At 60.6% G+C, this 56,085-nt stretch carries 59 protein-coding genes (1 of these 59 only partly in view); 15 read left to right on the forward strand and 44 right to left on the reverse strand.

Features of this window, described 5'->3' with window-relative positions; genetic code table 11:
• The 4 genes from BFN10_RS15990 to BFN10_RS16005 form a co-directional block, all read right to left on the reverse strand.
• Window positions 1-503 (reverse strand): ATP-binding cassette domain-containing protein (locus tag BFN10_RS15990; RefSeq protein ID WP_139221112.1); only part of this gene is annotated, 503 nt, incomplete at its 3' end.
• Window positions 500-1,480, reverse strand: coding sequence for a substrate-binding domain-containing protein (locus BFN10_RS15995; RefSeq protein WP_093514569.1), 981 nt, complete (start codon window positions 1,478-1,480; stop codon window positions 500-502). The genes BFN10_RS15990 and BFN10_RS15995, both read right to left, overlap by 4 nt.
• A 32-nt stretch (window positions 1,481-1,512) precedes the next feature.
• Window positions 1,513-2,334, reverse strand: coding sequence for an SDR family oxidoreductase (locus tag BFN10_RS16000; RefSeq protein ID WP_071490488.1), 822 nt, complete (start codon window positions 2,332-2,334; stop codon window positions 1,513-1,515).
• Between the two features lie 157 nt (window positions 2,335-2,491).
• A complete protein-coding gene (locus BFN10_RS16005) occupies window positions 2,492-2,971 on the reverse strand; it encodes a GNAT family N-acetyltransferase (protein WP_010208407.1) in 480 nt (159 codons plus the stop codon).
• A 190-nt stretch (window positions 2,972-3,161) separates the two neighbouring features.
• Here BFN10_RS16005 and BFN10_RS16010 point away from each other — a divergent pair, with 190 nt between their 5' ends.
• Together BFN10_RS16010 and BFN10_RS16015 are read left to right on the forward strand one after the other, a co-directional pair.
• Window positions 3,162-3,494: a hypothetical protein gene (locus tag BFN10_RS16010; RefSeq protein ID WP_071490489.1), complete on the forward strand. Its 333-nt coding sequence runs from the start codon at window positions 3,162-3,164 to the stop codon at window positions 3,492-3,494.
• 51 nt (window positions 3,495-3,545) lie between these two features.
• Window positions 3,546-3,812, forward strand: coding sequence for a hypothetical protein (locus BFN10_RS16015; protein ID WP_058427435.1), 267 nt, complete (start codon window positions 3,546-3,548; stop codon window positions 3,810-3,812).
• 49 nt (window positions 3,813-3,861) lie between these two features.
• Here BFN10_RS16015 and BFN10_RS16020 read toward each other — a convergent pair whose 3' ends face one another.
• The 20 genes from BFN10_RS16020 to BFN10_RS16115 all read right to left on the reverse strand — a co-directional run bounded on the left by BFN10_RS16020 (window position 3,862) and on the right by BFN10_RS16115 (window position 21,429).
• Window positions 3,862-4,779 carry a PfkB family carbohydrate kinase gene (locus BFN10_RS16020; RefSeq protein ID WP_071490490.1) on the reverse strand — a complete coding sequence of 306 codons (918 nt, stop codon included), beginning with the start codon at window positions 4,777-4,779 and terminating at the stop codon, window positions 3,862-3,864.
• The gene (locus tag BFN10_RS16025; protein ID WP_071490491.1) at window positions 4,772-6,238 is read right to left on the reverse strand and encodes a purine-cytosine permease family protein; all 1,467 of its coding nucleotides are present in this window, start codon (window positions 6,236-6,238) and stop codon (window positions 4,772-4,774) included. Before BFN10_RS16025 ends, BFN10_RS16020 begins: the two co-directional genes overlap by 8 nt.
• Window positions 6,239-6,312: 74 nt before the next feature.
• On the reverse strand, window positions 6,313-7,314 hold the full coding sequence (locus BFN10_RS16030) for an ADP-ribosylglycohydrolase family protein (protein WP_071490492.1): 1,002 nt from the start codon (window positions 7,312-7,314) through the stop codon (window positions 6,313-6,315).
• Window positions 7,311-8,024, reverse strand: a complete 714-nt coding sequence (locus tag BFN10_RS16035; protein WP_071490560.1) for a GntR family transcriptional regulator — start codon at window positions 8,022-8,024, stop codon at window positions 7,311-7,313. Before BFN10_RS16035 ends, BFN10_RS16030 begins: the two co-directional genes overlap by 4 nt.
• A gap of 70 nt (window positions 8,025-8,094) precedes the next feature.
• Window positions 8,095-8,655 carry a DUF1285 domain-containing protein gene (locus BFN10_RS16040; protein WP_071490493.1) on the reverse strand — a complete coding sequence of 187 codons (561 nt, stop codon included), beginning with the start codon at window positions 8,653-8,655 and terminating at the stop codon, window positions 8,095-8,097.
• A 16-nt stretch (window positions 8,656-8,671) separates the two neighbouring features.
• Window positions 8,672-9,277: a DUF4823 domain-containing protein gene (locus BFN10_RS16045; protein ID WP_071490494.1), complete on the reverse strand. Its 606-nt coding sequence runs from the start codon at window positions 9,275-9,277 to the stop codon at window positions 8,672-8,674.
• A 143-nt stretch (window positions 9,278-9,420) separates the two neighbouring features.
• Complete coding sequence (locus tag BFN10_RS16050) at window positions 9,421-10,389, reverse strand: GTP 3',8-cyclase MoaA (protein WP_071490495.1); 969 nt, start codon at window positions 10,387-10,389, stop codon at window positions 9,421-9,423.
• A 115-nt stretch (window positions 10,390-10,504) separates the two neighbouring features.
• Window positions 10,505-11,158: a TetR/AcrR family transcriptional regulator gene (locus BFN10_RS16055; protein WP_071490496.1), complete on the reverse strand. Its 654-nt coding sequence runs from the start codon at window positions 11,156-11,158 to the stop codon at window positions 10,505-10,507.
• 449 nt (window positions 11,159-11,607) lie between these two features.
• Window positions 11,608-12,393, reverse strand: coding sequence for a TatD family hydrolase (locus BFN10_RS16060; protein WP_071490497.1), 786 nt, complete (start codon window positions 12,391-12,393; stop codon window positions 11,608-11,610).
• Window positions 12,394-12,456: 63 nt separating this feature from the next.
• Window positions 12,457-13,446, reverse strand: a complete 990-nt coding sequence (locus BFN10_RS16065) for a DNA polymerase III subunit delta' (RefSeq protein WP_071490498.1) — start codon at window positions 13,444-13,446, stop codon at window positions 12,457-12,459.
• Entirely contained in the window at window positions 13,439-14,071 is a 633-nt protein-coding gene (gene tmk / locus BFN10_RS16070) for a dTMP kinase (RefSeq protein ID WP_071490499.1), read from the reverse strand. Before tmk ends, BFN10_RS16065 begins: the two co-directional genes overlap by 8 nt.
• Window positions 14,072-14,090: 19 nt before the next feature.
• Window positions 14,091-15,236: an endolytic transglycosylase MltG gene (gene mltG / locus BFN10_RS16075; RefSeq protein WP_071490500.1), complete on the reverse strand. Its 1,146-nt coding sequence runs from the start codon at window positions 15,234-15,236 to the stop codon at window positions 14,091-14,093.
• A gap of 1 nt (window position 15,237) precedes the next feature.
• Window positions 15,238-16,053 (reverse strand): aminodeoxychorismate lyase, encoded by an 816-nt coding sequence (pabC, locus tag BFN10_RS16080; RefSeq protein ID WP_071490501.1) that lies wholly within the window; start codon window positions 16,051-16,053, stop codon window positions 15,238-15,240.
• Window positions 16,053-17,297, reverse strand: a complete 1,245-nt coding sequence (gene fabF, locus BFN10_RS16085) for a beta-ketoacyl-ACP synthase II (RefSeq protein WP_071490502.1) — start codon at window positions 17,295-17,297, stop codon at window positions 16,053-16,055. The genes pabC and fabF overlap by 1 nt, the downstream gene beginning before the upstream one ends.
• A gap of 128 nt (window positions 17,298-17,425) precedes the next feature.
• On the reverse strand, window positions 17,426-17,662 hold the full coding sequence (gene acpP, locus BFN10_RS16090) for an acyl carrier protein (RefSeq protein ID WP_003175607.1): 237 nt from the start codon (window positions 17,660-17,662) through the stop codon (window positions 17,426-17,428).
• A 191-nt stretch (window positions 17,663-17,853) separates the two neighbouring features.
• Window positions 17,854-18,597 (reverse strand): 3-oxoacyl-ACP reductase FabG, encoded by a 744-nt coding sequence (fabG, locus tag BFN10_RS16095; protein ID WP_015885432.1) that lies wholly within the window; start codon window positions 18,595-18,597, stop codon window positions 17,854-17,856.
• A gap of 25 nt (window positions 18,598-18,622) precedes the next feature.
• Window positions 18,623-19,561, reverse strand: coding sequence for an ACP S-malonyltransferase (gene fabD / locus BFN10_RS16100; protein ID WP_015885433.1), 939 nt, complete (start codon window positions 19,559-19,561; stop codon window positions 18,623-18,625).
• Window positions 19,562-19,687: 126 nt separating this feature from the next.
• A complete protein-coding gene (gene plsX, locus BFN10_RS16105) occupies window positions 19,688-20,698 on the reverse strand; it encodes a phosphate acyltransferase PlsX (protein ID WP_083351496.1) in 1,011 nt (336 codons plus the stop codon).
• 4 nt (window positions 20,699-20,702) lie between these two features.
• On the reverse strand, window positions 20,703-20,885 hold the full coding sequence (rpmF, locus tag BFN10_RS16110) for a 50S ribosomal protein L32 (protein ID WP_003179396.1): 183 nt from the start codon (window positions 20,883-20,885) through the stop codon (window positions 20,703-20,705).
• A 13-nt stretch (window positions 20,886-20,898) separates the two neighbouring features.
• Window positions 20,899-21,429 (reverse strand): YceD family protein, encoded by a 531-nt coding sequence (locus BFN10_RS16115; RefSeq protein WP_010566563.1) that lies wholly within the window; start codon window positions 21,427-21,429, stop codon window positions 20,899-20,901.
• 105 nt (window positions 21,430-21,534) lie between these two features.
• Here BFN10_RS16115 and BFN10_RS16120 point away from each other — a divergent pair, with 105 nt between their 5' ends.
• Window positions 21,535-22,113 (forward strand): Maf family protein, encoded by a 579-nt coding sequence (locus tag BFN10_RS16120; RefSeq protein WP_071490504.1) that lies wholly within the window; start codon window positions 21,535-21,537, stop codon window positions 22,111-22,113.
• Between the two features lie 130 nt (window positions 22,114-22,243).
• On the opposite strand, the gene BFN10_RS16125 is transcribed toward BFN10_RS16120, so the two are convergent.
• Genes BFN10_RS16125 through rluC form a run of 3 tightly spaced genes read right to left on the reverse strand, consistent with a single transcriptional unit; the run spans window position 22,244 to window position 24,857 of the window.
• Window positions 22,244-23,227, reverse strand: coding sequence for a S49 family peptidase (locus tag BFN10_RS16125; protein ID WP_071490505.1), 984 nt, complete (start codon window positions 23,225-23,227; stop codon window positions 22,244-22,246).
• Window positions 23,228-23,248: 21 nt separating this feature from the next.
• Window positions 23,249-23,911, reverse strand: a complete 663-nt coding sequence (locus tag BFN10_RS16130) for an HAD-IA family hydrolase (RefSeq protein ID WP_071490506.1) — start codon at window positions 23,909-23,911, stop codon at window positions 23,249-23,251.
• The gene (gene rluC, locus BFN10_RS16135; protein ID WP_071490507.1) at window positions 23,898-24,857 is read right to left on the reverse strand and encodes a 23S rRNA pseudouridine(955/2504/2580) synthase RluC; all 960 of its coding nucleotides are present in this window, start codon (window positions 24,855-24,857) and stop codon (window positions 23,898-23,900) included. The genes BFN10_RS16130 and rluC overlap by 14 nt, the downstream gene beginning before the upstream one ends.
• 759 nt (window positions 24,858-25,616) lie before the next feature.
• Here rluC and rne point away from each other — a divergent pair.
• Window positions 25,617-28,772 carry a ribonuclease E gene (rne, locus tag BFN10_RS16140; protein ID WP_197678253.1) on the forward strand — a complete coding sequence of 1,052 codons (3,156 nt, stop codon included), beginning with the start codon at window positions 25,617-25,619 and terminating at the stop codon, window positions 28,770-28,772.
• Window positions 28,773-28,835: 63 nt separating this feature from the next.
• On the opposite strand, the gene BFN10_RS16145 is transcribed toward rne, so the two are convergent.
• From BFN10_RS16145 to BFN10_RS16155, 3 genes are all read right to left on the reverse strand, one after another.
• Window positions 28,836-29,420 carry a nucleotidyltransferase family protein gene (locus BFN10_RS16145; protein ID WP_071490509.1) on the reverse strand — a complete coding sequence of 195 codons (585 nt, stop codon included), beginning with the start codon at window positions 29,418-29,420 and terminating at the stop codon, window positions 28,836-28,838.
• The gene (locus BFN10_RS16150) at window positions 29,417-30,403 is read right to left on the reverse strand and encodes an XdhC family protein (RefSeq protein ID WP_071490510.1); all 987 of its coding nucleotides are present in this window, start codon (window positions 30,401-30,403) and stop codon (window positions 29,417-29,419) included. The genes BFN10_RS16145 and BFN10_RS16150 overlap by 4 nt, the downstream gene beginning before the upstream one ends.
• 140 nt (window positions 30,404-30,543) lie before the next feature.
• Complete coding sequence (locus BFN10_RS16155) at window positions 30,544-31,875, reverse strand: dicarboxylate/amino acid:cation symporter (RefSeq protein ID WP_071490511.1); 1,332 nt, start codon at window positions 31,873-31,875, stop codon at window positions 30,544-30,546.
• A gap of 338 nt (window positions 31,876-32,213) precedes the next feature.
• On the opposite strand from BFN10_RS16155, the gene BFN10_RS16160 reads away from it, so the two are divergent.
• On the forward strand, window positions 32,214-33,212 hold the full coding sequence (locus tag BFN10_RS16160; RefSeq protein WP_071490512.1) for an AraC family transcriptional regulator: 999 nt from the start codon (window positions 32,214-32,216) through the stop codon (window positions 33,210-33,212).
• A gap of 118 nt (window positions 33,213-33,330) precedes the next feature.
• Here the strand turns inward: BFN10_RS16160 and BFN10_RS16165 are convergent, their stop codons facing one another.
• From BFN10_RS16165 to BFN10_RS16175, 3 genes are read right to left on the reverse strand one after another with little or no spacing between them, the layout of a single operon-like run.
• Entirely contained in the window at window positions 33,331-34,677 is a 1,347-nt protein-coding gene (locus tag BFN10_RS16165) for an ATP-binding protein (protein ID WP_071490513.1), read from the reverse strand.
• The gene (locus tag BFN10_RS16170) at window positions 34,674-35,351 is read right to left on the reverse strand and encodes a response regulator (RefSeq protein WP_058427484.1); all 678 of its coding nucleotides are present in this window, start codon (window positions 35,349-35,351) and stop codon (window positions 34,674-34,676) included. Before BFN10_RS16170 ends, BFN10_RS16165 begins: the two co-directional genes overlap by 4 nt.
• A gap of 18 nt (window positions 35,352-35,369) precedes the next feature.
• Window positions 35,370-35,678 (reverse strand): hypothetical protein, encoded by a 309-nt coding sequence (locus BFN10_RS16175; RefSeq protein WP_071490514.1) that lies wholly within the window; start codon window positions 35,676-35,678, stop codon window positions 35,370-35,372.
• 135 nt (window positions 35,679-35,813) lie between these two features.
• Between BFN10_RS16175 and BFN10_RS16180 the strand changes: the two genes are divergently transcribed.
• Window positions 35,814-36,530, forward strand: coding sequence for a 4'-phosphopantetheinyl transferase family protein (locus tag BFN10_RS16180; RefSeq protein ID WP_071490515.1), 717 nt, complete (start codon window positions 35,814-35,816; stop codon window positions 36,528-36,530).
• A gap of 4 nt (window positions 36,531-36,534) precedes the next feature.
• On the opposite strand, the gene BFN10_RS16185 is transcribed toward BFN10_RS16180, so the two are convergent.
• Both BFN10_RS16185 and BFN10_RS16190 read right to left on the reverse strand, forming a co-directional pair.
• On the reverse strand, window positions 36,535-38,145 hold the full coding sequence (locus BFN10_RS16185) for an ATP-binding protein (RefSeq protein WP_071490516.1): 1,611 nt from the start codon (window positions 38,143-38,145) through the stop codon (window positions 36,535-36,537).
• Window positions 38,142-38,867, reverse strand: coding sequence for a response regulator (locus BFN10_RS16190; RefSeq protein ID WP_071490517.1), 726 nt, complete (start codon window positions 38,865-38,867; stop codon window positions 38,142-38,144). Before BFN10_RS16190 ends, BFN10_RS16185 begins: the two co-directional genes overlap by 4 nt.
• A gap of 553 nt (window positions 38,868-39,420) precedes the next feature.
• Between BFN10_RS16190 and BFN10_RS16195 the strand changes: the two genes are divergently transcribed.
• Window positions 39,421-42,318, forward strand: a complete 2,898-nt coding sequence (locus BFN10_RS16195; RefSeq protein WP_071490518.1) for a ribonucleoside-diphosphate reductase subunit alpha — start codon at window positions 39,421-39,423, stop codon at window positions 42,316-42,318.
• Window positions 42,319-42,420: 102 nt separating this feature from the next.
• Here BFN10_RS16195 and BFN10_RS16200 read toward each other — a convergent pair whose 3' ends face one another.
• From BFN10_RS16200 to BFN10_RS16230, 7 genes are all read right to left on the reverse strand, one after another.
• On the reverse strand, window positions 42,421-43,404 hold the full coding sequence (locus tag BFN10_RS16200; protein WP_071490519.1) for a hypothetical protein: 984 nt from the start codon (window positions 43,402-43,404) through the stop codon (window positions 42,421-42,423).
• A 227-nt stretch (window positions 43,405-43,631) separates the two neighbouring features.
• On the reverse strand, window positions 43,632-44,942 hold the full coding sequence (gene flgE / locus BFN10_RS16205; protein ID WP_071490520.1) for a flagellar hook protein FlgE: 1,311 nt from the start codon (window positions 44,940-44,942) through the stop codon (window positions 43,632-43,634).
• A gap of 31 nt (window positions 44,943-44,973) precedes the next feature.
• Complete coding sequence (gene flgD / locus BFN10_RS16210; protein WP_058427492.1) at window positions 44,974-45,699, reverse strand: flagellar hook assembly protein FlgD; 726 nt, start codon at window positions 45,697-45,699, stop codon at window positions 44,974-44,976.
• Window positions 45,700-45,715: 16 nt separating this feature from the next.
• Window positions 45,716-46,159: a flagellar basal body rod protein FlgC gene (gene flgC, locus BFN10_RS16215; protein ID WP_058427493.1), complete on the reverse strand. Its 444-nt coding sequence runs from the start codon at window positions 46,157-46,159 to the stop codon at window positions 45,716-45,718.
• A 3-nt stretch (window positions 46,160-46,162) separates the two neighbouring features.
• Window positions 46,163-46,570: a flagellar basal body rod protein FlgB gene (gene flgB, locus BFN10_RS16220; protein WP_010208346.1), complete on the reverse strand. Its 408-nt coding sequence runs from the start codon at window positions 46,568-46,570 to the stop codon at window positions 46,163-46,165.
• Between the two features lie 308 nt (window positions 46,571-46,878).
• Window positions 46,879-47,706 (reverse strand): protein-glutamate O-methyltransferase CheR, encoded by an 828-nt coding sequence (gene cheR / locus BFN10_RS16225; protein ID WP_027607785.1) that lies wholly within the window; start codon window positions 47,704-47,706, stop codon window positions 46,879-46,881.
• Window positions 47,707-47,748: 42 nt separating this feature from the next.
• On the reverse strand, window positions 47,749-48,681 hold the full coding sequence (locus BFN10_RS16230) for a chemotaxis protein CheV (RefSeq protein ID WP_071490521.1): 933 nt from the start codon (window positions 48,679-48,681) through the stop codon (window positions 47,749-47,751).
• A gap of 94 nt (window positions 48,682-48,775) precedes the next feature.
• Here BFN10_RS16230 and flgA point away from each other — a divergent pair, with 94 nt between their 5' ends.
• The 4 genes from flgA to BFN10_RS16250 all read left to right on the forward strand — a co-directional run bounded on the left by flgA (window position 48,776) and on the right by BFN10_RS16250 (window position 51,370).
• The gene (gene flgA / locus BFN10_RS16235) at window positions 48,776-49,540 is read left to right on the forward strand and encodes a flagellar basal body P-ring formation chaperone FlgA (RefSeq protein ID WP_058427495.1); all 765 of its coding nucleotides are present in this window, start codon (window positions 48,776-48,778) and stop codon (window positions 49,538-49,540) included.
• Window positions 49,541-49,681: 141 nt separating this feature from the next.
• Complete coding sequence (flgM, locus tag BFN10_RS16240) at window positions 49,682-50,005, forward strand: flagellar biosynthesis anti-sigma factor FlgM (protein WP_071490522.1); 324 nt, start codon at window positions 49,682-49,684, stop codon at window positions 50,003-50,005.
• A gap of 48 nt (window positions 50,006-50,053) precedes the next feature.
• On the forward strand, window positions 50,054-50,524 hold the full coding sequence (locus BFN10_RS16245) for a flagella synthesis protein FlgN (protein WP_071490523.1): 471 nt from the start codon (window positions 50,054-50,056) through the stop codon (window positions 50,522-50,524).
• A 96-nt stretch (window positions 50,525-50,620) separates the two neighbouring features.
• On the forward strand, window positions 50,621-51,370 hold the full coding sequence (locus BFN10_RS16250) for a flagellar brake protein (protein WP_071490524.1): 750 nt from the start codon (window positions 50,621-50,623) through the stop codon (window positions 51,368-51,370).
• A gap of 60 nt (window positions 51,371-51,430) precedes the next feature.
• Here BFN10_RS16250 and BFN10_RS16255 read toward each other — a convergent pair whose 3' ends face one another.
• On the reverse strand, window positions 51,431-52,810 hold the full coding sequence (locus tag BFN10_RS16255) for an MFS transporter (protein WP_071490525.1): 1,380 nt from the start codon (window positions 52,808-52,810) through the stop codon (window positions 51,431-51,433).
• Between the two features lie 440 nt (window positions 52,811-53,250).
• Between BFN10_RS16255 and BFN10_RS16260 the strand changes: the two genes are divergently transcribed.
• Complete coding sequence (locus BFN10_RS16260; RefSeq protein WP_071490526.1) at window positions 53,251-54,462, forward strand: site-specific integrase; 1,212 nt, start codon at window positions 53,251-53,253, stop codon at window positions 54,460-54,462.
• Here the strand turns inward: BFN10_RS16260 and BFN10_RS16265 are convergent.
• The gene (locus BFN10_RS16265; protein ID WP_071490527.1) at window positions 54,459-54,956 is read right to left on the reverse strand and encodes a hypothetical protein; all 498 of its coding nucleotides are present in this window, start codon (window positions 54,954-54,956) and stop codon (window positions 54,459-54,461) included. The genes BFN10_RS16260 and BFN10_RS16265 overlap by 4 nt on opposite strands.
• Window positions 54,957-55,118: 162 nt before the next feature.
• Between BFN10_RS16265 and BFN10_RS16270 the strand changes: the two genes are divergently transcribed.
• The 3 genes from BFN10_RS16270 to BFN10_RS16280 form a co-directional block, all read left to right on the forward strand.
• Window positions 55,119-55,319: a helix-turn-helix domain-containing protein gene (locus BFN10_RS16270; RefSeq protein ID WP_071490528.1), complete on the forward strand. Its 201-nt coding sequence runs from the start codon at window positions 55,119-55,121 to the stop codon at window positions 55,317-55,319.
• A gap of 136 nt (window positions 55,320-55,455) precedes the next feature.
• Entirely contained in the window at window positions 55,456-55,692 is a 237-nt protein-coding gene (locus BFN10_RS16275) for a helix-turn-helix domain-containing protein (RefSeq protein WP_130898133.1), read from the forward strand.
• A gap of 64 nt (window positions 55,693-55,756) precedes the next feature.
• On the forward strand, window positions 55,757-56,085 hold the 5' portion of the coding sequence (locus BFN10_RS16280; RefSeq protein ID WP_071490530.1) for a hypothetical protein. Its footprint extends 76 nt past the window's final position; only the first 329 of its 405 coding nucleotides appear in the window; the start codon lies at window positions 55,757-55,759; the stop codon falls past the right edge of the window.

Consider the following 56,085-nt stretch of genomic DNA (forward strand, 5'->3'; position numbering starts at 1 on the left):
GGTTCGTCAAAGGCAATCACATGGGCGCCACGGGACAGCGCCTTGGCGATTTCCACCAGTTGGCGTTGCCCAAGGGAAAGCCGACCGAGCTTCTCATCCGGATCGATTTCATCCGCCAGCCCCTTGAGGCAGGCCAACGCTTGCTTGCGCAACTGGCTGCGGTTGACCACCCCGAAGCGCGTCGGCAAGTGGCCGAGGAACAGGTTCTCGGCCACCGTCATTTCCGGCACCAGGTGCAGCTCCTGGTGGATCACCGCCACGCCGCTGGCAATGCTGTCGGCGGCGTTTCGGAAGGCCATGGTCTGCGCGCCGATCTGCAGTGAGCCGCTGCTGGGCAGGTAGGCGCCGCCAAGGATTTTCAGCAGCGTCGACTTGCCCGCACCGTTCTCGCCCATCAACGCATGCACCTCGCGCGGCCGCGCTTCAAAGCTGATCTGCGCCAGGGCTTTCACACCGGGAAACTCCTTGCCGATGCCGTTGAAACGCAAGGCCGCGCCGGTCATTTCCACAGCCCGATCTTGGTCAGCTCTGCCTGGAAGTTGGCGCGGGTGATCAGCGTCACTTCGTCCATCGCCGTGTATTTCGCAGGCTCCTTGCCGGTGGTGACCCACTCGTACATCGCCAACGCGGTGTTGTAACCCTCGATATGCGGGCTGGGCAGCATGGAGCCGAAGAAACCGCTTTCAGCCTTTTTCAACTCGCCGATGGCGTCGGTGCCATTGATGCCGATGCCGATCACGTTGGCCGCCTTGAAGCCGGCGCTTTCGGTGGCGCGTACGCCGCCGAGCACGGTGTTGTCGTTCATGCCGCCGATGATCAGGTTTTTCGCGCCTGCAGGCAGTTTGACCAAGGCCGAGTTGGTCGCGTCCATGCTGCCGGGAACGTCGAGGGTCTTGAGTGCGGCGGTCAGGATATGGTCTTTGGGTAGGCCGGCGTCTTCCAGGGATTTGATCGAACCATCGGTGCGCTTCTTGCCGGTGTCGAGTTCGTTATAGGTGTTGATCACCGCGTAGGTGTCCTTCCAATCCCAGCCGCGTTTTTTCGCCTCCTCCGCCATCGCGGTGCCCTGCTTCTGGCCCACTTCAAAGGCCGCCATGCCCAGGTACGGCACGTCTTCCATGAAGTTGCCCTTGGCGTCGACAAAGCGGTCATCCACAGCCATGACTTTCAAGCCATTGACCTTGGCCTTGGCCACGATGGCCGGGCCGAGGGACACGTCCGGCGGGCAGATCACAAAGCCCTTGGCACCGTTGGCGGCCAGGCTGTCGATGGCCGAGAGCGTTTTTTCACCATCGGGCACGGCGATCTTGATCACCGTAAAGCCGTGTTCTTTGCCGGCTTTTTCGGCGAAGGCCCATTCGGTCTGGAACCAGGGTTCTTCGGCCTGCTTGACCAGGAAGCCGATCTTCACTTCTTCGGCCGATGCAAAGCCACTGAAGGCAAGGGCGAGCGCGAGGGTGCCTAGAGTCTTCTTGAACATGAACCACCTCTTTCTTGTTATTGGAAAACGCGTTAGTCGTGGTACATCACAGACCGCCCGCCATCGATCATCAGGCAGGTGGCGTTGATAAAAGGCGCCTCGTCGGTCGCCAGAAACAGCGCGGTCATCGCCACCTCGATCGGCTGGCCGATGCGCTTGGGCGGGTGCAGGTCGAACGCACGCTGGCGCTCGGCGTGGGGGTCGGGGAAACCGTTCCAGTAGTCGACATTGAGTTGGGTTTCGATGTAGCCCGGCGCGATGGCATTCACACGGATGCCCTTGGGCGCATATTCGATGCCGAGGGCGCGGGTAAGGCCAAGCAGGCCATGCTTGGCCACGGGATAGGGGAAGCAGCCGGGGATGATGTGGCTGGAATGGGTGGAGGCAATGTTGATGATGTTGCCGATGCCCTGCTCGATCATGTGCGGCAGCACCGTGCGGCAGCCGTACCAGGCGCCGTCGAGGTCGATGGCGAAGCAGCGGCGCCAGTCTTCGTCGGTCATCTCCAGCGGGTCGCGGAACACATTGACCCCGGCGCAATTGACCAGCACATCCACCCGGCCGAAGCGCTCGATGGCCACATTGACCAGCGCCTGCCATTGCTCCCTGGACGTGATATCGACGGGTTGCGCGTAGATCTCGGCGCCGCGTTCACGCCAGTGGGCCGCGACGTTCTCGACCTTTTCGCCCTGGATATCGGCGATGACCAGCTTCGCCTGCTGCGCCTGGAAACACGCGACGATCGCCTCGCCAATGCCCTGGGCGGCACCGGTGATGATCACCACTTTGCCTTTGAGCCGCTCGCCGTAGGTGGGCTCGGGCACGGCGGGGAGTGACAACGGTTGTGCCTGCATCGCTTCACCTGTTTTATTTTTGGTAGTGAGTGCTGATGCAGCCGACTATAAACCCATCTTTTGAAACATCTCAATATATAAATTTGCATCCCATATAGTGAGCAAAACACAAAAAAATGTGGGAGTAGGCAAGCCCCTCCCACATTTTGATCTTCAGCTAGCCCAAGGCGAAATCACGCAGCGCATCGCCTTCCATGCGGTAACGCACCCACTCTTCCTGCGGCTGGGCGCCGATGGATTTATAGAAGGCAATCGCCGGTTCGTTCCAGTCCAGCACGCTCCACTCAAAGCGACCGCAACCGTTGTCGAACGCGATCTTCGCCAGGTGGCGCAAGAGCTTCTTGCCTGCGCCACCACCGCGTTGCTCCGGGTTGATGTACAGGTCTTCCAGGTACAGGCAGTTGCTGCCCAGCCATGTGGAATAGCTGAAAAAGAACACCGCAAAACCAATCGGCAAGCCATCGCGCAAACAGATCAGGCCATGGGCGGTCGCCCCTTCGCTGAACAGGCTGCGCTCGATGTCCACCACACTGGCGATCACTTCATGCCGGGCCTTCTCATACTCGGCAAGCTCGGTAATGAAAGTCAGGATCTGCGCAGCATCGCTGGGCACGGCGGGGCGAATCTCGATGGTCATGGGTGAGCCTTGGCAATTTCAAAGCACACATACTAAGGCGCTTTCGTGACGAGTTGCAGCGCATTTTCGTGGTCAATGGCACACAAAATCTTACAGGTGACACAAGACCGTTCGTCGCCATCAAGGCACGAACGTAGAACACCGGCGGACCAATAGAGGGTAAGGACATTCATCATATGGAGACACCCTCATGAAGCATTCCAAGTTTGCTGCCCTCGCCCTGGCTGGCCTGTTGTCTTCGGTTTCGCTGAGCGGTTTTGCAGCCACCTCCTCTACCGGCCCGACCAATCCGGACGCCACCACCGAGTCCCAGAAATCCATGGGCACCGGCCTGGACACCAATGGCGGCGCAGTCATTGACAATACCAATGCCGCCGACCCGCACACCCAGGGTCATGACACTCAACGCCAGGCGCCAGCCGCCGTCGGCAACGGCAAAATGGGTCCATCGATCAATGAACCCAAGATCAATAAGGGCGATGACTCGAACCTGCCCGGCGCTCCGAAACAACCTGCGCCCTGATCCAACCAACGCCTGACGAACACCCGATCATTTCCCAGTGAAGAGGTACGCATGAACGTCGACAAAGACCTTGAAAAAGAAGTCCTGACCCGCCTGCTGCACGCTCACCCTCAAGGGCTGGGCAAGGAGGTGTTGGATAACTACCGCGGAGAAAAAGTCGTCGCCAGTGCGTTGGCGTTCCTGCAGGATCGCGGCCTGATCAAGGATGGGCATGTGACCACTGACGCCGCCGGTGAGTATGCGTTGAACCTGCCGATCAAGCTGACGGCGTCGGGTGTGGATGAGGCGCGCAAGCTGGAGTCTGAAACGAGCCAGTAGCCTCAAATGTTGGAGGGGGCTTGCCCCCTCCACATTTTTTGACCCTACCCTATTCCCGCAGCAAGGCGTCGACTTCTGCGCTGCCAGGCGATGTAGCCGGCCCCCAGCGTGTCACGGCCAGCGCTGCTGCTGCGTTCGCCCGGCGCGCTGCCTGGGCAGGTGCCAGGCCATCGGCCAACCCTGCAATAAACACCCCGGCGTGGGCATCCCCTGCGCCATTGCTGTCCACCGCCGTCACCTTGAACCCCGGCACATGCTCCGCCTGGCCATTGCGGCTCACCCAGCAGCCATTCGGCCCATCCCGCACCACCAGTAAGGCATCGCCGGGCAGATGACGGCTCAGGTCGACCAGCGCCTCTGCAACCGTTTCCGCCCCTGTAAATGCCAGTGCTTCAGGGCCGTTACTGGTCCAGATATCGATACGCGGCAACAGCGCCACCATCAGCGCCGAATCCGGTGCCTTCACCAACGGCCCCGGGTCGAACACCACCTGGATATCGCGAGGCAGGGCCAGTAACCAGTCGAGCAGAGCCTGCGCCTTGCCTTCCAGCAACAGGCTGTAGCCACTCACATACACATAATCGTCCGCCTGTGGAACCACCCGCGCCAGGTCGTCGGTGCTCAACTCGCCTTCAGCACCGATATGGGAAATGAACGTGCGCTCGGTGGTGGCCTCGGTCAGCGATACACACAAACCGGTATCTTTATCCGTGCTGGCGGCTTGGGCGATTTCGACACCTTCCGCCTGCATCGCCGCGCGTGCCAGGTCGCCGAAGCGCCCGTTGCCGTGACGGCCCAGGTAGACCACCGCCAACCCATTGCGCCGCGCAGCCGCCATCACGTTGAAGCCACCGCCGGCTTCGAAACTGGCCGATTGCGCCAGCACGTCGCCGCCGGTTGCGGGCAAGGTATCGAGGGCCATGACCAGGTCGACGATGACCTGGCCGGTGTGCAGCAATCTAGACATTAGGGCTCTCGACTAAAGCCGGGCGACGGTCAGCCGCACCGCCCAGCACCGCATAAATCCCGCCGGCCACCAGGAAGGTGACGATCCAGCCCAGGCCGTTGTGGCCCAGCCAGGAGTCGGACAAAGGCCCGGCGAACCAGATGTTCTCGGCGGTGGTGCCGATGGTGGTGAAGCTGAAGCCCAGCACGATCGCCACGGCCCAGGCACCGAAGGCACGCCACTCCACACCGCCGCGATACCAGTAGGCGCTGCTTGGGCTCACGTCCAGCAGGTCCTTGGCGCTGTAGTAGTGACGGTGGATCAGGTCGACCACAAAGATGCCGACCCATGCCGTGATCGGCACCGCCAGCAAAGAGATGAACGTGATGAACGGGCCGTAGAAACTGTCGGCGATCAGCATGAAGTAGATGGAGCCGGCGAAGATCGCCACGATATCGACGATCACCGCATGCACGCGCTTGACCTTCAATCCGAGGGTCAGCGTGGTGAGGCCCGCCGAGTACACCGACAGGTTGTTGGACAGCAGCAACCCACCGAACGCGGTGATCAGGTATGGCACGGCCATCCAGGTCGGCAGCATGTCGCGGATCGCGACGATCGGGTCGGTGGCCGAAGCCAGGTCATTGTTGCCCACCGACAACAGGCCGCCGAGGGTGATCAACAGCACCAGCGGAATGCCCGCACCGAACGCCGCCGACGCCACCAGGCGCACCGCCTTGACGCTGCGGTGCTGGTAGCGCGACATGTCCGCGCCGGCGTTGGCCCAGCCGATACCCGTGCCGGCGGCCATGGTGCCGATGCCGATGATCATCGCGCTCAACGGTGCCGGGGTAGCGTTGAACACCGCGCTCCAGTCGATCGTGGCGCAGAGGAAGCCGCCGACCAGGATGTTCAACGCGCCGAACACGTAGGTGGCCCACTTCTGGATCACCAGCAAGGTGGCGTGGCCCAGCCCGGATACCGATAAGGTCAGCAGCACGAAGATGGCGATGAAGACCAGGGTGAGCACCGGTGCGCTTTTGGCTTCGACCGGCGAGCCGAACAGGATCGAGCACAACGACAGCAGCACAAAGGCCGCCGTGGTGGTGTTGACGGTTTCCCAGCCCAGGCGCGACATCAGCGACACCAGGGTCGGGCCGATATTGCCGCGCACACCGAAGATGGCGCGGGACAGCGTCAGGCTGGGCGCACGGCCGCGACGGCCGGCGATGGAGATGACGCCGACCACCGCAAAGGAGCCGGCGGCGCCGAGGATCGCCACGATGATGGCCTGCCAGATCGCCAGGCCGCGAAACGCGACCAGCGTGGCGCCGAGCGGCAAGCCGAGGATGCTGATATTGGCCGCGAACCACACCCAGAACAGTTGCAGCGGGTGGCCGTTGCACTCGCCTTCCGGGACCGGTTCGATGCCGCGTGTTTCCAATTGCCCGGCGCTTTGACCGGAAGATGTACTGCTCATGAGGGGGTGCTCCAAGTGCCTGTATTGTTGTGGTTGTGGCAGGTATACAAAGCGAATCTTCCGGTCGTCCTGACTCAGCGCATTTTCAACAGCTCTTGAACCAGCGATTGCAGATCCAGGCCATTGACCTGCTTGACCTGTTCGATCATCGCCTCGGGCCAGCACTGCATGCCCAGGCACGCGCCGAGCATGGCGCCGAGAATCGCCGCGATGGTGTCAGTGTCGCCGCCAAGGCTGGCCGCCAGGCACAACGCCTCGAAGGCATTCATTTCGCCCACCGCCACTTGCTGGGCCAGGGCGAACGACACCACCACCGACTCCTGGGACGCGACGGAGGTGCCGATCAATTCGTACAACAGGTCCGCGAACAGGGCCTTGTCACCGCTGCCGACGCTCAAGGTCCGCGCCCAACTGATGCGCGTGGAAATCCGCCCACCAGCGATCCAGTGACCATGGCCTTCGGCCTGCTGGGCAACCTGGGTGCCGATGTTCAACGCTTCGCCCAGGTCCACGCCGTTGATGCCGGCCGAAACCACCGCCGCCACCGCCGCCGCGCTGGAAATACCCAGGGTGGTGTTGTGGGTGACCTGGCAGGCCTGGATCACCGCCTTGATAAACTGCGCCGGGTCGCTGACATCGGCGGCAATCCCCACTGGCGTGATGCGCATCGCGGCGCCGTTGGTGGTGCCGTAGCGGCCGGACTCTTCCGGGGTGTGGCCGGCGAGGATCATGTCGATTGCACGCTTGGTGGAGGGGCCGAGCAAATCCTGCGAGCCCTTGGCACGCATCACCGCTTCCCAGTCGATCAGGCGCTGGGCAAGCACAGTGGGTTCGATCTTGCCTCGGCCTTCCACCAGCAACTCGCCCACCAGGATGGCCTGTTCGGTGTCATCGGTAATGGAGCCGGCGGGCATGTTCGGTGCGATGGGCTGGTCGGCATCGGCGTTTTCCAGGCCGGTGATGGCACCGAAACGCGCACGCACCTGTTCGCGGCTCAAGGACTGGGTCGGCATGCCCAGGGCATCGCCCAAGGCCAGGCCATAGAACGCGCCGAGGGCGCGATTGAGCGGGGTCATTTCGAGTTTCCAAATTGCAGGTGCAGGCGAAAGTGCAGAGGGTCGAGCAAGCTTTCGACATACTCCATGAAACGTTCGCGACGGTCGTAGGTGGTACGCGAAGCCTTGAGGAACACCGTACCGGCTGGGCGGCCAAGCAACTCGGCGTCTTCATCGCTGAGGGGCTCGGCACCGATCCATTGGTCCCCTTCGGCGCCGACATATCCGTAGGCGGCCAGGGTGATGGTCAGGGAATTATCGATCAGGCCTACTCTTGGCAGGCCCTCCAGGCCTCCGGAAGCGGGCATCAGCGAGCGTTCCAGGGACACGGCAGTGCCATCGGTAGTGCGACGACGGCGGTCGAGGGCAATGAATTGGTCGCTGCCGAAACGGCTGAGCAGGTCCGGGCGGGTCACCGCTTCCAGGCGCAGGATATCGGCGTTGACCTTCGCACCGGTGTCCGCCAGGGCTTGGGCCCAGCCACTGCGCTGGTCGAGCACCATGCCGTCAAAGGTCACGATGGAGCCGACGCCGCTCTGGGTCGCGATGTAGTTGCGCCGCTTGAGTTCGGCCAGGGCCTCGCGCAGGGTGCCGCGGCTCACCGCGAACTCCTCGGCCAATTGATGCTCGCCCGGCAGCAGGAAACCGTCGGCCATCACCCCACCCTCGATACGGCGGATGAGCTCGTCGACGACGCGTTTTTTCTTATCAAATCGAACATGTCTAATCATGTACAAATTGATAACGCAAAGCGCCCATGTGCAGCAAGCGAATTATTTCAGGGAGATGATAAAACCGGCGTCAGGGCTCCAGGCCAATAGGGAAAAACTCCCCTGCGCTCCAGACGCCCAGCCAGTTCTGACCGTTGATCGGACGGCTCACTGCCAACTCCACCAACTGGTAGAACGCATTGCGGTGCACCAGGGCTTCGAGGTTGCTGCGCACTCGCAGATAGGGTGCAGGCTCCTGGGTCACAGGATCGATCACCACCCGCAGCGGGTGTTCGAGGCCGGCTTCGACCTGGTCATCGACGTTGGTGGTGAAGCGCAGCACCTGGCTTTCGCCCTGCCCTTCGACTTCCAGGGTAATGGCGACAAACGGAGCATCATCGACGGTGATGCCGACTTTTTCCACGGGGGTAATCAGAAAGTAATCATCGCCATCGCGACGGATGATGTTGGAGAACAGCTTGACCATCGGCTTGCGCCCGATCGGCGTGCCTTGATAGAACCAGGTGCCATCACGGGCGATACGCATGTCGATATGGCCGCAGAAGTCCGGGTTCCACAGGTGCACCGGGGCCGGACCCTTGCCCTTGGGCAACTGGGCCAACAGGTCGTTGGCCTTGGCGGAATCGGTCATGGGGTTCTCCTGGGTCTTATGGATTGCTCATCCCCAACAGGCCGCGGGCGTACTGCGCCAGGGGGCGGGCAATCAGGTCTTCTGGCTTGTTGTCGTGAAACGTCAGTAAACCGCCACGACTGCGTATACGTGCAGTATCAATCAAATACTGGGTGCTGGTCTCGATCAACATGATCTGGATGACGCCGCTGTCCAGGCCGACGCGGTCGAGGGCTTCCTGGTCGGCCCATTCATCCGCGTTGCCGATGCGGTCATCCGCCTTGGCGAAACGGCAGTACAGCAGGTAGTGAGCGCCCGCCGCGCGGGCTTCGGCCATGGCCTGCTCCAGGCCTTCAGGCTGACGGGCGCGGCGCACCATGGGGAAGTACTCGACAAAGCCATTGAAGGCTTCTTCGGCCACCACGTTCGGCCGCGGGTAGGCACTGCCCGGCGGCACAAAGGCGCCCTGGGCGATAAAGACAAAGGAGTCCGGCTGTATGCGTACCGAGGCGGTACGGCGGGTATCGCTGTGGTCCAGCAAACCGGCGTCGCTCATCTGATAGCGGGTACCTTCGGCCATATCGCTGACGGTCATGCAGCCACTCAGCGTCAACGACGCCAGCAACAAAACCACACTACGCATCCTAATCCTCCAGAAGCCGGTGACGGAAAACCGGCGAATGGGCGTGTGATGCAGGTTTTGCGCCATTTGGCAGCAACCTATGACAAATGTGGGAGGAGCTTGCCCCTTCCCACAGTTGGTTGTGTGCTGGCTTGGCGGGTTGTTTAGCCGCCGATGATTTTCATGATGGTGGCGCCGCCAGAAAAAGCCACCTCCTGCTTGTCACCCAACGCCTTCATCAACAGCCCCTGCAAGGCCGGGAGTGCTTGATGGCGCGGCTTGTCCAGCAGGTCGCCGACGTAGTGACGGTTACTCGACGACAGGCAGCCATGCAACCAACCCGTGGACGACAAGCGCAACCGTGAGCAGGTGCGGCAGAACGGTACGCTTTCGTTGGCGATCACACCAAAGAAGCCTTTACCGGGGATTTCGTAGCGTACGGCAGTGGCATCCACAGGCGCATTGGCTTGCAGGTATTCATGCTGCTCACCGATCAAACCCAGCAGTTGTTGCAGGCTGACAAACTGCTGCAGGAACGCGTTGGAGTCCTTGGCCAGGTGGCCCATGCGCATCAACTCGATAAAGCGCAGCTCGTAGCCACGCTCCAGGCAATAGTCGAGCAGCGGCATGACCTGGTCGAGGTTCTGGCCGCGTAACGGCACCATATTGACCTTGATCTTGATGCCTGCAGCGCGGGCCTGGTCCATGCCGTCGAGCACAGTGGCCAGGTCGCCACCACGGGCAATGCTGCGGAAGGCATCTGCGTCGAGGGTATCGAGGGACACGTTGATGCGCTTGATCCCGGCCTCCACCAGCAACGGCAGCTTGCGCGCGAGCAATTGGCCATTGGTCGTCAGGCTGATATCGCTGAGCCCCATCCCCCCCACGGCGCCCATGAACGCTTCCAGCTTGGGGCTGACCAGCGGCTCGCCGCCGGTGATGCGCAGGCGGTCGATGCCCGCCGCTTCGATCAGGTATTCCACACCACGGGCCATGGCCTCGGCGGAGAGTTCGTCCTGGGCAGCCACCAGCCGCTTGCCGTTAGGCACGCAGTAGGTACACGCGTAATTGCAGGCTGAGGTCAGGCTGATCCGCAAATTGCGAAAACGCCTGCCTTGACGATCAACGATCATGGATCACTCCGGCAGAGGATGATTCGGGCGCGCTAAAAGCTGACTGATAAATCAGCTTTTAGCAAGAGTCCATGCCTGAGTATATTCCTGGGGTACTACGCGTGGCAGCAAATCATTACGTGGCAGGCGTTTCTGCCGGTGGCTGCTCACTGCTGTGCTTGCGCTTGTTGCCCATGCGCACGCCGATATCCATCAAAAACTGGAAGAAACCTTCCTGGTCTTCCAGCACGTTGCTCCAGAACGGCGAGTGGTACAGCGCCACGGCACCGTGGACCAAAGCCCAGGCGGCGCAGTAGTGGAAATACGGCGGCACATCTTCGAGCTTGCCTTCGCTGATGCGCCCCTTGATCAGCAGAGTCAGACGTTCGAAGTTCGAGGCGCGGATCTTGTGCAGTTCCTCGACCATCTCCGGCACCTGGTGGCCCTTGACCACCTTCTCTTCCAGCCGGTCGAACAGGCGATAGCGCTGCGGGTCACGCATGCGGAACTCGAAGTAGGCACGGGACAGGGCTTCCTTGTCCTTGTCGACATCGGCCGAGTGCAGCAGCTCGTTCAAGTCGCGCTCATAGTCGAGCATCAGGCGCAGGTAGATCTCGGCCTTGGACTTGAAGTGCTTGTAGATCGTGCCTTTGCCGATACCCACGGCATCCGCGATCATCTCGACGGTGACGCTGTCTTCACCTTGTTCAAGGAACAGCTTGAGTGCGGTGTCGAGAATTTCCTGCTCACGGCGGCGAAACTCACGGACCTTACGGGGTTCTTTGTGCATGAGGACGAGGTCTGCAAAGGTCGGATTAGGGAGGGTTGCGCAGGGCCACGGATACGTGGCGATACGATTTACCCGGTGCGAGGGATTATCCCGACTGAACGGTCGTTGGGCAATGTCTATGTGAACCCGGAATGCACTTTACTTTCAGCACACCAACGTTTTCATTGATATCAGTCAGAAATAATACGCAACAACTGCACACGTGCACCGACCTGATGAGAACTCAAGCGAAGCGCGCGTATTCCAAATCTGTTTAAAAAACGATCAGCCGCGACTGGACTGAATCGGATACTGATCAATACTTGAACTGTCGGCGTGACATCTCCCCCAAGTGAAGCGCCGACCTGGGTACCAACGGACCGCGTACCCTTGTTTTACTCCTAATGGTCTTAACCCGGATTCACCCCCCCAGAACCCGGGTTTTTTTTGCCTGCGATTTGACCCTCGCATCAAGAAGCGACGTGGGCCAGTGGGAAAAGGCGCTTGAAGTTTTCAGTGGTCTGCTCGGCAAAACGCTCGTAGGACTCACCGCGCAGCATCGCCAGGTAATCCGCCACGTCGCGCACATACTCCGGCAGGTTCGGCTTGCCGCGATGGGGGATGGGAGCCAGGTACGGGGAATCGGTTTCCACCAGCAGGCGGTCGGCGGGCACCTGGCGTGCGACATCACGCAGGGCGTCGGCGTTGCGGAAGGTGACGATGCCCGACAGCGAAATATAGAACCCCAGGTCCAGCGCCGCCTTGGCCATGTCCCAGTCTTCGGTAAAGCAATGCAACACACCAGCCTGGGGCAATGCCGCTTCGCGCAGCAGGGTCAGGGTATCGGCACGGGCGCCACGGGTGTGGACGATCACCGGTTTGCCGGTCTGCCGGGCGGCTTGCAGGTGCAGGCGGAACGAAGCCTGCTGCAACTCGCCGGCTTCGGGTTCGTAGTGGTAATCCAGGCCGGTTTCGCCAATGGCCACCACGCGCGGGTGATTGAGTTCACCCAGCAGCCAGTCGAGTGCCGGGGCTTCACCGGGCTTGAGGTCCAGCGGGTGGATGCCCACCGAGCAATCCACATCGGCATAACGCTCGGCCAGGGATTTGACGTCCGCTGCATTCTCCGCGCTGACGCCGATGCACAGGAAGTGCCCTACCCCACGCTGGCGTGCGGCGTCGAGGGCAGCGTCAAGGGAACCGCCGTGCTGGGCCAGATCGAGGCGGTCAAGGTGGCAGTGGGAATCTACAATCATAGGAATCTACAACTTCAGTCACGAAAAGTGTCTGGCCGACGATACACCCGCCGGCCACGGAAATTAACGGCGTCCGAGCAAACCGACCCATTGCACCAGCAACGCTTCAAGCAGCAGCACGCGGTTGAGGTTGGCCTTGCCGAGCACCTTCTGGCGCTGGGCGAGGATCCAGTCCTGGATCGCCAGCACCTTGTCCTGGGCACTTTTCTGCGCCAGGTACTGCACCACCTTGCGCATATCCGGCAGGCCCAGACCGTTTTCATCCTGGGTCAGCTGGTAGCGCAGGATCAGGCTTGACCAGTCGCAGAACCAGTCGAACAGCAACAGCAGGGGGATGTCCTTCCAGGCGCTTTCTGCCAGCTGGGTGGCGGACACTTCCTGCTTGATCAGTTTCTTGACCCCCTCCACCACCAGCGCACGTTGTTCACGCACGCCCTGGACCTGCAGCTTCACCGCCGCCAACGGCGAACCGGCGGCCAGGGTCAGCAACTCGACCCGTTCGTCCTGGGAGCACTCCGGCAACGCCTGCGCCAGCCACGCAAGACTCATGGCCTCGCTTGGCAGCGGGCACGCCTGCTGCACGCAGCGGCTGCGGATGGTTGGCAGCAAACGGCTGGACTGGTGACTCACCAGCAACAACACCGTATCGCCGGACGGCTCCTCCAGGCTTTTGAGCAAGGCGTTGGCAGCATTGATGTTCATCGCCTCCACCGGCTCGATCAGCACCACCTTGCGTCCGCCCATCTGTGCGGTCTGCACCACGAAGCTGACCAGGTCGCGCACCTGGTCGACCTTGATTGCCTTGTCGGCTTCCTCGGGTTCCAGCAGGTAGTTATCCGGGTGGCTGCCGGCCTTGAGCAGCAGGCAGGACTTGCACTCGCCGCAGGCCTCAAGCTTGACCGGGCGCTGGCACAGCAGGCTTGCCATCAGGCGCTCGGCCAACGCTCGCTTGCCGATCCCCACCGGCCCATGCAACAGGTAGGCGTGGGCGTGCTGGGCACGGCCGGCCAGTTGTTGCCACAGGCTGTCCTGCCACGGGTAGGCTTCAGCCACGGGCGCGCTCCAGCAGTTCGGGTAGCAGCGCGTCGATGGCCTGCTGCACCTGCGCCAGCGGCTGGGCTGCATCCAGCAGGGAGTACCGTGCAGGCTCCGCCTTGGCAAGTGTGAGGAATGCACTGCGTACCGCGTTGAAGAACCCATCGCCTTCCAGCTCGAAGCGGTCCAGGCGGCCACGAGCGCTGGCACGGGCCATGCCGACTTCCACCGGCAGATCGAACAGCAAGGTCAGGTCAGGGCGCAAGTCGCCTTGGACAAAGGTTTCCAGGGTGGCGATACGCTCCACGGACAAACCCCGACCGCCGCCCTGGTAGGCGTAGGTAGAATCGGTGAAACGGTCACAAATCACCACGGCACCACGGGCCAGGGCCGGACGGATTACCTCGGCCAGGTGCTGGGCACGGGCGGCGAACACCAGCAGCAGCTCGGTGTCCGGGTTCATCTGCTCGTCACCCGGCGCCAGCAGCACTTCGCGGATACGCTCGGCCAGCGGCGTGCCACCGGGCTCACGGGTCAACACCACCTCGATGCCTTCGCTGCGCAAGCGCTCGGCCAGGTAATCGCGGTTGGTGCTTTTGCCGGCGCCTTCGGGGCCTTCCAGGGTAATAAACAAGCCAGTCACAGGCAGTCCTTAGTCAGAATTATTGCGGGCTTTGCGGCGCGGTAGCGTCCGGAGCAGGGTCGGCCGGCTTTTCTACCGGCGCCTCGGCGGGCACATCCGCCGGTGGCGTTGCGTCTTCGGCAGGCTTCACCACCGGCGCCGGGCTGGAGCGGTAATCGGCGCGTCGCTTGAGTTGGAACTCACGCACGGCGGCATTATGCGCATCCAGGTTATCCGAGAAAATGTGGCTGCCATCGCCACGGGCAACGAAATACAGGCTGCTGCCCGGCACCGGGTTTAGCGCGGCATGGATCGCCTCGCGGCCGACCATGGCAATGGGCGTCGGCGGCAGGCCGGCGACCATGTAGGTGTTGTAGGGATTGGCTTCCTTGAGGTGCGCGCGGGTCAACTTGCCGTTGTAGCGTTCACCCAGGCCGTAGATCACCGTCGGGTCGGTCTGCAGCAGCATGCCGACCTTCAGGCGCCGCACAAATACCCCGGCAATCTGCCCACGCTCCTCAGGCACACCCGTCTCTTTCTCCACCAGGGAGGCCATGATCAGCGCTTGGTAAGGGTCTGTGTAAGGCGCGTCGGCAGCGCGCTTGCTCCATTCCTGGGCGAGTACGTCGTCCAGGCGGTTGTAGGCTTTCTTCAGGAATTCGACGTCGGTCATGCCACGCACGAAACGGTAGGTATCGGGGAAGAACCGCCCTTCTGGAAACACGCCAGGGTGACCGAGCTTGTCCATGACGTCGCTGTCGCTCAGGCCCGACAGCGTCTGCACGATCTTTTCATGCTTGGCCAGGGCCGAGCGTACCTGGCGGAAGTTCCAACCTTCGACCAGCGTCAGGCTGTATTGCACCACTTCGCCACGCTGCCACAAGCCGATCAAGCCTTGCGCCGTCATGCCGGGCGTCATGCGGTATTCGCCGCTGTGCAATGGCTGGCCGTCCAGGTTGAAGCGCCAGTACAGGCGCAACCAGAAGGCACCGTCCAGTACGCCGTCAGCTTCCAGGCGATTGAAGGTGCCGGTGGGGGTAGCCCCTGCCGGTACGTCGAGCAATTGCTCCTGGGTCAGCTTCAAGGGCTGCTTCAGGGCAGCGTCGTATTTCCAGGCGCCATAACCCAACAGCAAAGCCGCCGAGAACAGACCGATCAGCAGCAGTACAACCAGTTTTCGTATCAACTCAAATTTCCAATAGCGCGCGAACAATGCCCTGCAGTTTACGGGTGAGCGGGCCAACCGACCAGCTCATCGCAGCGCACTCGCGCACCGGCCAAATGCCATAAACGCTGTTACACACGAAGACTTCGTCGGCTTGCTGCAACTGCTCGACACTGATGTCGGCCACGGCCACCGGGATGCCCAGGGTCTGTGCCTGGGCCAGAATCTCGGCGCGCATCACCCCGGCCACGCCGCAACGCGTCAGATCAGCGGTTAGTAACAAGCCGTTGCACACCAGGAACAGGTTGCTGAACACGCCTTCGATCACGCGACCGGACACATCCAGCATCAAGCCTTCAGCGTGCTTGGTGTCGTGCCACTCGGCGCGGGCGATCACCTGTTCCAGACGGTTGAGGTGCTTGAGACCAGCCAGCAACGGCTGTTCGGCCAAGCGGGTGGCACAGGGAAACAGGCGGATGCCATCGGTTCCATGAGCGCTGGGATAAGTAGCAGGCGGGCTGCCCTGCAAGATACGGCGCACCGGTGCGCCAGGGTTGATGCCATAACCGCGCAGGCTGTCGCCACGGGTCAGGATCAATTTGAGGACACCCTCGCCAAGGGCGGTGGCGTAGGCCAGCACTTCGCTGCGGATCACCATCGGATCCGCAACCAAGGCGAGGCGCCTGCAACCCTCGTCGAGGCGTTGCAGGTGACGGTCGAGCAGCACCGGCTGCCCGGCCTTGACGGCGATGGTCTCGAACAGCCCATCGCCATACGCCAGGCCACGATCTTTCAGGGGCACGCTGTCCGCTGGCTGACCGTCGACCCAGCTGTGCATCACTCGGCGAACCGGCGGAACACCAGGGAACCGTTGGTGCCGCCAAACCCGAACGAGTTGGAGATCGCCACGTCGATCGGCATCGGCTGCGCTTCGTGAGGCACGAAGTTCAGGTCGCAGCCTTCGTCAGGCTCATCCAGGTTGATGGTCGGCGGCGCGACCTGATCCTTGATGGCCATCACACTGAAGATCGCCTCGACCGCGCCCGCCGCACCCAAGAGGTGACCGGTCATGGACTTGGTGGAGCTGACCGCCAGCTTATAGGCGTGCTCACCGAACACCGACTTGATGGCCTCGGCTTCCGCCAGGTCGCCCGTCGGAGTCGAAGTCCCGTGGGCGTTGATGTACTGCACCTGGTCCGCATTCACCTTGGCATCGCGCAGGGCGTTGGTGATGCAACGTGCGGCACCGGCACCGTCGGACGGTGGCGAGGTCATGTGGTAGGCGTCACCGCTCATGCCAAAGCCAATCAGCTCGGCGTAGATGGTGGCACCACGCGCCTTGGCGTGTTCCAACTCTTCCAGCACCAGGGCGCCGGCACCGTCGGACAGCACGAAACCGTCACGGCCTTTGTCCCATGGACGGCTGGCGCGGGTCGGCTCGTCGTTGCGCGTCGACAGCGCACGGGACGCGCCGAAGCCGCCCATGCCGAGGCCGCAGGCCGCCATTTCGGCGCCACCGGCGATCATCACGTCGGCTTCGTCATAGGCGATATTGCGCGCCGCCATGCCAATGCAGTGCGTGCCGGTGGTGCACGCCGTGGCGATGGCGTAGTTAGGTCCCTGTGCGCCCAGGTGGATGGACAGGAAACCGGAAATCATATTGATGATCGAGCCCGGGACGAAGAACGGCGAAATTCGACGGGGGCCGGAATCGTGCAACGTGCGGCTGGTTTCTTCGATATTGGTCAAACCGCCAATACCCGACCCCATGGCCACGCCGATGCGGTCACGGTTGGCATCGGTGACTTCCAGGCCGGCATTACGCACCGCCTGAAAACCGGCTGCCAGGCCGTATTGAATGAACAGGTCGAGTTTGCGGGATTCCTTGATCGAGAGATATTCCTCGACATTGAAACCCTTTACCGAGCCGCCAAAACGGGTGGAATAGGCAGAAAGGTCCGTGTGTTCGATCAGACCAATACCACTGCGGCCAGCCAGAATGCCCTGCCAACTGCTTGGCACATCCGTGCCCAGTGGCGACAACATACCCATACCGGTGACTACGACGCGTCTACGCGACACAGCACTCTCCTTTTTCTAATGACGACACTTTTGCTTCAGCGCGTACTTTTCATCAGGGCTAAAGAAAAAACCGCACGCCGTTACAGCAGTGCGGTTTTTCCCTGACAGCAAGCGACGACTACAAACTATTACGCCTGGTGGCTAGTAACGTAGTCGATAGCAGCTTGAACAGTAGTGATTTTTTCAGCTTCTTCGTCCGGGATTTCGGTCTCGAATTCCTCTTCCAGAGCCATCACCAGCTCAACGGTGTCAAGGGAATCGGCACCCAGGTCTTCTACGAAGGAAGCAGTGTTGACCACTTCTTCTTCTTTAACGCCCAGTTGCTCGGCGACGATTTTCTTGACGCGCTCTTCGATGGTGCTCATACCTTGTTTAACTCCTAATGGACAAATTCAGGCAGCTGGCCAGTGGGTAAGTGTATAGAAAGCCTTTTCAGCTTTTCAACTGAAAGCTTCACCCTGTACCCGGTCGGCCACCTGCCTATAAATTAAGTTGCAGCTTTATAACGGATTTTAGACAGCTCGTATGACATATTTTTGAAGCGATCCGTCACAATTTAACTCATGTACATCCCGCCGTTCACCGGGATTGTAGCCCCAGTCACGTATGCCGCACCGTCGGATGCCAGGAAAGTGACCACATTCGCGATCTCTTGAGCCTGGCCCAGACGGCCCAGCGGAATCTGCGTCAGCAACGCTTCACGCTGTGCTTCCGGCAGTTCGCGGGTCATATCGGTGTCGATGAACCCTGGAGCCACCGAGTTGACCGTAATCGACCGCGAGCCGACTTCACGTGCCAATGCACGGCTGAAACCTTCCAGACCGGCCTTGGCGGCTGCGTAGTTTACTTGGCCTGCGTTGCCCATGGCACCCACTACGGAGCCAATATTGATAATTCGGCCCCAACGCGCCTTGGTCATACCGCGCAAAACGCCCTTGGACAGGCGAAACAGACTGTTCAAGTTGGTGTCGACCACGTCGTACCACTCGTCGTCTTTCATGCGCATCATCAGGTTGTCGCGGGTGATGCCGGCGTTATTCACCAGAATCGCCGGCGCGCCGAACTGTGCGGTGATCTCGGCCAAAACGGCAGCCACGGACTCATCGCTGGTCACGTTCAGTTCCAGGCCGGTGCCTTGCACGCCGTTTTCCTTCAGGGTCGCGGCGATACGCTCGGCGCCCGAGGCGGAAGTAGCGGTGCCGATCACAACGGCGCCCTGACGGCCCAGCTCCAGGGCGATCGCCTGGCCAATGCCACGGCTTGCGCCGGTGACCAGTGCAACTTTACCTTGCAGACTCATGCAGGCTTCTCCTAAGTTCAGGGATTCAGGCCAGTGCCGCGCGAGCGGCAGCAAAGGCGTCAGGGGTATTGAGGTTGGCAGTCGACACGCCGTCGGCGCAGCGCTTGTTCAGGCCGGCCAGGACTTTGCCCGGACCACACTCAACCAGTTCAGTCGCACCATTGGCGGCCAGGGTCTGGACCGATTCAACCCAGCGTACCGGCTTGTAGAGCTGCTCCAGCAGATCGCGCTTGAGGGTTTCGAGGTCGGCAGCCACAGCGGCGCTGACGTTCTGCACCAACGGGATCTGCGGCGCTTGCCAGTTGATGGCGGCGATGGACTCGGCAAAACGCTCGGCCGCCGGGCGCATCAGCTCGCAGTGCGACGGCACGCTCACCGGCAACGGCAACGCACGCTTGGCGCCACGGGCCTTGCAGCCTTCGATGGCACGCTCAACGGCAGCCTTGGCACCGGCGATCACCACCTGGCCCGGGGAATTGAAATTCACTGCACTGACGACTTCGCCCTGGGCCGCTTCGGCGCAGGCTTCGATCACCACGGCGTCGTCCAGGCCCAGGATCGCGGCCATGCCGCCCTGCCCGGCCGGAACGGCTTCTTGCATCAGCTGGCCACGACGCTCGACCAGCTTGACCGCCTCACCCAGGGTCAGGCTGCCCGCGGCAACCAGGGCGCTGTATTCGCCCAGGCTGTGGCCGGCGACGAATGCAGGGCGTGCGCCGCCTTCTGCCAGCCACAGGCGCCACAGGGCGATCGAGGCGGTCAGGATGGCCGGCTGGGTTTTATCGGTTTGATTGAGTTGCTCTTCCGGCCCCTGCTGGGTCAGTGCCCACAGGTCGTAACCCAGGGCGTCGGAAGCTTCCTTGAAGGTGTCCAGGATCAGCGGGTATTGCGCGCCCAGCTCGGCCAACATGCCGAGGGACTGCGAACCCTGCCCTGGAAAGACGAATGCGAGGGATGTAGACATGTAACAAGCCCCTAATGATCTGGTCGTCAAAAATGCGCACTCCTACGGTGGGAGCGCACGAAACTGACAGATTGGATGGTCAATTGAACTGGCCGGTCACATTTAAGCACTCCCGGGCCGATTCGCCTAAGGCAACAGGTCCTCAAGACGGCCGTGCAAGCGTTGCGGCAGGTTTTCCTGGATCTCGATCACTGCCCGAGCGATCGCACTTTGAAAACCCTCGACACCGGCCGAGCCGTGGCTTTTCACCACAATGCCCTGCAACCCCAGAAAACTCGCGCCATTATGCCGCGCCGGAGCCAGGTCAGCCTGCAGGCGGCGCATCAACGGCAGCGCCAGGGCGCCGACAACGCGCGATGCCAGGTTCTGCTTGAACAGCGCCTCGATACGCGTGGCGATCATGGTCGCCAGGCCTTCGCTGGATTTGAGCAGGATATTGCCGACAAACCCGTCACACACCACCACGTCCGCTTCGCCACGGTACAAGCCGTCACCTTCGACAAACCCGACGTAATTCAAACCCCGCGCGCCCTGCAGCAACGTGGCGGCCAGCTTGACCTGCTGGTTGCCCTTGATGTCTTCGGTGCCGATATTCAGCAAGGCAACGCGCGGGCGGGCCACGCCAAGCGCCTCGGCGGCCACCGAGCCCATCACGGCGAACTGGAGCAGATGCTCGGCACTGCAATCGACGTTTGCGCCCAGGTCCAGCAACTGGCAATAGCCTTTTTGCGTCGGAATCGCCGCCACCATAGCCGGTCGATCAATGCCGGGCAGGGTCTTGAGCACAAACCGCGACAACGCCATCAGCGCCCCGGTATTGCCGGCGCTGACACAGGCTTGCACCTTGCCATCACGCAGCAGTTCCAGGGCCACCCGCATCGAAGAGTCAGGCTTGCCACGCAGGGCTGCCGCTGGCTTTTCATCCATGGTGATGGTTTCGCTGGCTGGCGTAATCGTCAGGCGCGCGCGATCCACCGCCGGATGGCTGGCAATCAGTTCTTCAAGTAAGGAGGGTTGGCCGACGAGGGCCAGGTGCAGCGAGGGTGTTGCAGACAGGCTGGCAATGCAGGCCTGAACAATGCTGCGGGGACCGAAGTCCCCGCCCATTGCGTCTATCGCGATGACTAGAGCAGACAAGTGATTACTCGTCAGCGCCCTTGTCGATCACTTTACGGCCACGGTATACGCCTTCTGGCGATACGTGGTGACGCAGGTGAACTTCACCGGTGGTCTTTTCCACGGACAGGGTGCTAGCCTCGAGAGCGTCGTGCGAACGGCGCATGTCACGGGCGGAGCGGGATTTTTTGTTCTGCTGAACAGCCATAATTGATTAACTCCTAAACGTTTGGGTCACGCTTTAACTGCGCCAATACACTGAACGGGTTGGACCGCGTTACCTCGTCCTCGCTCGGTTCGGGCTCGTCATCGAGGCCCGCCGGCTGCTGGCATTCTTCCGGATGATGAGCAGGCACAATGGGCAAGGCGAGCAGAAGCTCCTCCTCGATCAGTGCATGCAGATCCAAAGGATCTTCGCCCAGTTCCAGCACGTCATAACCTTTCGGCAACGACTGGGTATTCGCACCCTCCTTCACCACAGCATAACTGCACTCGCTGTGGATCGGCAGGGTGACCAGCTCAAGACAACGCTGGCAAACCATTTTGACTTCGGTGTCGATAAAACTGTGGATTACCACAGATTTACGTTCATCTCGTTCAAAAACGAATTTGGCCTGCACCGTACCGACAGTGTCGGAAAGCGGGTCGCAGAGTCTCTCCAAATCGGCCAGCAGCAACTCACCTTGAAGGGAAGTGCCACGATCAGCCAATTTGCGCGGGTCAACGTGAGGTGGAATCGGGTCATTCAACATAGGCGCAGCATTATAGGGATGCACCCAGCCATGTCAAAGGAAATTCAGCCCTGTGCGTCAGCCGGTCGCCCCGCTAGAATCCGCTGCCGACCTGAGGAGACGCCCATGCTGCCTTTATTACTCGCATCCAGCTCGGTGTATCGCCGGGAATTGCTGAGCCGCCTGCACCTGCCGTTTATCTGCAGCTCACCGGATATCGATGAAAGTCACCACGAAAATGAATCCGCCGAGGAACTGGTCAAGCGCCTGGCCGAACAGAAAGCCCGCGCCCTTGCCGCCAGCCATCCGGGGTATTTGATTATCGGCTCCGACCAGGTGGCCGCACTCGATGGCCGGATCATCGGCAAGCCGCACACCTTCGAGAATGCCCGCGAGCAACTGCTGACCGCCAGCGGCAAGCGCGTCAGCTTCCTCACTGGGCTGGCGCTGCTGAACAGCGAGACAGGCAGCTGCCAGGTCGACTGCGTGCCTTTTACCGTGCATATGCGCGAACTCGATGCAGAGCGCATCGAGCGCTATTTGCGAGTCGAGCAGCCGTATGACTGTGCGGGAAGCTTCAAGGCCGAGGGGTTGGGCGTGAGCCTGTTTCAAAGTACCGAAGGGTCGGACGCCACCAGCCTCATCGGCCTTCCCCTCATTCGCCTGGTGGATATGCTGCTGGCCGAAGGCGTGCAAATCCCCTGAGAACACCACAAGCAAATGTGGGTGGGGGCTTGCCCCCGATAGCAGAGGATCAGCCAACTAACCCGCAGCTGACCCACCGCAATCGGGGGCGAGCCCCCTCCCACATTTTGATCTATATGTAGCCTGGGGCTCAGCGCAGGCTTGGGCCTTGAAAGCCCATGTAAAAGGCCAGCTTCTCCGCCACACTGGCACCGAGCCGCTTGGAGAAACGATCAAACGGCGATTCCTCAACCGTAAAATCCACCAACTCCTTCTCGCCAATCACATCCCGCGCCACCGAACTGGCACTGCCCAGGCCGTCGATCAAGCCCAGCGGCAACGCCTGCTCGCCGGACCACACCAGGCCGGAGAACAGCTCCGGATGGTCTTTGTCCTTCAGACGATCACCACGCCCCTGTTTCACGCTGGTGATGAATTGGCGATGGGTGGTATCGAGCACACCCTGCCAGAACTGGGTCTCATCGGCCTTTTGCGGCTGGAAGGGATCGAGGAAGGATTTGTGTTCACCCGAAGTGTACGTGCGACGCTCCACCCCGAGCTTCTCCATGGTGCCGACGAAACCATAACCGGCCGCCGTCACGCCAATGGAACCCACCAGACTGGCCTTGTCGGCGTAGATCTGGTCAGCGGCACTGGCAATGTAATAGGCACCCGAGGCGCCCAGGTCGGAAATCACCGCATACAGCTTGGTATCCGGGTGCAGACCACGCAGACGACGGATCTCGTCATACACATAACCCGATTGCACCGGGCTGCCGCCCGGACTGTTGATGCGCAGGATCACACCTTTGACCTTAGGGTCTTCGAACGCGGCGCGCAGACTGCTGACAATGTTGTCGGCACTGGCGGACTCCTTGTCGGCAATCACTCCGCGCACTTCGATCAGGGCAGTGTAATTGGCACCCCGGGTTGCGCTTTTTTCCATGTCCACCAGTGGACTGAACAGCGCCAGCATGCCGATGAGCCAGACAAAGGTCAGCAGCTTGAAGAAAATCCCCCAACGCCGCGCGCGACGCTGCTCCTGAACGCTGGCCAGAAGGGTTTTCTCCAGCAGCTTCCAGATTTTGTCATCACTGCTTTCAGCCTTTTCGGGCGCTTTCCACTCATCACTCATGCCATCAACCCCAGCAAAGACTTATTGGGCCCGGCTGAGCCAGGCCTGCAATTCGGAAAAATGATCAATCGTCAGACGCGGCTCAGATTGCTGCAACGCCTCGGCAGCCTGGGCGCCATAGCTGACCGCCACACTGTCCATGCCCGCATTGCGCGCCATCATCAGGTCGAAGGAGGCATCGCCCACCATCAAGGCCTGGCGTGGCGACACGCCGCAATGGGCCAGGATCTGCTCCAGCATCAGAGGATGAGGCTTGCTGGCAGTTTCATCGGCGGCGCGGGTGATATCGAAATAATCTTCCCAGCCGTGGGCCTTGAGCACCCGATCCAGGCCACGTCGCGCCTTGCCAGTGGCGACTGCCAGGTGATAGCCCTGGGCACGGAATGCCTCCAGGGACTGCACCACACCGTCGAACAGCGGCGAAGGGGTGGCCTCCAATGCAATGTAGTGATCGGCGTAGTGCTCGCGAAACGCGCCCAGTTCGGCGTCGCTGATCTCGGGGTACAAGGTGCGAATCGCCTCAGGCAAGCCGAGGCCGATAATGCCCTTGACCGCCAGATCACTGCACAGCGTATACCCCGAGCGGGTCGACGCAGCGTGCATCGACTCGACAATCCGGCCAATGGAGTCGGCCAGGGTGCCATCCCAATCGAATATCAGCAGTTTGTAGTCAAGGCGCGACACTCAAGCGCTCCACGGTCTTGGCCCACATCTCATCGACCGGTGCCTGCAGCTTCAACTCGCCACCATCTGGCAGCGGCACGGTGAGCATGTAGGCGTGCAGGAACAGGCGCTTGCCGCCCAGATCGCGGATTTCCCTGGAGAAATCTTCGTCGCCGTACTTGGTATCGCCCGCGATGCAGTGACCCGCGTGCAGGGTGTGCACACGAATCTGATGGGTGCGCCCGGTGACCGGCTTGGCCTCGACCATCGTGGCGAAGTCGCCGAAACGGCGCAGCACCTTGAACAGGGTCAGGGCTTCTTTGCCCTCCTCATCCACTTCGACCATGCGCTCGCCGGAGCGCAGGTTGCTCTTCTGCAACGGCGCACGGACGCTCTTGATGGAACTGGCCCAGTTGCCGCGCACCAGCGCCATGTAGCGCTTGTCCACGCCATCGCCGCGCAAGGCGGTGTGCAGGTGGCGCAACATGCTACGTTTCTTGGCGATCATCAGCAGGCCGGACGTGTCGCGGTCCAGACGGTGGACCAGTTCCAGCTCCTTGGCATCCGGGCGCAACTGACGAAAGGCTTCGATCACACCGAAATTCAGGCCGCTGCCACCATGCACCGCAATGCCGCAGGGCTTGTTGATCACAATCAGCTTGCTGTCTTCGAAGACAATCGAGGCTTCCAGGCGCTGCAACAAGCCCTGGGCCAACGGTACAGGCTCGTCACGCTCAGGCACGCGCACCGGTGGCACGCGCACGATATCGCCCGCCTGCAACTTGTACTCGGGCTTGATCCGGCCCTTGTTCACCCGCACTTCACCTTTACGCAAGATGCGGTAAATCAAGGTCTTGGGCACGCCTTTTAGCCTGGCCAGGAGAAAATTGTCGATGCGTTGGCCGGCATATTCCGGCGAGACCTCGAGCAGCTGGACGCTGGGGGTCTGGGGGGCGGTAGTCGTCATGGCGGCGATGATAACAATTTTTTATGGAATTGAAGCACTTAATCATTGCTGCTATAGTCGCGAACGCCGCCAAAAGCGGCCTGGACAGAGGACATGCGGCAAACTGCCGGCCCTGACCATCGCAATTCATCAGGACGCGAGGCCGTCCTACGGGGCTTTCGCCACCCTGGAAGGTTCAAGATTGTAACAAGCGCAGGTGACATGAGGCCTGAAGCGAGTGCAGAAAGCAGGGTGAATACTCGCGTTCTGCGCCGATATTTACGGCCAGTTCACAAAGTGCAGTCAGTCTTGGACCAGACCACGGCGAATGCTTCGGAAACAACGCCTGTTAAGAGCTGAGTGAGAGCGCAACCGCCCACACCTAGTCTTGTTTAGCCATGAGCGTGGACTCCCCATTGGAGAACACGGTAAATGCCAACCCGCTGCGGATTCTGCGCGCGGCAGCACCCGAATTATCAGGGATACGTGTAGGGTGGAGATGCACAACCGTCGGACCGTGTAGCACTAGGCTTATATTTAGACGCTTCATCTCGTCCACAGTCGCCGGTTGATTCCTCCTCCTGACCTTAGCTTTTGTTGAAGTGGTGCCTTTGTCACCACCGCTAACAAGCAGGACGCGTCCGTCGCGGTACCGGCCCAATTGGCCTGTTATTGCTGGACACTGGAGTGGCCAACCACTCTTGACGCACCTGACACCGACCGTGAGAAGTCGTGTGTGCCGAACGCCGTTTCCGGCAGCCCGGAAACCGACGGTACAACATGAAAAGAATGCTGATTAACGCAACTCAACCCGAAGAGTTGCGTGTTGCACTGGTAGATGGCCAACGCCTCTACGACCTGGACATCGAATCCGGTGCACGCGAGCAAAAGAAGGCCAACATCTATAAAGGCCGTATTACTCGCATCGAACCAAGCCTCGAGGCTGCCTTTGTCGATTTCGGCTCCGAGCGCCACGGCTTCCTGCCCCTCAAAGAAATCTCCCGCGAATACTTCAAGAAAGCCCCCGAAGGCCGCGTGAACATCAAGGACGTCCTGAGCGAAGGCCAGGAAGTCATCGTCCAGGTCGAAAAAGAAGAACGTGGCAACAAGGGCGCCGCCCTGACCACCTTCATCAGCCTGGCTGGCCGTTACCTGGTCCTGATGCCGAACAACCCGCGTGCCGGCGGCATTTCCCGTCGCATCGAAGGCGAAGAGCGCAACGAACTGCGTGAAGCGCTGAACGGCCTGATCGCACCGGCCGACATGGGCCTGATCGTGCGCACTGCCGGCCTGGGCCGCAGCAGCGAAGAAATGCAGTGGGACCTCGACTACCTGCTGCAACTCTGGACCGCCATCAAGGAAGCCTCCCTGGATCGTTCCGCGCCGTTCCTGATCTACCAGGAAAGCAACGTGATCATCCGCGCCATCCGCGATTACCTGCGCCAGGACATCGGCGAAGTGCTGATCGACAGCGTTGAAGCCCAGGACGAAGCCCTGACCTTCATCCGCCAGGTGATGCCGCAGTACGCCAGCAAGATCAAGCTGTACGAAGACAGCGTTCCGCTGTTCAACCGTTTCCAGATCGAAAGCCAGATCGAGACCGCCTTCCAGCGCGTGGTCGAACTGCCTTCCGGTGGCTCCATCGTGATCGACCCGACCGAAGCCCTGGTGTCCATCGACATCAACTCGGCGCGTGCGACCAAAGGCAGCGACATCGAAGAAACCGCCCTGCAGACCAACCTGGAAGCGGCCGAAGAAATCGCCCGCCAGCTGCGCCTGCGTGACATCGGCGGCCTGATCGTGATCGACTTCATCGACATGACCCCGGCCAAGAACCAGCGCGCCGTGGAAGAGAAAGTCCGCGAATGCCTGGAAGCTGACCGTGCCCGCGTACAGGTCGGCCGCATCTCGCGCTTCGGCCTGCTGGAAATGTCCCGTCAGCGCCTGCGTCCGTCCCTGGGCGAGAGCAGCGGCATAGTCTGCCCGCGTTGCAACGGCACCGGCATCATCCGTGACGTTGAATCGCTGTCCCTGGCGATCCTGCGCCTGATCGAAGAAGAAGCCCTGAAAGACCGCACCGCCGAAGTCCGCGCACAAGTGCCGATTCCGGTTGCAGCCTTCCTGCTCAACGAAAAACGCAACTCGATCACCAAGATCGAACTGCGCACCCGTGCCCGTATCGTCATCCTGCCGAACGATCACCTCGAAACGCCGCACTTCGAAGTGCAGCGCCTGCGTGATGACAGCCCGGAAGCCCACAGCGGCCAGTCCAGCTACGAAATCGCCGCTGCCGCCGCCGAAGTGGAAGAAGTCCAGCCAGCCGCCGCGACCCGCACCCTGGTTCGCCAGGAAGCCGCCGTGAAAACCGCTCCGGCCCGTGCCAACGCACCGGTTCCGGTTGAAGCTGCCGCTCCGGTTGCCGCTCCGGCCGTAATGCCTGAGCCAAGCCTGTTCAAAGGCCTGGTGAAGTCGCTGGTAAGCCTGTTCGCCACCAAGGAAGAGCCTGCTGCACCGGTTGTGGTTGAGAAACCAGCGACCGAGCGCCCTGCACGCAACGAAGAGCGTCGCAACGGTCGCCAGCAGAGCCGTAACCGCAACGGCCGTCGTGACGAAGAGCGCAAGCCGCGCGAAGAGCGTGCGCCGCGTGAAGAACGCGCCCCACGTGAAGAGCGTGCTCCTCGCGAAGCCCGTGAAGAAACCCCGACCGTAGAACGGGCACCGCGTGAAGAGCGCGCACCGCGTACTCCACGCGCCCCACGCGAAGACCGCAAGCCACGTGGCGAGCGCGAAGAGCGTGTGCGCGAACTGCGCGAGCCGCTGGACGCTGCGCCAGCCGTTGCCGGTGCAGCTGTTGTTGCCGAAGAACGCCCGGCTCGCCAGCCGCGCGAAGAACGTGCGCCACGTGAAGAACGCCAGCCTCGCGCTCCGCGTGAAGAGCGTCAACCACGTGCCGAACAAGCGGCTGCCGCCAGCGAAGAAGAAGTGCTGACCGGCGAAGAGCAACTGCAGGAAGACGGTCAGGAAGGCGCCGAAGGCGATCGTCCACGCCGCCGCTCCCGTGGCCAGCGTCGTCGCAGCAACCGTCGTGAGCGTCAACGCGATGCCAACGGCAACGTGATCGAAGGCTCGGAAGAGACCGGCGAAAACGCAGAAGCCGCTACCAGCGAGCCGACTGGCGCCGAACTGGCTGCCGGCCTGGCCGTTACCGCTGCCGTTGCCAGCTCGGTGATCAGCGCTCCGGCTGAAGCCCAGGCGCACGAGCAGGCTGAGCGCGCTACCGCGACTGTTGAAGAAGCCGTCGTTGTGGAAGTGCCTGCCGCCGAGGCCCCAGTGGTTGAAGCGCCGGTCGTTGAAGCACCTGCTGCCGAAACCCCAGTCGTAGAAGCACCGGTTGTTGAAGCGACTACCCCAATCGAAGCACCGGTTGTTCCGGAAGTGGAAGTTACTCCGGTTCAAGAAGCCCTGCCAGAAGTTGAAGCGGTGGCTGAACAAGTACCGGTAGTCGAGCCTCAACCTGTGGCTGAAGCAGTGATTGAAGCACCGGTTGTCGAAGCGGCCCCGGAAGTTCGTGAAGTTCGTGAAGAACAGACCGCCTTCCAATGGACTGCCGAGCCTGCCGCTTCGGTTGAAGAGCCAGCACCTGCCCCGGCGGTAGAAGAAGCGCCGGCACCGGTTGCCGAAGTTGTGGTTGCCGAGCCAGCCCCAGTGGTCGAGCCTGCTCCGGTCGTTGAACCAGCGCCAGTGGTTGAAACGCCGGCGGCTGCCGAAGTGGCTGCCCCCGTAGTTGAAGCTGCACCGGTCAGCGCCCTGACCGAAAACGGCCGTGCGCCGAACGACCCACGTGAAGTGCGTCGTCGTCGCAAGGAAGCTGAAGCCGCTGCCGCTGCTGCTGCCGCGGCACAGGAAGCAGAACACGAGAGCAAACCTCTCGCCTGATTCCCGCAGCCACTGAAAAGCCCCGCCTGAGTGATCAGGCGGGGCTTTTTTATGTTCGTCCGGCTAGAGGTAATGCAACAACGCAGGCACGTCCACATCCCATGACACACCAGGGTCATCTACCGCCACCTCACACACCGCCGCCTGGGCAAACAACGGCTTGGCTCCACGATCACCGGTCAAAGCCATCAACCCGGGCCCAAATGCCCGGCCAAATGCCACAGGATGCCCGTACTGCCCGTCCTGCACCGGCACACTGATGCCACCCTCCTCCACCCCCGCAATCACTCGCTCAATGCTCGATGACTGAATAAACGGCATATCCCCCAGCACCACCAGCCAGCCATTCGCCGAAGCACTGGCTGCAACCGCAGCGGCAATACTGTCGCCCATGCCGGCCGAGCGCAGCAGCAACACCTTGCAACCGTAGATCTCTGCCAAGCGAATTACTTCGGGACGATCGGCTGAAGTCACCACCCAACGATCAGCCACGGCACTCGGCAGATTCTTCAGCACCTGCTCGATCACTGGCCGAACTACGCCATCCAGGCCCACACAATCAGCCAGCAACTTGTCCTGGTCAGCCCCTGCCTCGGCGCGGAAACGGCTGCCCTGCCCCGCCGCCAGCACAATCGCGGTGATGCTCACTCAACCACCACCGGTAACGGCTTCTTCTGCATCGGCGCCACACCATTCTTGATCGCAACAATTTCCGCCATCAACGACAACGCGATTTCCGCCGGTGTATGACTGCCGATATGCAAACCGATCGGCCCATGCAGACGCGCAATCGCTTCCGTCGACAAGCCCAGCGCCGCGAGGTTTTCCCGGCGTTTCTGGCTGTTGACCCGTGAACCGAGGGCACCAATGTAGAACGCCGAGGAATTCAGTGCCGTCAGCAGCGCCATGTCATCCAGGCGCGGATCATGGGTGAGGCAGACAATGGCCGTGCGCTCGTCGGTCTGGATATTCAGCACCGCCTCATCGGGCATACCCGGCACGAAGCGACCGTGCTGGTCTTCCCAGCCATAGACAAACTCATCGCGCGGGTCGCAGATCAGTACTTCGAAATCCAGCAGGCGCGCCATTTCCGCCACATACCGCGACAACTGCCCGGCACCGATCAACAGCAGGCGCCAGCGTGGGCCATAGATGGCTCGCAGGCGTTCACCGTCGAAGGTGACGACGTCGGTCTTGCTCGCGCCACTCAACGTCACCTTGCCAGTGGCCAGGTCCAACTCCCGGGCGACGATCTGATGAGCCTCGCACCGTGCCAGCAGCTCAGCCACCCATTCCCACTCGTCTACCCGCTCCTCGGTCAGGCGCAAGGTGCCGCCGCACGGCAGGCCAAAACGCGCCGCTTCATCGCGGGTAACGCCGTAGGTCACCAACTGCACCGGCGGCCCGTCTTCAGGCAGCCGGCCGTCCTGCAGGCGTGCAATCAAGTCATCCTCGATGCACCCGCCCGATACCGAGCCGATCACTACCCCATCGCCCCGCAACGCCAGCATGGCGCCCGGCGGGCGCGGCGCGCTGCCCCAGGTCTGGACCACGCTGTACAACACCACTCGCTGTCCGGCACGGCGCCATTCGAGCACGCTGCGCAGGACATTCAGATCCACACTGTCCACATAACCTCCTGCAAGCGTTACAACCGAGACATTCACTGTAAAACAAAAGTTGCCGAAGTGACGCGCCAGAAACGCAAACGCCCCGAACCAGTCGGGGCGTTTGTGCGTTGCTGTCGGCGTTAGTTCACGCCATCGGCGATTTACTTGACCACAGGTGCAGGGCCTTCGGCCACGCCCAGGTCATCCAGCTCACGGGTTTCCGAGATGCCGGTACCGCCGGACGCCAGCTCGCTTTGCAGCTTGTCGGTGTCCAGTTCCTTGACCCACTTGGCTACAACGATGGTGGCAACGGCGTTACCCACCAGGTTGGTCAGCGCACGGGCTTCGGACATGAAGCGGTCGATACCCAGGATCAGCGCCAGGCCGGCAACCGGCAGGTGACCTACGGCCGACAGGGTGGCCGCCAGTACGATGAAGCCCGAACCGGTCACGCCTGCAGCGCCTTTGGAGGACAGCAGCAGCACCAGCAGCAGAGTGATCTGGTGGGTGATGTCCATGTGAGTGTCAGTCGCCTGGGCGATGAACACGGCCGCCATGGTCAGGTAGATCGACGTACCGTCGAGGTTGAACGAGTAGCCAGTCGGGATGACCAGGCCTACTACGGACTTCTTGGCGCCCAGACGCTCCATCTTGATCAGCATGCGTGGCAGTGCGGACTCGGAAGACGAAGTACCCAGAACGATCAGCAGCTCTTCACGGATGTAGCGAACCAGTTTCAACACGCTGAAACCGTGAGCGCGGCAGATACCACCCAGCACCACCAGCACGAACAGCAGGCAGGTGATGTAGAAGCAGATCATCAACTGGCCCAGTTGCACCAGCGAACCCACACCGTAGGCACCGATGGTGAACGCCATGGCGCCCAGGGCACCGATTGGCGCGAGCTTCATGATCATGTTGATGATGTTGAACATCACGTGGGCGAAGCGATCGATGAAATCCAGTACCGGCTTGCCGTAGGCACCCAGGCGGTGCAGGGCGAAACCGAAGATCACCGAGAACATCAGCACTTGCAGGATGTCGCCGTTGGCGAACGCGCCGACGATAGTGTTAGGGATCACATTGAGGATAAAGCCGACGATGCTCTGGTCCTTACCGGCAGTGACGTAGGCTGCCACTTTGGAAGCGTCCAGGGTGGCGACGTCGATGTGCATGCCGTTGCCCGGTTGCACCACGTTCACCACGATCAGGCCGATCAGCAGCGCGATGGTGGAAACGATCTCGAAGTACAGCAGTGCATAGCCGCCGGTCTTGCCGACCGATTTCATACTTTGCATGCCAGCGATGCCGCTGACAACGGTGCAGAAGATGATCGGGGCGATGACCATTTTGATCAGTTTGATGAACCCGTCACCCAGTGGCTTGAGGGCCACACCGGTCTGTGGGTAGAAGTGACCGAGCAAAATACCGATAACGATTGCAACGATCACCTGGAAGTACAGGGATTTGTAGATAGGCTGACGAGTCGTCATTGCAAAGTTCCTCAATCGTCCCGTGTGGCAAATATCCGCCATTGCCCACGACACTTGAATTGCGAACCCTCCTGCACTGGAGGGATTTGTTGTTTGCGAGGTCTGTAGGTGCAGCCTGCGCTGTCATCCTTATCGCAAACGCCGTGCCACTTTGCTGAAAAACCCTGAAGGCCTTTAGACATCAGGGTTTTGGCTTTACAAGTGCCCTCCCAGGCACCGAATCGAGTGGCGGATTTCCGCCCACCAACCTGATCCCGTCCTACAATTTGGCGGATATCCGCCTTGTGACCCCATCCGAGGGTGGCTACCATCCGCCCGTCCATGGAAGAGGCCTTCGCATGCGTGAACGTACCATCGCCAGCCATTACGCCCGGGCAGCCCTCGGCGGTGCGCGTCGGGTCGGTTACGACTACTCGGGCCTGCTGCTGCAAGCAGGTATCACCCCGGAACTGCTGACCGAACCCCGCGCCCGCATCGCGCCGGAACAATTTACCCGGTTGCTGCAAATGCTCTGGCTGGCGCTGGACGATGAATACCTGGGGTTTGCCGACGGCCCCAGCAAACGCGGCACCTTTGCCATGATGTGCCACGCATTGATCCACTGCCGCACCCTTGAGAAAGCCCTGGAACGCGGCTTATTGTTTTATAGCCTATTCCCGCAGGGACCACGCTGGCAGCTGACACGTGAAGGCGAAATGGCCCGTTTGAGCCTGGACGACTCGCAATTGTGGGACCCGGATCACTTCCTCAGCGAATGCCTGCTGGTGATCTGGCATCGACTCGGCAGTTGGCTGATCGGCCAACGCATCCGCCTGCACCAGGCCACCTTCAGCTACCCGATGCCGGCTCACGCCAGCGAATATGACCTGCTGTTTCCCTGCACCCAGGTATTCGGCGCACCGAACAGCAGCCTGGTATTTCACGGCCGCTACCTGAGCCTGCCGCTGTTGCAGGACGAACGCACGCTCAAGCACTTCCTCGAGCGCTCCCCCGCTGACCTGTTGTCACGGCCGGATGAAGGCGACAGCTTGAGCAGCCAGCTCCGCCGCTTGCTCAGCGGCGACCGTACACCCTGGCCCGACCTGGAAGCCGTCGCCCAGCAGTTGCACATCAGCCCGCAGACCCTGCGCAGGCATTTGCGCGAAGAAGGCACCAGCTTTCAGGCACTCAAGGATGAGCTGCGGCGGGACATCGCCATCTATCATTTGGGGCGGGCGGATTTGTCGTTGCAGGAGATTGCCGAGCAGTTGGGGTTTTCCGAACCGTCGGCGTTTCATCGGGCGTTCAAGAAGTGGACGGGTTTGACGCCGGGGGCTTACCGAGCCCAAGAGAGCTAAAGATGTAGCGCCTGGACTGACGCTATCGGGGCAAGCCCCCTCCCACATTTTGATGTTTGAACACATTCAAAGGTGGGAGGGGGCTTGCCCCCGATGAGGCCTGTACACCCCATAAAGATCACAAAGCCGGGAAGTGAATCCTGAAGGCGGCGCCACCCAACGGTGAATCGCCCAGGGTCAAACGCGCACCGTAGCTCTCGATGATGTCCTTGACCACCGCCAACCCAATCCCCTGCCCCGGGTGCTGACGGTCCAGCCGTTCACCCCGCTGCAGAATCCTGGCACGCTGATCCGGCGGCACGCCAGGCCCGTCATCCTCAATACACAGCTCGGTGCCTTCCAGGCTTTCCACGAGGCTGATGCGCACTTTGCTCACGCACAGGCGGTAGGCGTTTTCCAGCAGGTTGCCGAGCAGCTCCAACAAGGCGCCTTTCTCGATTGGCACGTCACATTCTTCCGGCAGGTCGAAGGACACACTGACGCGCTTGTCGCGATAGACCTTGCCCAGCGTATCGCACAGGCTTTGCAGTACCGGCTCCAGGCGCACCTGGTGGCGCACCAGGCCGCTTTTGCGCAGGCTGGCGCGCTGCAACTGGTAGCTGATCTGCTGGCTCATGCGCTCGATCTGCGATTGCAGCACCCGGGCCTGCTCGCGATCTTCCGGACGCTGGGCCATTTCTTCGCTCACTCCCTGCAACACCGCGAGCGGGGTTTTCAGGCTGTGGGCCAAATCGTCGAGGGAATCGCGGTAGCGCGCACGTTGCTCACGCTCGCTGTGCAGCAAGCGGTTGAGGGAGCCGGTCAGGCGCAGCAATTCGCGGGGGTGTTGTTCGGAGAGGCTCTCGCGGGTGCCGCCTTCGATCTGGTCGAGCTCCTGACTCAGCCGGCGCAGGGCTTGCAGGCCCCAGGTCAGGCCCAGCCACAGTAAGGTCAACAACACCAGCAAGGCTGCGCCGAAGCCCAGGTAGAGATTTTCGCGCAGGCCTTCCAGGGTCAACTGGTATTCGCGCACCGGTTGCAGGGCCACGATACTGAAGGCGGCGCTCTTGCCGCCCAGCAGCCTGACCTCGACGTCATACACGAAGAATTCCTGGCCGTTGGCCTCGCGAATCCGCGCAAACTCGTTACCGCGCCCGTCGTAGCGCGGCTTGTAGTTGATGTTTTCTTCTTTGGTCGCCCGCGAACGCCACACCAAGTGGCCTTCGCGGTCGTAGATATAGCCGAGCAGGCGGCTGTCAGTGAGGTTGAAGCGTTCGTCGGGCAACTGCGCCGGCATCAGCAGACGGTTGTTTTCGACCCGCGCGGCAGAGATCAAGGTGGTGACGTCCGACGCCAGGCGCTGCTCGATGGAGTCCTGCAACGCCAGGCTGAACGCCCCTTGCATGGCCGGCAACAGGCCGAGCATGAACAGCACGGCCAGGGTGGCGGCCGCCAGCATCAAGCGTACGCGTAGCGAGCGAATCAACGGCAGCGCTCATTGAACAGATAGCCCAGGCCACGCACCGTGTCGATCGGCTTGAACCCGGCCGGGCCTTCCAGCTTGCGACGCAGGCGACCGACCAGCACCTCGATGACATTCGGATCACGCTCGTCGTCATCGGGGTAGAGCTGTTCCATCAAGCGGTCTTTGGCGACCACTTGTTGGTGATGGCGCATCAGGTATTCAAGGATCCGATATTCGTAGGCGGTCAACGCCAGCGGCTGCTCTTCGAGCGACGCCTGCTTGCGATTGAGGTCCAGCAACAAGGGACCAGCAACAATGGTCGACTGGGTAAAGCCACTGGATCGGCGCAGCAAAGCGTTCATCCGCGCCTCCAGCTCTTCGAACTGGAACGGTTTGACCACGTAGTCGTCGGCCCCCGCAGCCAGGCCTTCGACCTTGTCCTGCCAGTTACCGCGGGCGGTGAGGATCAGGATCGGAAAGGTCTTGGCCTGGGTACGCAGTTGGCGGATCAGGTCCAGGCCGCCCATGCCGGGCAGGCCCAGGTCGATAATCGCCAGGTCATGATTGAACTGGCCAGTCTGGTACAGCGCCTCTTCGGCATTGGCCACGGCCTCGACCACATGCCCGCTGTCGGTCAGGCGGGTAAACAGGTGATGACGCAGCAGCGCCTCATCTTCCACCACCAGCAATTTCATAAGGCTCTCCAAAGCAATTCAACTGTCCGACAGAGGGATATCATAGCGGCCCTGCAGGTCTTGCGGGCGCAGTTTAATGCCATTGAACTGGCCGGTCAGGTGTTCATAGCCGGCGCGGTAGGCCGGCTGCGGTGTTGCAAGGCCCAGGGACTGGCCCCAGGGCGTGGGTTGGCTGCCCATTTCTTCGAAGCTGACACGCTGGATCAAGGTACTGGATTTCTTGGTTTTCTCACCGCCGAATGCGGCGAAGGCGCCATCGGATGCCTGGACCCCAGCGGTTGCACTGAGCATGGTTAACGCCAACATCAGCTGTTTGATCGCAGTCATGGTGTTACCTCTATGCGTTTGGCTGTATGCCCCAGACTACGCAGCCCCCCCTGAACTCCCCCTGAACAGGCTCTGAACCTCACCTGAACCGCAGTGGGCTATCCTCACGCCCCTCAACTCGGCAAAATACCGACCATGAATCCCTTGCCCGCTTGCTGCACCCCACTCGACGCCCATTGGCCGCTGCCCGAACCGTTGCCCGGCACGGTGTTTCTCAGCACGCGCTTTGACCCGGCCCTGCTCACGGCCGGCGATTTCCAGCGCTGTGCCGTGCCGCCACCGGCGAGCATCCAGCGCTCGGTAGCCAAGCGTCAGGCCGAGTTCCTCGCCGGCCGCTTGTGCGCCCGTGCCGCCCTGCAACAGCTAGATCACCTGGACTGCATCCCCGCGATCGGCGAAGACCGCGCACCGGTGTGGCCCGCGCCTATCAGCGGCTCCATCACCCATAGCACCGGGCATGCCGCCGCGATTGTCGGGCACAAGGCGCAATGGCGCGGGCTGGGGATGGACCTGGAGAATGTGCTGAGCCTCGAGCGGGCCGAGCGGTTGGCGGGGGAAATCCTGACGGCTGATGAATTACTGCGCATGTCCGCCTTGCCAAGAGAAAGGATCGCTCTGTTGGTGACGCTGACGTTCTCCGCCAAGGAGAGCCTGTTCAAGGCGCTCTACCCCATTGTGCAAAAGCGTTTCTACTTTGAGCATGCCGAGTTGCTGGAATGGTCAGAGGCCGGGCATCTGCGGTTGCGACTGCTGACGGACCTGTCCGAAGAATGGTGCCACGGCAAGGAATTGGCGGGGCAGTTCGCGGTGGATGATGGGCAGTTGTTGAGCCTGGTCGCAATCAGCGCCTGATCCATCAGGGTTTCTCTTGATCCCTGGGCCAACTCAAGCTGAAACACGCGCCGCCCAGATTATTGCTCTTGCTGATCAACGCCCGCCCACCGTGCCAGTAGATAATCCGCCGCACGATCGACAGCCCCAGGCCATGCCCGCCCGAGGCACGGGTGCGACTGTCGTCCAGGCGCAGGAACGGCGTGAAGATGCGCTCCCAGGCACTTTCCGGCACACCGGGGCCGTCGTCTTCCACGTCGATGCGGCAGCGTACCTGGCCCACCTGATAACTGATCAACACCTGCCCCTGGGCATGGCGCATGGCATTGCTCACCAGGTTCTGCAGGGCACGGTGCAGGTAACGCGGTTCGGCGTCGACCCAGGCGTCGTCCCAATGCGTCGAAGACAAGCAGATCCCTCGGGCCACGGTCACTTGCGGACGCAGTGGCGATAATTCGCCGATCACCTGGTCGAGCAGCGCATCGAGGTCGACGCGCTGGAAATTCAGCTCCGGCGAGCCTTGTTCCAGGCGCGCATAAGTGAGCATTTCATCCACCAGGCCATCAAGGTCCTGGATGTCGTTGTCCATGCCTTCCAGGTATTTACGCCGAGCCTCGACGGTAGTGGCGTCGCCAACCATCTCCAGGCCGAAACGCAGGCGTGCCACCGGCGTGCGCAGCTCGTGCGACACAGCGCGCACCAGTTCACGCTGGATAGCAAGCAGCTGTTGCAAATGCTCGGCCATGCCATTAAACGCTGCCGCCAGCCGCCCCACCGAATCGGCGCCACGGGCCGGCACGCGGACTTCCAGGTTGCCCTTGGCGATGCGGGTGGCGGCGGCCTCCAGGCCGCGCAGCCGACGCTCAAGCTGGCGCACCAACAGATAGACGATCAGCCCGATCAGGGTCAGGCCGATCAAGGCGATCAGGATCAGCCATTGCGCCGGGTAAGGGTTCATCTGATACAACGGGCCGATCTCCAGCACCCACGGCGTACCGACCATGCCGGCAAACACGCGGATCGAATCGCCGCCCTTGCCCAGGGCCATCACCGTGTCGCCTTCCGAAACCCGCCGACGCTGGTCTTCATCCATATCGGCCTGGTCGAGGGTCATCAGGTGCATATCAAAGCCAAAGCCCTTGGTTTCCTTTATATCTGCCAGGCGCTGCGGCTGTTCGGCCACCGGGAAGCGCACCAGCTCATCGGCCAGCAGGTAGATAGTCGCGCGGGCCAGTTGTTCGCTGATCTGCTGAACCTCGCCTGTAAGAACAAGCTGCTCCTGTTCGCTGACCAAACGCAGCACCCGCGCGGCATGCGGCCCGGTCTGCTCCACCAGCACCTGGCCGCGTTGCAGGCGATTGCGCTGGCTCAAGTCCAGTTGCGCATCGGCCAGCGGGCGCAACTCCAGCGGGATCCCCAGCAAACGCTCCCACACCGCCAGGGCGCGCTGGCGCTCGATGGCGCTCATGGGTTGCAGGTTGTCACCCATCAAGGCGAAGGTGCCATGGGCCAGGCGCTCGCGGTACTGGCCGCTGCGCACCTCGTTGAGCAGGTGCAGGGCCAGCACGCCGAGCAGCGCTACCAGGATCAGCGCCGCGCACATGCCGCCGTATATGCGCAGGAAGATCGAGTTCACAGCGGCATGTCGGCGGCGGCTTCGGGGACGAACAGGTAGCCTTTGCTGCGAATGGTCTTGATCAGGCGCGGGTGGATGGGGTCGTCACCTATCTTGGGGCGTATGCGAGAAATACGCACGTCGATAGAGCGATCCTGGCCGTCGTAGCCGATGCCGCGCAGGGCAATGAAGATTTCTTCGCGGGACAGAATGCGCCCGGCATTCGCCACCAGCAGCCACAGCAGGTCGAACTCGGCGCTGGTCAGTTCGATGCCCTCATTATTCAGCCAGGCCTCGCGCAGGGCGTTGTCCACCACCAGAGGGCCGAATTGCAGGCGGCGCTGGTTCTCCACGGCGGTTGGCTCCGTCGCTTCGCTGCGCCGCAGCAGGGCCTGGATGCGCGCCAGCAACAGGCGCGGACGCACGGGCTTGCACACATAATCGTCGGCGCCCATGTCCAGGCCCAGCACCTGGTCCATATCGTCGGTGCGCGCGGTGAGCATCAGGATCACGCCGTCATAGCACTCACGCACCTTGCGGCAGATGCTCAGGCCGTCTTCGCCGGGCAGCATCAGGTCGAGGATCACCAGGTCGGGCTGTTCGGCGATGATCCGCGCCGCCGCCCGGCCACCATCGCTCTCCACCGAGACCCGCAGGCCGTTGCTCTCCAGGTACTCACGGGTCAATTCGGCCAGTCGCTGGTCATCTTCGACTATCAATACCTGCCAGGCTTCTTGCTCCACGGGTGACCTCAATGTCTGTCATAAAAGGCGGGCATGATGTGGGTCACTTCTTAGCCCGAGGCAGGCGATTGTAGCCATGGGCCAGCCCTCAAACACAAGCCAGGAAATCCATTCGGTGATCAGGTTTTTTTGTGATAGGGTTCGCGCCCTTCGAAAATGGGCCGCTTGTTTTCAGACCGAAACATTTAATGACAAACGGCGTAATCCAGCAGCAATGCGGCCTACACGGCTGTTCTACCTTTCTTACACATTTTACTCACAGCTTTATCCACAGGTTACTGCGTTGCTAACCCCTCGAAAACGCATTATCTTGTACCTCGGCACTACAGAAGACCCTACATGTGGGGTTTTCGAAGAAATCGCCCAACCACACAAGTGGCTCGAAATTCAAGCGTTTTATTGCTAGCGCAGCATGGAACCAACCGATTTTCAGTAGACCAAACCGCTCACGCGGATGGCAGCTGTTTCCCATCCCCGATATGGAAAACGGTACGGGTGTTGCAGGAAGAGCCTGGCACTCGCAATCAAATATAGAACGTGGAGACAACCCCCCATGCAAACCGACACAACTCGCGAGAACCCGCAAGGCTCCGTGCCGCAGGCCGCTGATTCGAACCTGGATCTGTCCGCCACCGCACCTGGCCAACTGCGTGTGATCAAGCGTAACGGCACTGTCGTTCCTTACACCGATGACAAAATCACCGTCGCCATCACCAAAGCGTTTCTTGCAGTTGAAGGCGGCACCGCTGCCGCTTCGTCGCGCATCCACGACACCGTTGCCCGCCTGACCGAACAGGTCACCGCGACCTTCAAGCGTCGCATGCCGTCGGGCGGCACCATCCACATCGAAGAAATCCAGGATCAGGTCGAACTGGCCCTGATGCGTGCCGGCGAGCAGAAAGTCGCCCGCGACTACGTGATCTACCGTGATTCGCGTGCCAAGGAACGTGCGGTACGCTCCCCGGCCGAAGAAGCCGCCGTGCAAGCGCATCCGTCGATCCGTATCACCCTGGCCGACGGCAGCTTTGCACCGCTGGACCTGGGCCGCCTGAACACCATCATCACCGAGGCCTGCGAAGGCCTGGAAGAAGTCGACGGTGACCTGATCCAGCGCGAAACCCTGAAGAACCTGTACGACGGCGTGGCCCTGACCGACGTCAACACCGCCCTGGTGATGACCGCCCGTACCCTGGTTGAACGCGAGCCGAACTACTCTTTCGTGACCGCGCGCCTGCTGATGGACACCCTGCGTGCCGAAGGCCTGGGCTTCCTGAAAGTCGCCGACAGCGCCACCCACCACGAGATGGCTGACCTGTACGCCAAGGCCCTGCCGGCCTACATCGCCAAGGGTATCGAATTCGAATTGCTGAACCCGGTCCTGGCCACCTTCGACCTGGAAAAACTCGGCAAGGCGATCAACCACGAGCGTGACCAGCAGTTCACCTACCTGGGCCTGCAGACCCTGTACGACCGTTACTTCATCCACAAGGACGGTATCCGCTTCGAACTGCCGCAAGTGTTCTTCATGCGCGTGGCCATGGGCCTGGCGATCGAAGAGAAGCAGAAAGAAGATCGTGCCATCGAGTTCTACAACCTGCTGTCGTCCTTCGACTACATGTCGTCGACCCCGACCCTGTTCAACGCCGGCACCCTGCGTCCACAGCTGTCGAGCTGCTACCTGACTACCGTGCCGGATGACCTGTCGGGCATCTACCACGCGATCCACGACAACGCCATGCTGTCCAAATTCGCCGGCGGCCTGGGCAACGACTGGACCCCGGTGCGTGCATTGGGTTCGTACATCAAGGGCACCAACGGCAAGTCCCAGGGCGTCGTGCCGTTCCTGAAAGTGGTGAACGACACTGCCGTGGCCGTAAACCAGGGTGGCAAGCGCAAAGGCGCGGTGTGTGCCTACCTGGAAACCTGGCACATGGACATCGAAGAGTTCATCGAGCTGCGCAAGAACACCGGTGATGACCGTCGTCGTACCCACGACATGAACACCGCCAACTGGATCCCCGACCTGTTCATGAAGCGTGTCTTCGATGACGGCAAATGGACCCTGTTCTCGCCATCCGAAGTGCCGGACCTGCACGACCTGACCGGTAAAGCCTTCGAAGAGCGCTACGAGTACTACGAAGCCCTCACCGAGTACCCAGGCAAGGTCAAGCTGTTCAAGACCATCCAGGCCAAAGACCTGTGGCGCAAAATGCTGTCCATGCTGTTTGAAACCGGCCACCCATGGCTGACCTTCAAAGACCCGTGCAACCTGCGCAGCCCGCAGCAGCACGTGGGCGTGGTCCACAGCTCGAACCTGTGCACCGAGATCACCTTGAACACCAACAAGGACGAGATCGCCGTTTGCAACCTGGGCTCGATCAACCTGCCGAACCACATCGTCAACGGCAAGCTGGACACCGCCAAGCTGGAACGCACCGTCAACACCGCTGTTCGCATGCTCGATAACGTCATCGACATCAACTACTACTCGGTGCCACAGGCGCAGAACTCCAACTTCAAGCACCGCCCGGTCGGCCTCGGCATCATGGGCTTCCAGGACGCGCTGTACCTGCAGCACATTCCTTACGGTTCGGATGCTGCGGTCGAGTTCGCCGACAAGTCCATGGAAGCGGTGAGCTACTACGCGATCCAGGCGTCCTGCGACCTGGCCGACGAGCGCGGCGCCTACGAGACGTTCCAGGGTTCGCTGTGGTCCAAGGGCATCCTGCCGCTGGATTCGCAACAGATCCTCATCGAAGCCCGTGGCCAGAAGTACATCGACGTCGACCTGAACGAATCCCTGGACTGGGCGCCGGTACGTGCCCGTGTGCAGAAAGGCATTCGTAACTCCAACATCATGGCTATCGCACCGACCGCCACCATCGCCAACATCACCGGCGTATCGCAGTCGATCGAACCGACCTACCAGAACCTGTATGTGAAATCGAACCTCTCGGGCGAATTCACCGTGATCAACCCGTACCTGGTTCGCGACCTCAAGGCTCGCGGCCTGTGGGACTCGGTCATGATCAACGACCTGAAGTACTACGACGGTTCCGTGCAACAGATCGAGCGCATCCCGCAAGAACTCAAAGAGCTCTACGCGACCGCCTTCGAAGTAGACACCAAGTGGATCGTTGACGCCGCCAGCCGTCGCCAGAAGTGGATCGACCAGGCGCAGTCCCTGAACCTGTATATCGCCGGCGCTTCGGGCAAGAAGCTGGACGTGACCTACCGCATGGCCTGGTACCGTGGCCTGAAAACCACTTACTACCTCCGTGCCCTGGCCGCGACCAGCACCGAGAAGTCGACCATCAACACCGGTAAGCTGAACGCTGTTTCCAGCGGCGGCAACCACGGTGATGATTCGGTGCTTGCTGCGCCAGCCGGCCCGGCGCCAGTGCCAAAAGCCTGCGCGATTGACGAGCCGGATTGCGAAGCTTGCCAATAAGCTGAGCCTGCCTTGGGTTTAACCACCCAAGACTGAAAAGCCCCCGATATATCCATGGTGTATCGGGGGCTTTTTTTGTCGGGCTACAGGCAAGTACGCTGACTAGAACAAGATGGTCGCAACACCCGATTTAGGCACACCGCCTCGCCCTCCCCACAACTCAACCCGGCCATTGATGACCGCCATCGAGTGTCCGTCGTACTCCACGGTGCCCACCTTGCTGTTTCTCAAATCGGCGTCGCTCGCAGGCCGGTAGCGCCCCTTCAACCCCAGTCGATCCAAGCCCTCACGCGAATCCTCGCCATCATTGAGGCTATCCATCGCTGCCCGGAAACTTCTCCCAGCCGTGCCGTCGTTATTTTCCATCTGCGCCCGCTTGGCGCTGGCGGCATACATGAAGTTGGCGTCCGTCATCATTGCCGGGTCATCCCCCTTGAATTGAGCATGCCTGGCCGCTTGCTTCACTTCGTCTTTGGTCAATGACAGCTTGAAGCCATCGCGCATTGTCACGTCGTAACCGTTTGCAGTCTCCTTCACGTCCTTGAAGACATCGGTAGGCTTCTGGCCATACTGCATCATGGCGGCTTTGATGGCGGAAACCGTGATGCAATTACCATCGGGGCCCTGACTGAATCCGCTCCAGATATTGTCAGGCTTTTTTCCGGGGTTGCTGTTATCCGGCCTGTAGTTGAAGTGCCTTGCCCCTTCAGTAACCGGCTTGTTGCTCATGGACTCAGAGGGCCCGAAATCACTTCGGGGAACGCTGGGACCGCGACGACCGCCTGGCGACACAGGGGGCGCAGGTGGCTGTGAATCCTCGTCTTCGGGAAACCACTGTTTCAACAGCTGCCTGAGAAACTCACGAAACTGTGCATCAGCGGCCTCAATCATTGTGTTGAGGATTTCCTTGAACTTCTCACTCCCCAATTTCTCACGTAACGCATTCAACTTGTCGCGCGTATCCTGAACCACCTGATTCTTGCCGGTCTGTTGCGCATCGAACAGCTCGCCGAGCAACTGCTTCACCGCAGACACTTCAGCCACCGGCGCAACCGCAGGTGTATCGCCGCCTGCCTGGCCAGGCATATACCCGACACGCCGAGCGCCTTGCCCGGACACTCCTGAATGCCACATTCCCCGCCCCCCTTTGATTGGTGAGCCACCCAGGCTCTGGTTCAATCAGTGGCAGAACAGGTCAAGCGCGTTCCTTCCCAAGCTTCAAAGCACGTAACCTGATATGTCATCGGCACTTTTTCTTACGCCCACAAAAAAGCCCTTCTTACGAAGGGCTTTTTGTGCAGCGCTACCGCATATCAGGTCATCTGGATGATGGTCTGCATGATGGTGCTCTGGGTGGAGATGGTCTTGGCGTTCGCCTGGTAGTTGCTCTGGGCCTTGATCAGGTCTACCAGCTCGTTGGTCAGGTTGACGTTGGAGTTCTCCAGGGAGTTGGCCACAATCGAACCCAGGGTACCGGCTTGCGGGGTGTCATAACCCGGCTGGCCCGAGGCGAAGGTTTCTTTCCAGGTAGTGCTACCGGCAGGCTGCAGACCCTGTTCGTTGTTGAAGCTGGCCAGCGAGATCTGGCCGATGGCCTTGCTCTGCTGGTTGCTGAACGTGGCGAACAGCACGCCGCTGCCGTCGATTTTCAGGCCGGTGATCTGGCCGGTGGCGTAGCCATCGGTGACCGGTGGGTTGCGGTAGGTGGCCGAGTTGTACTGGGTGATGTTGGCCATGTTGACGGCGATACCTGCTGGGTTCGCATCTGCACCGTTGGCCTTCCACACACCGTTGGTCACGGTGCCAGGAACCCAACCGCTAATGGTCAGGGTCTTATCAGAGACACCACCGGTGACCACACTGGTGAGCTTGCCGGCGCCGTCAAAGGTCAAGGTCGATGGCACAGGTGGAGTCGATGGGGTGCCGGTTGGCGCCGAACCGTTGGGGTTGCGACCATCGATCAGGGTATAGGCATTCCACTTGTTACCGTCGGTTTTCACCAGGTACTGCACCATCGGGTGCGCGTTGCCCTGGGAATCGTACAAGGTGGTGCTGTACTGGGTGGTAAAGGTGCTGGTGTCGTTCGGGTTGAACGGCTTGGCCACCTGGTCGATCACCGGCTCCGAGGAGTTCAGGTTACTGGTGGAGTCCACTTTGGTGGAGGCCTTGGGCGGCAGGTTCGACAGGTTCAGTTGCAGGTCGGTCAGGCCGCCCTTGATGATCTTGCCATCGGCATCTGCCGCGTAGCCTTGCAGGCGCGAAGTGCCGGTATTGTTGGTGATGTAGCCGTCTTTGTCGGCACGGAAGGCACCGCTGCGGGTGTACTCCAGCGAACCGTCGCTGCCCTTCTGCACGAAGAAGCCGCCACCCTGGATCGCCATGTCCAGGATACCGCCGCTGCCGTTGACGTCACCCTGGGTGAATTGCTGCGACACGGCCGCCAGGTTCACACCGTTGCCGATGCTGTTCTGGCCGGTGCCCAGCTTGGACGCGGCGTAGATGTCGGCGAATTCCGCACGGGACGACTTGAAGCCAGTGGTCGCGACGTTGGCGATGTTGTTGCCGGTCACGTCCAGTTGTTTGTTGGCCGCATAGAGGCCGCTAAGGCCGATGTTAAAAGACATGTTTCTCTCCCTCTGCCGTATTTAGCCGGCTCTATGTACCGATAGTCTGAATTTGCGACAGCTTGACGCTGCCCATGCCGCCCGCCAGGTTCAGCAGCATTTCGCCGCCGGTCTTGCTCAGGGTCACGCTCGTTACCGTCGCGGGCAGCGAAGTGGCCAGGGCCACGGAGTCGCCCTTGTCGTTCTTGGTGGTGGCGTTGAAGGTGTAGGTGCCCGCCGGGGCAACCTCGCCCTTGTCGTTCTTGCCATCCCAGATGAAGTTCTGGGTGCCGGCGCTCTGGGCACCCATGTCGATGGTGCGCACCACGTTGCCGTCTTTGTCGGTGATCTTGACGGAGACGTTGCCCACCGCCGAGGTCACCGCCACCGAACCGGTCATGCTCTTGCTCGTATCAACCATGGCCTTGTCGGTCTGGATGATGATCGAGCGCCCGACCAGCGACGAGGCCTGCAACGCCTGCGACGAGCTGAAGTTGGTGGAGATCGCATTCACCGAGTCGTTCAGGGTGTTGATGCCTTCCAGGCTGCTGAACTGCGCCAGTTGCGCCACGAACGCGCCGTTGTCCTGCGGCGACAGCGGGTTCTGGTTTTTCAGCTGGGTTACCAGCAGTTGCAGGAACGCATCCTTGCCCAACGCCTGCTTGCCCGTCGCCTTATTGGCGGCGTCGCTGACGCTGCTGTTGTCCTGGGCGTTCTTGACCTTGGAGTTGAACAGGTCCTGGACCGGCGTGTTGTTTGATGTATCAACGATGGCCATTATTTGGCGCCCCTTATCACTGACCCAGGGTCAGGACCTTCTGCATCATGGTTTTGGCGGTGTTCATCATTTCCGCATTGGTCTGGAACGAGCGGCTGGCGGAAATCATGTCAGCCATTTCCTCGACCACGTTGACGTTGGGGTAGTAGACATAACCCTTTTCGTTCGCGGCGGGATGGTTGGGTTCGTAGCGCGCTTCAAGGTTGCTCTGATCTTCAACCACACCGAGTACCTGCACGCCGGAGCCGGCGGCACCCTGGTCCTGGAACAGCGAATCACTGCCGCCGTTCTGGCCAGCCTGGAACATGGTGGCGAACACCGGGTGACGGGCGCGGTAGGTCTGGTCAATGCTCGAAGACACGGTCTCGGCGTTGGCGATGTTACTGGCGACGGTGTTCAAACGCGTGGTCTGCGCGCTCATGCCACTGCCGGCAATATTGAAAACACTGGACAGGGACATGGCTTACTCTCCACGCAGGGCTGACATCAGCCCTTTGAATTTGCTGTTGAGCAGGGTAAAGCTGGCTTGGAAGTTCACCGAGTTCTCGGCGTAGGCCGATTGCTCCAACTGGGCGTCGACGGTGTTCTGGTCGATCGACGGCTGCATCGGCGTGCGATACAGCAACGACTCGTCGCCATTGCTCAAGCCTTGCGCTTCGATATGACGGCTGTTGGTCATGTTCAAGGCGAAGGTGCCGTTCTTGGTCTTGTCTTGCTGTGCGGCGAGCACGGCGGAGAAGTCCAGGTCCCGAGCCTTGTAGTTCGGGGTGTCGGCGTTGGCAATGTTGTTGGCCAGGACTTCGGCACGCTGGGCGCGGAAGCCCAGGGCTTGTTCGTGGATACCGAGCGCTTTATCGAAGCTGATGCTCATGGCGGAAACCTTCAAGGGCTGACCTGCTTTTCGTTACCAGGGTTATAGCAAGGTGCATGCCAATCTGACGAAGGCCCGTAGATCAAGGGTTCTGGAGGAGGTTGCCAGCGGCAATGCCAGAAAAGCGGCAAGCGGTTTCCGCGTGGCGCCAGTAAAGCGGCAATGAGGGTTGCCGCTTTACTTCGGTTTGCCGCAAAACAAATGTGGGAGGGGGCTTGCCCCGATGGCAGCGGTTCAGTTGATACATCGATCACTGACACACCGGCATCGGGGGCAAGCCCCCTCCCACATTTTTGACCGCGTCAGCCTTACTTGGCCTGGTAGATGATCCCCGGGCTGCACTGCACCATCTGGAAATGGTCCGGCAGACCGTTCAGCGCCTCAGAAGCGCCAAGGAACAGATAACCACCGCGCTTGAGCGTGCCGTGGATGCGCAACAGGATGTCTTTCTTCACTTCGGCCGAGAAGTAGATCAGCACGTTGCGGCAGAACACCATGTCGAACTTGCCCAGGCTGGCATAGCTGTCTAGCAGGTTGAAGGAGCGGAACTCCACACGGTTCTTGATCGGCGCCTTGACCGCCCAGCGTCCCGCCCCTTTCGGGTCGAAGTAACGCTGCAGGCGTTCCTGGGACAAACCACGCCCCAGGGCCAGGCTGTCGTACTCGCCGGTCTTGCAGTTGGTGAGCATGGTGCCGGACAGGTCGGTGGCCACGATTTGCGCCCCGGCCTTCAACTGGCCCATGTTGGTCCGCTCGAACTCATCGATGGACATCGAAATAGAGTACGGCTCCTGCCCCGAGGAACAGGCGGCCGACCAGATGCGCAGGCGCTGGCCCGGGCTGGCCTTGATGGCCTCCGGCAGCACTTTGCTCTTGAGCACTTCAAACGGGTAGGTATCGCGAAACCACAGGGTTTCGTTGGTGGTCATGGCATCGACCACCATCTCCTTGAGCCCGCTGCGCGGCTGGCCCTGGATGCGCTGGACCAGCTCACCCAACGACTTGATACCCTGCTGCTCCATCAGTTTGTTGAGACGGCTGGATACCAGGTACTGCTTGTTTTCACCGAGCAATATGCCACAGGCTTTTTCCAGGAAGACCCGGAACTGTTCAAAATCCAAATTACCTGTAGACACTGATACCGCCTCTAAAATCGTATGACCGCCAAGGGAAACACCTTAGCTGTGATCTGCTGCCTTGATCCGGTCGACAACCCGGGATGCCAGGTCATCAGGACGGAATTTGGCCAAAAAGTCATCGGCACCGACCTTCTTGACCATCGCCTGGTTGAATACACCCGACAACGAAGTATGCAGGATGATATGCAATTTTTGCATGCGTGGATCGTTGCGGATCTCGGCCGTGAGGGTATAGCCGTCCATTTCCGGCATCTCGATGTCGGAGATCATCATCAAGAATTCTTCCTCCGGCTTCTTGCCGTCGTCCACCAGCTTGCGCAGGTAGTCCAACGCCTGGCGACCATCATTGAGGGCGACCACTTCAACCCCGACGGTTTGCAGGCAACGGGTCACCTGCTTGCGCGCCACGGACGAGTCGTCCACCGTAAGCACGCGCAGTGAGACTGCCTTGTGCGCGGTTTCGGCGTCCACCACACCCACGGAGATCGACTCAGAAGTAGGCGCCACTTCGGCGAGGATTTTCTCGACGTCGATGATTTCCACCAGCTGGTTGTCGACCCGCGTCACCGCCGTAAGGTAGTGATCGCGACCGGTGCCCTTGGGTGGCGGATGGATCTCTTCCCAGTTCATGTTGACGATGCGCTCCACCGAGCGCACCAGGAAACCCTGGGTCTTGGTGTTGTACTCGGTAATGATCACGAACGGGTTTTCGCGGTCCTGCAGCCCGGCGGAACCGGTGGCCAGGGCCAGATCAAGAATCGGGATCGTCGCGCCACGTATGTTGGCAACGCCACACACCACCGGGCTGGACTTGGGCATGATCGTCAGCTTGGGGCATTGAAGCACTTCCCGCACCTTGAACACGTTGATGCCATACAACTGCTTGCCGTCCAGGCGAAAAAGCAACAACTCCAGGCGATTCTGCCCCACCAGCTGTGTGCGCTGGTTTACTGAATCCATTACTCCTGCCATGCCTTGACTCCCACGCTAAAACCTTCGGCCATACCTATAAGGGCAGTGACGCGCACCCAACACTAAACGGCACGAGCTTTGCTATTTATTGGTCATGGATATTAAAACGACAGTTTCCCGACGCCTCCACCTGACACGGTATTGCAGACTGCTCTGCGCGCCGCTGGCACTGCTTGCCTTGGGCCTGGGCGCCACGGCCCGCGCAGATAACGTCACCTTGCCTGATCTACTTATCGGCGTCACCCAGGGCTTTCTTGAGTTCACTGTAGAAGATTATCTGGCGACCACACAGACGCCGGGGCGTTACGAAATCCAGGTCAACCAGTTGGACCCGCGCCTGCGCATGCCAATGTGCGACAAGGAATTGACAGCCACCCTGGAAAGCCCCGCCCAGCCCATCGGGCGTGTAACGGTCAAGGTGCGTTGCGACGGCGCCTCGCCCTGGACGGTGTTCGTGCCCGCTCAGGTCAAATTATTCCGCGATGTGGTGGTGGTTGCCCGTCCACTTAAACGCACGGGGATTATCGGTTTCGAGGACGTGGTGTTGCGCGAGCGCGACATCAGCATGATCAGCCAGGGCTACCTGACCTCCCTCGACCAGGCCGTCGGGCAGAAACTGACCCGACCAGTGGTCACCGATCAGGTCATCACCCTGGTGCATCTGGAGCAGGCCGAGGTGATTCGCAAAGGTGACCAGGTGGTGATTTCCGCCAGCAGTGGCGCGCTGCAGGTCAAAATGCCGGGGGAAGCCTTGTCCAACGGCGGTATGAGCGAACAGATCCGCGTGAAGAATCTCAACTCCAACCGGGTGATCAAGGCGCGGGTCACGGCCCCCGGCCAAGTGGAGGTGGCTTTATAGACCACTGGTATCAGACGCCAGCTTTTCCTACACTGTCGGTTGGATGCCGGCCTGTGCAGTTTATTGTCATTCGAGCCTAAAGTTTGTCCAGATATGGCCGAAAACATGGCAAGCGTCCAAATACCCAGAGGTTTTTTGATCATGGTCATCGATTTCAGCCGTTTGAATAACACCCCGACGACGTCGGCCCCTACGCGCACTGCCGGCACCAAGGACAGCGTAGAAGCCAAGGCTCAGCCAGTGCCCGTCAAGGCAGAACAGGCCAGCGCCAGCCAGAGCGGGGAATCCGTACACCTGAGCAATGAGGCTCAACAGTTGCAGAAGGTCACTGACTCGCTGCGCGATCAACCGGTGGTCAATAAAGCCCGTGTGGCCGAATTGAAACAGGCAATCGCCGATGGCAGCTATAAAGTCGACAGCAACCGTGTAGCCAGCAAGCTGCTTAATTTCGAAGCCGAGCGCTAGGCAAAGGCCTGCGCCGGGCTTTTGGACGCTTAAACCCCAAGGCCAGCCATGCATCACGACGAAACCCTGCTTCAACTGATCATTGATGATCTAGCACCGACGCAATTGCTGCTCGAGCTGCTCAGGGAAGAATCCCTGGCCCTTTACGGCCGGGACATGCCCTTGCTGGAAGAAATTCTGGCGCGCAAGCAATCGCTGATTGTCCTGCTGGAACAGCACGGCAAAAAACGCAGCGAGATCCTCGTCAGCCTGGGCCTGCCGGCCGACCATGATGGGCTCGCGCAGCTGGCCAGCCACTCCTCGGTCGGCGATCAACTACTGGCCCAGAGCAAAGCACTCAACCAATTGCTCACCCAGTGCCAGGAAGCCAACCAGCTCAACGGTCAGTCGATCCAGCTTCAGCAAGCCACGACCGCCAACCAGTTGCGTATACTTCACGGCGGAGAGCCTCCAGCGCTTTACAACGCTCAGGGTTCCACCTCGCGCCTGGTCAAGCCAAGCACCCGCAGCCAAGCCTGACGCCGGTTTACAGCGCGGCCTATCCAAGGCGCGCCACATACTGGCAGAATGCCTGCTCTTGCGTGTAGTCGTATTTTGTCTGGAGATGGAAGAACCGTGTTCAACGCCCTTAATGCGGAAGATGCCCCGCAGCCACCCAAGGTCCTCACCACGCCTCTGGAAATCGCCAGTACCTTGCGCATGCTGCAAGAAAGCCATGACCCGCTGATCATCACCTTCCATGAACGCAGCCAGCGCTTTCAGAGCTACTTGGTAGACGTCAATCGGGACAGCGGCACGTTGGCCCTGGATGAAATGATTCCTCGCGATGGCGAACGTCACCTCGAAAACGGCGAACCCTTCCGTATCGAAGGGTTCCACGACGGCGTGCGTGTCGCATGGGAAAGCAATGGCAACCTGAGCATCAGCGAAAAGGACGGCCACCGCATCTACACCGGTAGCCTGCCCAGCGAAGTGGTCTACCACCAGCGTCGCAATGCCTTTCGCGCGGCCTTGAAACTGGCGCAACTGGTGAACATCGAGCTGGGTGGCGAGAAGCTCAAGGCTCCGGTCAGCGGCAAGCTGCTGGATATTTCCGCCACAGGTTGCAAATTGCGCTTCGAAGGAGACATCTCCGAGCGCCTGCAACTGGGCCAGGTCTACGATCGTTTTATCGCCGCCCTGCCCTTCGGCAGCATGACCACCTCGGTCGAACTGCGTTACCTGCATTTCGAAGAAAAGATCAACACCACGTTTGCCGGCGTGCGCTTCCACAATATGAGTGGTTTGGTGCAGCGCCAGGTCGAGCGCTTTGTGTACCAACTGCAACGCGAAGCACGGCGTTTCGACAAAGACGACGATTTTTAAACTCAAAGATCGCAGCAAAAAAAACGGGCAGCCCCTGATGGGATCTGCCCGTTTTTGCATTCAGGGGCGCGCCCTGCTCAAGTCGTGAGGATGCTCGTCCGGGCCCGGCGGCTCAGGCGGCCCCTCAAAGAGCGGCTCGTCGACCGGCGTGACCGTTTCCGGCTCGGGTTCCGGCGTGGCGGTTTGCATCTGCTCCTGCACCACCGCCTCGTCCACCCGCGGATCGAGGCAGGCGACCAACGGCGAGCTGGACATGCTGTCGGGCATCGCCACGTGGTGCAACGGCGCGTCATCCACCTGATGCAGGTTAGTCACGGCTTTCGGCCGAATTCGCCACACCAGGATCAGCGCACACAGACTGAAAAACGCATACAGCATGTGACTGCCAAACATCTTCATCACCACACCGGCCAGCAACGGCCCGATACTCGCGCCGACACCGTAGGTCACCAGCAGCATGGCGGTGAGCGAGACACGACGGTCGCCTTCCACATGATCGTTGGAGAACGCCACCGCCAGCGGGTACAAACAGAATTGCACCAGGGAACACAAGAAGCCCGCCACGAACAGCACTTCAAGTGGCACTTTGGTCAGTATCGCCAGCGGTAGCGCCGCCACCGCCAGGCACAGGGCAAAGCAACGAATCAGCAGCGCGCGATCATAGCGGTCCGACAACCAGCCCAACGGCCACTGCACCAACAGGCCGGCAAAAATGCAGCTCCCCATGAACAGACCCACCTGCTCGGTAGTCAGGCCTTGCTGGGAGGCATAAAGCGGCGCCAGGCCGTAGAACGAGCCCACGATTACCCCCGCGCCCAGCACGGTACTCAACGACTGCGGCACGCGCTTTATGAAGAAGCGTGGCTCCATCGGCGCCGGATGCAGGGGCGCCGGGTGAATACGGCGAGTCATGGCCACCGGCACCAGGCACAGCGCGAAGCACAGCGCGACCAGCATCAGCAATTCGAGGCCGAGCTGAGGGTGCATGACCAGGATCAACTGGCCGAGCACCAGCCCCAGGTAGGACGCGATCATATAGCCGCTGAACACCACGCCGCGCTGCTTGGCGTCGGCCTGTTCATTGAGCCAGCTCTCGATGACCATGTATTGGCACATCATCCCCAGGCCCACGATGATCCGCAGCACGATCCAGGCTGGCAGCCAGTCGACCAGGCCATGGCCCAGCACCGCCGCGCCGACAATACCGGCGCAGGTTGCATAAGCACGTATATGCCCGACCCGGGCGATCAGGCGGTGGCCGATCTTGCCGCCCAGCACCAGGCCGAAATAGTTGGCCGCCATCAGCGCACCGACCCACAGGCTGTCCACCTGGTCGGCCGCCAGGCGCAAGGCCAGGTAGGTACTGAGCAGGCCGGAGCCGATCAGCATCATCAAGGAGGCGAAATAAAGGGCTCGAAAAGATTTCCAGATCTGGCGCATCGGCGTTCCGAGCGGCTCCTTGCAGTGAGAGACAGGGCTATCGGCATGATAGTCCGGGGTGGCCGGGTCCGGACAGGCGGTATGCGCTGTTTCCGGGGGATTATTTGCTACAAGACTCAGACGCAGTCCGGCTGCTCGTGGGATACACGAATCGCTATAAATACACGATGCCAGTGGTGTGAACCTAGAACCCTGGCAAGGTTCGACCCATCTTCGGAAAACGCCCACAAAAAAGCCCCGCCAGACGAATCTGTACGAGGCCTCGAATCTGGTGTCCCAGGGCCGGTTCGAACGGCCAACCTTCCCCTTAGGATGGTCAATTTCGACCCACCAGGCACAGCCATAAGCCCAGTATTACTGGGCCTTTTAGTCCCATTGAGTCCGTGAACATCGAGCGGTATAGTGCGTTTTGCTGCCACCCTGCTGTCACGGACTAACCCTTGAAATCCAAAATCACTCAGAAGCTAATTGGCAGCCTAGCCGCCGAGGCGAAAGCATACCGCGTGCATGACACCGTGCAACCCGGCTTCTTCATTCGCGTGCTGCCCAGCGGTCACAAGTCCTACATGGTCACTTGGGGCCGAAACAAGAACGCCACCCTCGGGCGTGTCGGCGTGCTTACCCTTGACCAAGCCCGAACCGAGGCCGCCCAGTACTTAGCCGATGCGCACGCCCACGGCGAGCCCCTCGCCATCGCCCAAGGGCGCAAGGGGTCAGCTCTGCCCTCGCTGCGCGATTTCATCGACGACACCTATATGCCGTGGTTCAAGGCTCATCACAAAGGCCACGAGAAGACGCAGCACACCCTCAGCAATAACTTCGACCCAATCATGGCCCAGCGCTTGGACGCGATCACCGGGCGAGACCTGGAGCTGATCCGCACAGGATGGATGCAGGCCGGCAACAAGCCCTCCACGGTCAACCGGAAAATGGGCTCTATCAGCGGAGTATTCAGCCGGGCGGTCGAGTGGGATTACATCGACGAGCATCCTCTGGCCAAGCTGAAACAGCTCAAAGTCGACTCAAAGGGGGTGATTCGCTACCTGGCTGCTGACGAGACCAAGCGTCTACGCGATGCCCTGGACGCTCGACAGGACGAAATGAGGGTCGAGCGCGAGAGTGCAAACACCTGGCGGACGGACCGCCACAGAGAGCCACTGCCAAGCCTCCTGCAACTGCCCTTCACCGATCACCTGAAGCCAATGGTGTTGATATCGTTGAATACCGGCATGAGGCGCGGAGAGCTATTCGACCTGGAATGGTCAGCGGTAAACTTCAACACGAAGACAATCACAGTCGCCGGGGCCACCACCAAGACAAGCGATACGCGCCACATCCCGATGAACAAGGAAACCGTTGGTGTACTGGAAGCCTGGAAGAAGCAGGTGAGCAAGTCGGCGTATGTGTTCCCAGGTCAGGGCGGCGGTCGCTTTGAGGACGTCAAAAGCGGTTGGCTCAAGTTGCTTGAGCGGGCGCAGATCGACGGATTCCGCTGGCACGATATGCGGCACGACTTCGCTTCACGCCTGGTAATGGCTGGCGTACCGCTCAACACGGTACGGGATCTGCTGGGGCACGCCGATATCAAAATGACGCTGCGCTACGCGCACTTGGCGCCAGGCACCAAGGCCGCCGCAGTAGAGCTGATTTAGAGAGGCGGCTCAAAGGGTACGATGGTGCGGCTTTCTTTGTTTTCCTCCACGTGCTCGAGAAGGTCGCTCCAGAATATTCGAATTTGCGCCCGATCAAGGCGACCTACCCCCTCGACTTGCCAGTGAGTGCCAATTTTTGCGGGCCCTTTGTCTAGGAAAACGGGGGATGCCTTAATCGTCTCCCAGATACGCTGCTCCTCATATGTGAGGAGATTAGGCAGGTGATAGCAGAGATTTACAAAGCGCTCACTTTCATCAGTCGACCACACTTCTGTTACGGCATTAGCAACCGACCAATTCTCCGTGTTCCCACCATCATGGAATGGAACATCAAGATCGAAAACTAACGCTTCGACTGCTGCTTCTACCACGCCAGTAATTGACTGCCGCTTTACTCGAGAAATGACATCGATCGTGAATTTGACCTTTGGATCTAACCGGAGGGTCAGTGTTTCGGTCTTCCGCGATCCTTGGTTAGGTTTGTTCTTGGCCATTTCAAAATCTCCGAGCCATAAATCGAGCGACAATCCTAATCCGTACGTCCGAGCGAGTCCATACGTTCATACAAATCATATAGCACCAGTTGACGTACAGTATTCTCAAGGAATAGGATTGATCCACGGCCACTTAATTCCAATGGCCGATGGAGAACCAAAATGCTTGCAGCAGAAAAACCAGCAGCCTTGTCCGTTAGCGTCGAAGACGCAGCTCGGATCGTCGGATATTCGCGATCGGGTGTGTATGAGTTGATAGCAAAGGGAGAAATCAAAACCTTCAAGCTTGGTAGACGTCGCTTGATTCTGATGACCGAACTTAAGGTTTGGATCGAACGAGCAGCGAAGGAAGGTGCCCGGTGATTAGCGCGATGCCCCAGGAAAGAGGACCGGAAAGGAGTGAATCAAGAGAACTGAATGATAGAGAGAGCGTTAAGGCGGTGTTCGAGCACCGCCCTAACGAAAACACACTGGATAGCACCAACGTGAAGGCCAAACTATGACACGCCATTCTTCGACAGAGCAAGACCGCAAGATGATTGAGGCGCTGAGAAACGGCCCTATATCGACCATCGAAGCCGCTAGGGACCTGGATATAGTCCAGCCTCCAAATACGATCCGCCGCCTCAGAAAGAAAGGCAACGAGATTCGTACCTATTGGACGCATCAGTCCACCGAGCCAGGCCGCCCGCCACATCGCGTGGCCAAGTACATCCTCATGCGCGAAGCGTCCTAAACCAGATATGCAGCGCTTTCCCCAGTTGTGGGGCAAGCGCTCGCACCTGCCTGTGAGCCGTTGAATGGCCAGAAAGAAATCCTACAAAGTCGATTTTGGCGGCGGCCGAGTTTTGGCGCTTCCCTATCGGCTCTTGGTCAGCGACGCCTTCGACAATCTGTCGACCAAGGCGGTAACGGTGCTGATCAAGTTGGCCAGGAACTACAACGGCCGCAATAACGGGGATCTGTCCTGCACTGCCTCAATGATGGCCAAGGGTAAGCCTATGGATGCGAAGACGCTTGCCTCAGCCCTCTCTGAGCTTATGGAGGCTGGACTGATCGTTCGCACAAGGGAGAGCCGTAAGGGCGGCAGAGAGCAGGGAATGGCCCGTTGCGCGCTGTATGCGGTCAC

The sequence above is a fragment of the Pseudomonas extremorientalis genome (assembly GCF_001870465.1).
GTDB lineage: Bacteria > Pseudomonadota > Gammaproteobacteria > Pseudomonadales > Pseudomonadaceae > Aquipseudomonas > Aquipseudomonas extremorientalis.

Excerpts from the sequence above, each read along its gene's own strand:
- BFN10_RS15995 (WP_093514569.1), bottom strand. The coding sequence starts at position 1,480 with ATGTTCAAGAAGACTCTAGGCACCCTCGCGCTCGCCCTTGCCTTCAGT.
- BFN10_RS16000 (WP_071490488.1), bottom strand. The coding sequence starts at position 2,334 with ATGCAGGCACAACCGTTGTCACTCCCCGCCGTGCCCGAGCCCACCTAC.
- BFN10_RS16005 (WP_010208407.1), bottom strand. The coding sequence starts at position 2,971 with ATGACCATCGAGATTCGCCCCGCCGTGCCCAGCGATGCTGCGCAGATC.
- BFN10_RS16010 (WP_071490489.1), top strand. The coding sequence starts at position 3,162 with ATGAAGCATTCCAAGTTTGCTGCCCTCGCCCTGGCTGGCCTGTTGTCT.
- BFN10_RS16015 (WP_058427435.1), top strand. The coding sequence starts at position 3,546 with ATGAACGTCGACAAAGACCTTGAAAAAGAAGTCCTGACCCGCCTGCTG.
- BFN10_RS16020 (WP_071490490.1), bottom strand. The coding sequence starts at position 4,779 with ATGTCTAGATTGCTGCACACCGGCCAGGTCATCGTCGACCTGGTCATG.
- BFN10_RS16025 (WP_071490491.1), bottom strand. The coding sequence starts at position 6,238 with ATGAGCAGTACATCTTCCGGTCAAAGCGCCGGGCAATTGGAAACACGC.
- BFN10_RS16030 (WP_071490492.1), bottom strand. The coding sequence starts at position 7,314 with ATGACCCCGCTCAATCGCGCCCTCGGCGCGTTCTATGGCCTGGCCTTG.
- BFN10_RS16035 (WP_071490560.1), bottom strand. The coding sequence starts at position 8,024 with ATGATTAGACATGTTCGATTTGATAAGAAAAAACGCGTCGTCGACGAG.
- BFN10_RS16040 (WP_071490493.1), bottom strand. The coding sequence starts at position 8,655 with ATGACCGATTCCGCCAAGGCCAACGACCTGTTGGCCCAGTTGCCCAAG.
- BFN10_RS16045 (WP_071490494.1), bottom strand. The coding sequence starts at position 9,277 with ATGCGTAGTGTGGTTTTGTTGCTGGCGTCGTTGACGCTGAGTGGCTGC.
- BFN10_RS16050 (WP_071490495.1), bottom strand. The coding sequence starts at position 10,389 with ATGATCGTTGATCGTCAAGGCAGGCGTTTTCGCAATTTGCGGATCAGC.
- BFN10_RS16055 (WP_071490496.1), bottom strand. The coding sequence starts at position 11,158 with ATGCACAAAGAACCCCGTAAGGTCCGTGAGTTTCGCCGCCGTGAGCAG.
- BFN10_RS16060 (WP_071490497.1), bottom strand. The coding sequence starts at position 12,393 with ATGATTGTAGATTCCCACTGCCACCTTGACCGCCTCGATCTGGCCCAG.
- pabC (WP_071490501.1), bottom strand. The coding sequence starts at position 16,053 with ATGCACAGCTGGGTCGACGGTCAGCCAGCGGACAGCGTGCCCCTGAAA.
- acpP (WP_003175607.1), bottom strand. The coding sequence starts at position 17,662 with ATGAGCACCATCGAAGAGCGCGTCAAGAAAATCGTCGCCGAGCAACTG.
- fabG (WP_015885432.1), bottom strand. The coding sequence starts at position 18,597 with ATGAGTCTGCAAGGTAAAGTTGCACTGGTCACCGGCGCAAGCCGTGGC.
- fabD (WP_015885433.1), bottom strand. The coding sequence starts at position 19,561 with ATGTCTACATCCCTCGCATTCGTCTTTCCAGGGCAGGGTTCGCAGTCC.
- rpmF (WP_003179396.1), bottom strand. The coding sequence starts at position 20,885 with ATGGCTGTTCAGCAGAACAAAAAATCCCGCTCCGCCCGTGACATGCGC.
- BFN10_RS16115 (WP_010566563.1), bottom strand. The coding sequence starts at position 21,429 with ATGTTGAATGACCCGATTCCACCTCACGTTGACCCGCGCAAATTGGCT.
- BFN10_RS16120 (WP_071490504.1), top strand. The coding sequence starts at position 21,535 with ATGCTGCCTTTATTACTCGCATCCAGCTCGGTGTATCGCCGGGAATTG.
- BFN10_RS16125 (WP_071490505.1), bottom strand. The coding sequence starts at position 23,227 with ATGAGTGATGAGTGGAAAGCGCCCGAAAAGGCTGAAAGCAGTGATGAC.
- rluC (WP_071490507.1), bottom strand. The coding sequence starts at position 24,857 with ATGACGACTACCGCCCCCCAGACCCCCAGCGTCCAGCTGCTCGAGGTC.
- rne (WP_197678253.1), top strand. The coding sequence starts at position 25,617 with ATGAAAAGAATGCTGATTAACGCAACTCAACCCGAAGAGTTGCGTGTT.
- BFN10_RS16155 (WP_071490511.1), bottom strand. The coding sequence starts at position 31,875 with ATGACGACTCGTCAGCCTATCTACAAATCCCTGTACTTCCAGGTGATC.
- BFN10_RS16160 (WP_071490512.1), top strand. The coding sequence starts at position 32,214 with ATGCGTGAACGTACCATCGCCAGCCATTACGCCCGGGCAGCCCTCGGC.
- BFN10_RS16170 (WP_058427484.1), bottom strand. The coding sequence starts at position 35,351 with ATGAAATTGCTGGTGGTGGAAGATGAGGCGCTGCTGCGTCATCACCTG.
- BFN10_RS16175 (WP_071490514.1), bottom strand. The coding sequence starts at position 35,678 with ATGACTGCGATCAAACAGCTGATGTTGGCGTTAACCATGCTCAGTGCA.
- BFN10_RS16180 (WP_071490515.1), top strand. The coding sequence starts at position 35,814 with ATGAATCCCTTGCCCGCTTGCTGCACCCCACTCGACGCCCATTGGCCG.
- BFN10_RS16195 (WP_071490518.1), top strand. The coding sequence starts at position 39,421 with ATGCAAACCGACACAACTCGCGAGAACCCGCAAGGCTCCGTGCCGCAG.
- BFN10_RS16200 (WP_071490519.1), bottom strand. The coding sequence starts at position 43,404 with ATGCCTGGCCAGGCAGGCGGCGATACACCTGCGGTTGCGCCGGTGGCT.
- flgE (WP_071490520.1), bottom strand. The coding sequence starts at position 44,942 with ATGTCTTTTAACATCGGCCTTAGCGGCCTCTATGCGGCCAACAAACAA.
- flgD (WP_058427492.1), bottom strand. The coding sequence starts at position 45,699 with ATGGCCATCGTTGATACATCAAACAACACGCCGGTCCAGGACCTGTTC.
- flgC (WP_058427493.1), bottom strand. The coding sequence starts at position 46,159 with ATGTCCCTGTCCAGTGTTTTCAATATTGCCGGCAGTGGCATGAGCGCG.
- flgB (WP_010208346.1), bottom strand. The coding sequence starts at position 46,570 with ATGAGCATCAGCTTCGATAAAGCGCTCGGTATCCACGAACAAGCCCTG.
- BFN10_RS16230 (WP_071490521.1), bottom strand. The coding sequence starts at position 48,681 with ATGGCAGGAGTAATGGATTCAGTAAACCAGCGCACACAGCTGGTGGGG.
- flgA (WP_058427495.1), top strand. The coding sequence starts at position 48,776 with ATGGATATTAAAACGACAGTTTCCCGACGCCTCCACCTGACACGGTAT.
- flgM (WP_071490522.1), top strand. The coding sequence starts at position 49,682 with ATGGTCATCGATTTCAGCCGTTTGAATAACACCCCGACGACGTCGGCC.
- BFN10_RS16245 (WP_071490523.1), top strand. The coding sequence starts at position 50,054 with ATGCATCACGACGAAACCCTGCTTCAACTGATCATTGATGATCTAGCA.
- BFN10_RS16255 (WP_071490525.1), bottom strand. The coding sequence starts at position 52,810 with ATGCGCCAGATCTGGAAATCTTTTCGAGCCCTTTATTTCGCCTCCTTG.
- BFN10_RS16265 (WP_071490527.1), bottom strand. The coding sequence starts at position 54,956 with ATGGCCAAGAACAAACCTAACCAAGGATCGCGGAAGACCGAAACACTG.
- BFN10_RS16270 (WP_071490528.1), top strand. The coding sequence starts at position 55,119 with ATGCTTGCAGCAGAAAAACCAGCAGCCTTGTCCGTTAGCGTCGAAGAC.
- BFN10_RS16275 (WP_130898133.1), top strand. The coding sequence starts at position 55,456 with ATGACACGCCATTCTTCGACAGAGCAAGACCGCAAGATGATTGAGGCG.